We start from the raw sequence: 57,364 nt of genomic DNA, 5'->3' as shown, positions 1-57,364 counted from the left end.
CGTGACCCGCCTGGCTTCAGCCGGGGTAGGGGCGGTCGCGTGTTAATCTGTCCCACCCCCTGGGCAGGCCATCGCGGCCCGCCGCATGCACCTGGCCACACCCCATGATCCCGCAACGTACCCTCAAGAACACGATCCGTGCCACCGGCGTTGGCCTGCACAGTGGTGACAAGGTCTACATGACCCTGCGCCCGGCACCGGTCAACCATGGCATCGTGTTCCGTCGCGTGGACCTGGACCCGGTGGTCGACGTGCCGGCCAAGGCGGAGCTGGTCACCGAGGTCACCCTGTGCACCGGCCTGACCTGCAACGATGCCAAGATCCAGACCGTCGAACACCTGATGTCGGCGTTGGCCGGCCTCGGTGTGGACAACATCATCGTCGAACTGTCGTCGGCCGAACTGCCGATCATGGACGGTTCGTCCGGTCCGTTCGTGTTCCTGCTGCAGTCGGCGGGCATCATCGAACAGGACGCGGCCAAGCGCTTCATCCGCGTGCTGAAGACCGTCGAAGTCACCGAAGGCGACAAGGTCGCGCGCTTCGACCCGTATGAAGGCTACAAGCTGGGCTTCACCATCCAGTTCGACCACCCGATGATCCCGGCCAAGCAGTCGCGGCAGGAAATCGAGTTCTCGACCATGGCCTACACCAAGGAAATCTCCCGGGCGCGCACGTTCGGCTTCATGCGCGACCTGGAATACATGCGCGAGCGCAACCTCGGCCTTGGCGGGTCGATGGACAACGCCATCGTGCTGGACGAGTTCCGCGTGCTGAACGAAGACGGCCTGCGCTACGCCGATGAGTTCGTCCGTCACAAGATCCTTGACGCGATCGGCGATCTCTACCTGGCCGGTGGTCAGGTACTGGGCGCCTATGAAGGGTTCAAGTCGGGGCACGCACTGAACAACAAGCTGGTGCGGGCCCTGATGGCCGATGCCACCGCCTGGGAGTGGGTGAGCTACGAGTCGCCTGCCGCAGCCGAACCTGTCGCTTACGGCGCCCCGGCATACGCCTGATAAAAGGCTTGATATTCAACACGTTGACGCCGCCTTCGGGCGGCGTTTGCATTTGCGGCGCGGCAATGAGTGACGCGCCGCGTCCAAGCGCTCAGCGCGTCACAGTTTGTGAACCTGTTCCGTCGGAAGCCTGAACTTAACGTTTAAATAACAAAACCCTAACGACTGATCGGCCATCCGCCGTTAGGATGCCCCACGGTCCTCGCAAATGTTTCACGCCACGTCCACGGAATGTTGGCATCGCGGGGAAGCGGAGCCGGATGCTCCGCCGTCATCAGGACCTGGACGGTTTCGTGTCCTGGAGGCTAGCCAAGGCGTCGCGTAGCCCTTTGTGCGTGGCGGCTGAAACTGCGTGGGGTCCATTCCGGTTGTCGATCGCTGGGGAGCGTGGTGGAGCGGGGGACGCAGTCTTGATGGTCACTTTGGTGGCCTTCAGCCCGATGGACCGGGCCGCGTTGATCAACTGTGCTTCGGCAAGCCGCACCTTGGCATGCCACACGGGAGATTCAACGAGAAAAACGAGGTGCTCGTCGTTCACGTTGGCCAGCCGGCAATGGCTGCGCAGGCTGGGCGGCAGATGGGGGCGCAACTGCAGGTCCAACGCATCGAGCCACAAGGCACGACGCAGCGGGTTCCCGCTCTTGTCACCCATGACTGCATCCAGTGCCGGTTTCGGTGCTGAGGCAGGACGGGTACTGGATTTCGGCTCAGACATGAAAACTCACTGATGGCATTTAAAAAGATCGTAATCAAAACGCGTGATGGAAAGGCAAAAACGCCCCTTGCGCGTCTTCGCTTCTATTTCGAAGACCGCCCCCGCGCCCTGTTGGGCAGCGTGCTGGGCATGGGCTGCATTATCGGCTTCGCCGGTGGAATGGGCGCCAACCTGCTCGGCGACTCCCGCCTGCAGGCCAAGGTCGACCGCCAGGAACGCGAACTGGCGCAGGTACGCCTGCAGTCGCAGACCGAAGTCAACGCACTGGCGGCCCGCCTCGGCGAGCTGCAGGCGCAGGCCACCCGGCTCAACGCCCTGGGTGAGCGCCTGACCCAGATGGGCAAGCTGGAAGACGGCGAGTTCGACTTCCAGGAAACCCCCGGCCTGGGTGACGGCGATGCCGGCGGTCCCACCGTGGACATCCCGGTCAAGGACATCAACGCCGACTTACAGGTGCTGGAGCAGCGTTTCGCTGCTTCAGGCAGCCAGCTTTCGGTGATGGAATCGCTGATGTTCGACCACCAGCTGCAGCAGAACGCGGTGCCCTCGCGCATGCCGATCCGCAACAGCTACGTCACCTCCGGCTTCGGCACCCGCGCCGATCCGTTCGGGCGCGGTGCCGGCAACCACAAGGGCATCGATTTCCATGCCAAGGTCGGTGACCCGGTGATGTCGGTGGCCGACGGCGTGGTGAGCTTCTCCGGCGTGAAGGGTGGCTACGGCAACGTGGTCGATGTCGACCATGGCAACGGCTATGTCACCCGTTACGCGCACAACTCGCGCCTGGTGGTGAAGGTCGGTGACCTGGTCCGTGCCGGGCAGGAAGTGGCCAAGGCCGGTTCCACCGGTCGTTCCACCGGTGCCCACGTGCACTTCGAAGTCTGGGAAAGCGGCCGGGTGGTCAATCCCCGCAAGTTCCTCGGCGATGGCGGCAACACGCCGGTGGGGCGCGTTTCCCGCGGCTGATCGTCCTGCGGCAGCGCCGGGCCATGCCCGGCGAGCGCAGCGGCAGCCTCAGCGCCCCGCGGTGGTGGGTGGCGACCGTTGGTCGTCACATGCGCTACCGCGACCGCCGAACATGGCGATGCTGGCCCCCCGGCCCGCGAACCGCCAAGCGCTTGAAACCCCCGACCTCCATCCCAAGTTACAATGGGTGATGCCATCGACGGGGCGCTGGGCGCCCCGTTTCGTTTGCGGCGGGCGGATTCCTGAAGGGAGCCGTGCCGGCGTTCACCTGACAACCGGTTCCCTCAATGATCAACAGCCTGCTTACCCGCGTTTTCGGCAGTCGTAATGAACGACAGCTGCGCCAGCTCAACCGCATCGTCGCCAAGGTCAATGCGCTGGAGCCGGACATGGAGAAGCTCAGCGATGCGCAGCTCCAGGCCAAGACGCCGGAGTTCAAGCAGCGCATCGCCGAAGGCGAGGCCCTGGACAAGGTGCTGCCGGAAGCGTTCGCGGTGTGCCGCGAAGCCAGCCGCCGCGTCCTCGGCATGCGTCACTACGATGTGCAGCTGATCGGCGGCATGGTGCTGCACCTGGGCAAGATCGCCGAGATGCGCACCGGTGAAGGCAAGACCCTGGTGGCGACCCTGCCGGTGTACCTGAACGCGCTGGAAGGCAAGGGCGTCCACGTGGTCACGGTGAACGACTACCTGGCCCGCCGTGACTCGGCGCAGATGGGCAAGCTGTACAACTGGCTGGGCCTGAGCGTGGGCGTGGTCTACCCGGGCATGCCGCACGGCGACAAGCGCGAAGCCTACGGCAGCGACATCACCTACGGTACCAACAACGAATTCGGCTTCGACTACCTGCGCGACAACATGGCGCTGTCCAAGGCCGACCGCTACCAGCGCGGCCTGCACTACGCCATCGTCGATGAAGTCGACTCCATCCTGATCGACGAAGCGCGTACCCCGCTGATCATCTCCGGTCCGGCCGATGATTCCCCGGAGCTGTACATCCGCGTCAACCGCATCGTGCCGAACCTGGTCAAGCAGGAAAGCGAAGAGGGTGACGGCGATTTCTGGATCGACGAGAAGGGCAAGCAGGTCCACCTGTCCGAAGCGGGCATGGAACACGCCGAGCGCCTGCTGGTGGAAGCCGGCATCCTCGATGCGGAAACCGAAGGCCTGTACGCCGCGCAGAACCTGACCGTGGTGCACCACCTCAACGCCGCCCTGCGCGCGCACGCCATCTACCAGCGCGACGTGGATTACATCGTGCGCGATGGCGAAGTGGTCATCGTCGATGAATTCACCGGCCGCACCCTGGCCGGTCGCCGCTGGTCCGACGGCCTGCACCAGGCCGTGGAAGCGAAGGAAGGCGTGCCGGTCCAGCGTGAAAACCAGACCCTGGCCAGCATCACCTTCCAGAACCTGTTCCGCATGTACGGCAAGCTGTCCGGCATGACCGGAACCGCCGATACCGAAGCGTTCGAATTCCAGAGCATCTACAACCTGGAAGTGGTGGTCATCCCGACCAACCGCCCGACCATCCGCAAGGACTCGCCGGACCAGGTGTTCCTCAACCGCCAGGGCAAGTTCAACGCGGTGCTGGCCGACATCCAGGAATGCAACAAGCGCGGCCAGCCGGTGCTGGTCGGCACCACCTCGATCGAAACCTCGGAGATGCTGTCCGAGCACCTGCGCAAGGCCGGCGTGCACCACGAAGTGCTCAATGCCAAGCAGCATGACCGCGAAGCGACCATCGTCGCCAATGCCGGTCGTCCGGGCGCGGTGACCATCGCCACCAACATGGCCGGTCGCGGTACTGACATCGTGCTGGGTGGTTCGCTGGAAACCGAGCTGCACGAAATGGGCGAAGAAGCCAGCGACGCGCAGCGCGCCAGCGTCAAGGCCGAATGGCAGGTCCGCCATGACGCGGTCAAGGCCGCCGGTGGCCTGCACATCGTCGGCACCGAGCGCCACGAATCGCGTCGTATCGACAACCAGCTGCGTGGCCGTTCCGGCCGCCAGGGTGACCCGGGTTCGTCCCGTTTCTACCTGTCGCTGGAAGACAACCTGATGCGCATCTTCGCCTCGGACTGGGTGCAGAAGGCGATGCGCATGATGGGCATGAAGGAAGACGACGTCATCGAAGACCGCCTGGTCAGCCGCCAGATCGAAAAGGCGCAGCGCAAGGTGGAAGCGCACAACTTCGACATCCGCAAGAACCTGCTCGACTTCGACGACGTCAACAACGACCAGCGCAAGGTGATCTACGCCCAGCGCGATGAGCTGCTGGACGCCGAGTCGGTGAAGGACAACGTCGATGGCATCCGCGACGACGTGGTGTTCGACATCGTGGCGCGCTTCGTGCCGCCGAACTCGATCGACGAACAGTGGGACCTGCCGGGCCTGGAAGCCACGCTGCTGTCCGATTTCGGCCTGGAGATGTCGGTCACCGACCTGGTCAAGGCCCACGAAGAACTGGACGCCGAAGGCATCGCGCAGAAGGTGCAGGAGCGCGTCAACGCGCACTTCGAAGCGAAGGAAACCGGCGTCGGCCCGGAGACCATGCGCGCGCTGGAAAAGCACGTCATGCTGACCGTGCTCGACCAGAGCTGGAAGGAGCACCTGGCGCGCATGGATTACCTGCGCCAGGGCATCTACCTGCGTGGTTACGCGCAGAAGCAGCCCAAGCAGGAATACAAGAAGGAAGCGTTCGAGCTGTTCTCCGGCATGCTGGAAGACGTCAAGCGCGAAGTGGTGACCATGCTCTCGCGCGTGCGCATTCGCAGCGACGAGGAAGTGGCGGCACTGGAAGCGGCCGAACGCCAGCAGGTGCAGGCGCGCCTGAGCCAGTCGCAGTTCCAGCACCAGGATGCCGGCGGCTACGGCGCCGACGAAGAAGCCGCGCAGGTGCAGGCCGCGCAGCAGGACGGCCTGGCGCAGGGCGGCGAGCCGAAGATCGGTCGCAATGATCCGTGCCCGTGCGGCAGCGGCAAGAAGTACAAGCACTGCCACGGCCAGCTGAGCTGAGTCATCGTCGCTGACGCTGATTGAAAAGACCCCGCGCAAGCGGGGTTTTTTTTGCGTGGATTCCCGTTTTTCGGCGTCGTGATCGCACCGTTGCCACCGCGAGCGCGGCATGCGCGCCCTGAAACAAGCTGGAAATCAAAGAAATTCCGCGACCACAAACACATCACATGCGATGTGCCTCGTGTGATTGATGTCACCGATTGAAGCTAATCGGAATTCTCTGACCAACAAGTAGGGCATATCCCCACACGAAAGTAGGGCGCACCCCCTCGGATTAACCTGACACGCCCCTTAGGGTCACAGGCCCCGCGCGTTCTTCCACACGCAGGGTCTCTCGCGCATCCCCCGCGCGCGACGCGGTTCGCCGCGTCCTGATCGTCATCCAAGGAGTTTCATGAACAGGATTTACCGCTTGGTCTTCAACCGCGCCACTGGCGCCATGCAGGTCGCCTCCGAACTCGCCTCCGGCACGTCCTCGCCGGGTCGCGCGGTCGGTGCAGCGCGCCGCCGTTCGACGCTGGGCGTCGCCGTGGTCGCTGCACTGGGCCTGGGTGCCGCCTCGGCACCGGCCTTCGCCGTGCCCTACGACTTCACCTCCGATGAGGTGATCGGCGACACCCGTGCGTACGCCGACGGCTTCTTCATCGGCAATACCGGCACGGTGGCGATCGACCTCATCGGCAGCGGCCAGTTGACCTCCAATGGCCTGGTGTCGCTGGGCACGGTTGCCGGCGCCAATGGCACCCTGCGGGTGATCGGCCCGACCGCCTACCTGCAGATGACCGGCGCGGCGCTGCGCGTCGGCGAGGCAGGCACCGGCACCCTGCAGCTGATCGACGGTGGCACGGCCACGTCCAACAACACCGTATCGCTGGGGTATGGCGCAGGCGGCACCGGCAACGCGCTGGTAAGCGGCGCCGGCTCCAGCCTGACCGCACGCCAGTTGCTGGTCGGCCGTCAGGGCACCGGCTCGCTGGACATCGACGGCGGGCGCGTCGCCAGCACCATGGCGTATACGGTGGTGAACAACTTCGGCATCAGCCTGGGTTCGGATACGGCGGGCAGCGGCACGATCAACGTCCGCAACGGCGGCGAGCTGATCGTCACCGACAACAACCTGCTGGTCGGCCAGGTCGGCCAGGGTCGCCTCAACGTGGACGGCGGCCGGGTCGAAGCCGGTCGCGGCATCCATGTCGGCGCCGGCACCCAGTCCGGTGCCACCCAAGGCGGCCGCGGTGAGATCACCGTCAGCGGCGGCGGCCAGCTGGTATCGCAGGATCTGGTGCTCGGCACCTCCAACAACGCCACCGGCACGCTGACGGTAAGCGGGGCGGGATCGGTGGTCGACGCCACCACCGTGCGGGTAGGCCAGAACGGTGACGGCACGCTGCGTGTCGAAGGCGGCGGCGTGGTCACCGCCGACGAGGTCAATGCGGAAAAGTACGACGCACTGGGCAGTGGTGATTTCGGCCAGACCGGCAGCATCGTGGTGACCGGTGCAGGCTCGGCGATCCGCGCCGCGCGCGTGGACGCAAGCAACCACCTGCTGCTGGAAGCCGGTGGCGTGATCGAATCCGATCGCGCGGCGATCAAGGACAGCTACGGCCCGACCGCGAGCACGGCGCGCATCACCGGTGCGGACACGCGCTGGACCAACACCGGCGCCATGGCGATCAGCACCAATCTGGACGTGCTCGATGGTGCGGTCATCCGCAGTGATTCAGTGAACATCAGCGGCGGCCTCAACGACGTCACCATGGCGCCGGCTTTGCTGGACGAACAGACGCGTGTCAGTGGCGCCGGCTCGGCCATCGAAGCGGTGAACGGCCTGACCGTGGGCGCGGTGCTGATGCGCGGTCCCTACGGCATGCTGAGCGTGAACAACGGTGGGCGGGTGGCCGGTGGCAGCGGCATCCTGCTGGACCAGAGCGGCTACCTGGTGCTGGGCGGCGGCATGGCCACGTGGTCGGTCGCCGATGGCGGCCCGCAGTGGCTGGCCGCCGAACAGGCCGGCACGCTGGACGGCGCGGCAATCTCGATGGACGCAAACGCGGGCGGGCTGGTGTTCAACCACACCGGTGACATCACCCTGGGCAACACCATCCAGACGGTTTCCTCGGGAACGTCCAATGGCCACCTGCATGGCGGCGCACTGACCCAGGCTGCCGGCAACACCACGCTGGACGGTGACCTGCGCGCCTTCGGTGGCGATATCACCGTCAACGGCGGCAGCCTGGTGATCAACTCGGACATGTACACCGGTGCAGGCTACGCAGGCCCCAGCCAGGCCGCGCAGCAACTGATCGACGTGCGCGGCGGCACCCTGGTGCTGAACGGCGCGGCAGGCTTCCAGCAGAACATCGATTTCGGCCCGGGGCTGGGCAGCGAAGTGCGGCGCAGTTCGCTGGCCGAAGTCAGCGGCAGCGGCGTGCTGGCCGGCAACGCCACGGTGGGCACCACCTATGTGCGCAACGGTGGAGCGCTGTCGCCGGGCAATGCCGGCGTCGGCACGATGACCATCGACGGTGACCTGTTCTACAACGCCAACGGGTTGCTGCCTGAGCAGGTCGCCAACAAGGCCTTCTTCGACGTGGACGTGCTGGGCAACGGGCAGGCCGACCTGCTGACCGTGACCGGCAAGGCGTATATCGGCCGGGGTGCCAACGTCGGCCAGATGGGCGACACCGGCGTGCGCGTCACCGCGCTGGATCCGGCCACCAGCTACCAGGACGGGCAGACCTACACGATCCTGAGCGCAGCACAGGGCGTGACCGGTACCTTCGACGATGTGATCTCGCGTTCGGCGTTCCTGGATACTTCGCTGAGCTACACCGCCAACGATGTGCGGCTGAACATCGCCGTGAAGGGCACCGGCCCGGTTGATCCGCCGGTGGACCCGCCGGTGGATCCGGTCGACCCGCCGGTCGAACCGCCGGTGGATCCGATCACCCCGCCGGTCGATCCGGTCACCCCGCCGCCGCCGCTGGAGGTGTTCGTCACCGCCGCAGCGACCGGCAACCAGCTGGCCACGGCGGCCGCGCTGGATACGCTGCAGCAGTCCGGTGAGGCGCTTGCGCTGTACAACCGCCTGCTGATGCTGGACGCGGACAGTGCCCGCCTGGCGTTTGATGACCTGTCCGGTGAAATCCACGCCAGCAACCGCGCCCTGCTGCTGGAAGACCGCTTCCTGCGCGATGGCATCAGCCAGCGCCTGCGCAGCGGCATGCCGGCCGGCGACGGCCCGTCTGCCTGGATCGGCGGCAGCGGTGCCTCCAGCCAGCGCGATGGCAACGGCAGTGCAGCACGCACCCGCGACCACCGCCAGGGCCTGATGGCCGGTGCCGACTGGAGCATCGGCGAGCGCTGGATCGTCGGCGTGGCCGGTGGCCCAGAGTCCCTGCGCCAGCAGGTCAATGCACGCAACGCGACAACCGACGTGGATGCCGTGCACGGTGGCCTGTATGCCGGTTTCCGGGGCGACAATGCCTACCTCAACGGCGGCGCCAGCTATGCCGATTACCAGCTGGATACCCGGCGTACCGTCGGTGCCGGCACGGCATGGGGGCAGAGCCTGGCCAACCGCCGTGACGCGCATGCGGTCAGTGGTTTCGCCGAAGGCGGCTGGGATTTCCAGATCGACGATGCAATGACGCTGACCCCGTACGTGGCCGTGGCCTACACCCGCCTGTCCACCGATGCCGGCGTCGAAACCGGGGGCAATGCCGCCCTGGCGATCGCTGCCAGCAAGGACGAAGCGTGGACCACCACGGCCGGCGTGCGCGCCGCGTGGGACATCAGCGGCGGCCAACAGGACGGTGCGCGACTGGAAGCCGGCCTGGCCTGGCAGAACGCGGCCGGTGAGCTGCGCGCGGACTCGACGCACCGCTTCGTGGCCGGCAGCAACGGCTTCACCGTGCAGGGCCTGCCGCTGGCGCGCAACGTCGGCATCGCCGAGCTGGGCGTGTCGGTCAATACCTCCAGCCGCAGCCGACTGTCCTTCGCCGCGCAGGGCCGCGCCGGTGATGGCCAGCGCGAAGTCGGTGCACAGCTGAACTGGAACGTGGCGTTCTGATCCATCGCTGAGCAGTAGCAGGACGGCAACGGGCTCCTTCGGGAGCCCGTTTTCGTTTTCGCCGAGCGGCCGCGCAGGACGCTCTGCCCCCCCGTTGCTCCGGTAGTGACGGCCGCTGGCCGTCAAGCTCCTGCTCCGGTGAGTGACGACCGCTGGTCGTCACGGCCTATCCATGCAGCTTGCGTCATCTCCGCCGTTTTCGGCATGCTGCCTCCATGTCTTCTCCCAAACGATCCATCCATGTGGTGGCGGGCGTCATCACCGACGCACGTGGTCGCGTGCTGCTCAACCGTCGCACTGAACACAGCGATCTGGCCGGCCTGTGGGAATTCCCGGGCGGCAAACGCGAACCCGGCGAAAGCTCCGAACAGGCGCTGGCCCGCGAACTGCACGAAGAACTCGGCATCGAGGCCGACGTCGGCGATTGGCTGATGGACGTGCCGCAGTGTTACCCGGACAAGGACCTGGTGCTGGAAGTGCGGCATATCCGCAGCTGGAAGGGCAGCCCGCGTGGCCGAGAAGGCCAGGCGATCACCTGGGTGGCGCCGGAAAAGCTGGGACGCTATTCCATGCCGCCGGCCGACCTGCCGGTGGTGGCCGCGCTGCGCCAGCCCGACCGCTACCTGATCACCCCGCCGCCGGCCGACGACGACAGCGACCAGCTGCGCTGGAGCGAGCAGCTGCGGCGTGCCCTGGCGGAAGGGCACCAGCGCATCCAGCTGCGCCTGCCGCCCGACCATCCGCGGCGCGTGGCGCTGTGCGAAGCAGTGGTACGCGGCCATCGCCGTGCAGGGCAGTGGCTGCTCAACCGCGATATCGACCTGGCCCGCACGCTCGGTGTCGGCGTGCACCTGGGGGCCGAGCAACTGGCCACGCTGCAGGAGCGGCCGCTACCGGCCGACCAGCTGGTCGCGGCCTCATGCCATGACCTGGCGCAGCTGCACGCTGCACAGCAACTGGGCTGTGATTTCGTGGTGCTGGGGCCGGTGCAGGCCACAGCCAGCCATCCCGGTGCCGATCCGATGGGCTGGGAGCGCTTCGCCGCGCTGCGCGCGCAGGTGGCCCTGCCGATCTACGCGCTGGGCGGCCTGGGGCCCGATGACATCGTCACCGCCCGCCGCCACGGCGCCCAGGGCATCGCCTCCATCCGCGGCCTGTGGCCTGCCTGACCTGACTACCGTGCGACTGCGCAAACAGTAGCGCCGCGCCATGCTCGGCGAGCGCGGAGCACGGCCTGCGTCCGCCATCGCATTGCCGGACCGGAACCCCGCCGGCCATCGCAAGCGCCAAGCGCGGCAACAAAGCGCTTACAGCGTGATCCAGAAACATCCGTACTGCCGGCGCAGCCCCAGCACGCTGCGTGCCGGCGTGGCGGTGCCCGGCAGCACCTGTTCCAACCGCAGTGCGATCGGATTGGGTCGGTCGTCCACGGCTTCGACCATGCCATCGGCCGCGGGCAGCAGCGGTTCCTGCCGTTGCGGGTAGACCGGCACGATATCCACCAGCGGACGCCGTGCGATGGACTCCAGCTGGCCCAGGATGCGCTGCGCACCGGCGTCGGATACCGCTCCCCACAGGTACAGCGTGGATAGCCGATTGACGTCGTTGGCGGCCATCGCGCCACGCAGCGCGCCCACCAGTTCACTCAGCCGACGCGGGCAGCTGGCCCCGAGCGTATTGCGCTGCTGGGTGTTGCCGGCCGCTGCGGTGGCGGGTTCAGGCAGCCGCGAACGGGCGCCGAGGCTTTCGCAGGGGCGATCGGTGTAGACACTTTGTCCGCCAGCATCGGTGCAGCGGTTCAAGCGCGGCGCCTGCTGCGCGTGGGCCGGTGCAGGCAGGGCGGACAGCAGCAGGAGCAACGGCAGGCAGGCAAGGGTTCTCATTGCCAGCAGGGTAGCGCCCAGCGCCCGCCTGTGCGATGAAAACGCGTCAGCTGCGCAGCAGTTTCAGCACCGACGTCGTCGGCTTGGCCAGGTTCAATGTGTAGAAATGCAGCCCCGGCGCGCCGCCGTCCAGCAATCGCTGGCACAGCTGCGCCACCACCTCCGCGCCGAACGCGCGGATCGATTCGCTGTCATCGCCGTAAGCCTGCATCTTGCGCCCGATCCAGCGCGGGATTTCCGCGCCGCACTGTTCAGAAAAACGACGCAGCTGGCTGAAGTTGGAGATCGGCATGATGCCCGGCACGATCGGCACGCTGACGCCGAGCGCGCGTACCGCATCGACGAAATGGAAGTAGGCGTCTGCGTTGTAGAAATACTGGGTGATCGCTGCATCGGCGCCGGCATCCACCTTGGCCTTGAAGTGCTTCAGGTCGGCCAGTGCATCGCTGGCCTGCGGATGGGTTTCCGGATACGCGCCGACTTCGATGCGGAACGCGTTGCCGTGCTCGGCACGAATGAAATCGATCAGCTCGGCGGCGTAGCGCAGGTCACCGGGGTGTCCCATGCCCGAAGGCAGGTCGCCGCGCAGGGCGACGATGCGGGTGCAGCCGATGGCGCGGTACAGCTTGAGCAGCTCGCGGATTTCCTGCCGGCTGCCGCCGACGCAGGAAAGATGCGGGGCCGCCTCGAAGCGGTGGTGCTGCTTGAGGTGGCGCACCGTTTCGGAGGTATAGCTGAGCGTGGAGCCGCCGGCGCCGAAGGTGCACGACACGTACTCCGGTCCGAAGCTGCGCAGCTTGGCGGCGGTACGGTCCAGCTGGCTGCGCTGCTCGTCGGTCTTGGGCGGGTAGAACTCGAAACTGAGAGAGGTCATGGCAATGGCGGCGGCGGGCTCGGGGTCAGTATATCGCTTCATCGCGATGGATATGCAACCTGCGCGGCGATCCTGCCTGTCGTCCGCTGGGTGGGACGGGGTCAGATTCCTTTTCCGCGGGAAAAGGACGCTGACCCCTTTCGCGTGATTGCAGCTTTCCTGATGGACCCGAAGGGGGCTGGCTGCGCAGGATGTCCGGGCCGGTGACGCAGAAGCACCGGCCGGGATTGGAGTCCTGAAACTTTTCGAAATTGGCTCTGTTTTGCCCCCTGGGCACGGCGGAGAATGCATCACCACGCCAGCTCTCTGGCGGGCGATGCGTGGGGATTTCATCCGCCGGTTTTTTCGAAAGGTCCGGTACTCCAACCCGCATCGTCCGCCGCCTTGCGCCCTGGCGCAGGCGGCCTCAACGGCCTGCGAGGTTCCCCCATGCCATCCCACCCACGCCACGCCGCCCGCCTGCACTCGCTGATCGGCGAAGGCCTGCATGATCTGCCGCCGGAAGTCATCCACAAGCTGGAACGCATGCTGCAGTGTTACGGCGTGCCGCATCACGCGATGAACCGGCATGGGGCAGCGGCGGCGGCCTGCTGCGCACCCCGCGCGAGGTCGCCCGGCACCTGGACGGCTGCCTGGTCGAAAGCGGCGGGGATGCCGCGATCCTTGCCGAAGCCCTGCTCAGCCTGGTGGAGGGTTCTGACCTGCGCCGCGTCGCCCGGGTCTGCGGCCTGCCGTGCGAGGTGCTGCACCGCCAGCTGGCGGGCAGGCGCACGCTGACCTTCGCCACCGTGGCGGGCACGCTGCGTGCCCTGGGGGTGGGGCTGCGGGTGCGGGTGGCGGCGCGTTGAGCGGCGATGACCGGTATCTGCCAGTACGCCGGCGGCAGGCTTCGCTAACGTCGGGTCGTCGCCAACCGCAGGTTCCCCATGCCCCTCCATCCGTCTGCTGGCTGCAGCACGTCCGGTTCCATCAACATCATGGGCGTCGTTGGTTCCATCCTGCCCGCCACCCGCCCCATGCGGTTGCATCAGGTAGGCAACCGCACACCGCAGCAGGGGACCTGCCGGTTGCCTTCTTCCGCGGTCTGCCGCGAACTGGTCAGCTGGGGCGGTGACATCCTGGTACGCCGCGCCGCGCAGGCCGGCGCACGGACGTGGCCGGAGCTGACGCACGTGCATGCAGCAAGCCGCGTCGTCCTTGCGCTGGGTGCCGTGCGTCGCGGTGAATACGCCGCAGCGTCCGCACAGTTGCCGTGGGTGGCACTCGCGCCGCCCCAGGTGCTTGCCTGGGCACGGGCAACGCTGCACGCGCTGCTGCCGGAATGGGTGGTGCACGGGCTGGACAATGATCCCACGCTGGCGTTGCTGGCCGCCGTGGCGCTGCTGCATGAGCTGCATGCAACCCCGGATGGGAGCCAACTGCCGGCACCGCCCTCGTCTGCCGCCGCTATGGTGAGACGGCTGCGGGCGGCGTATGAGAGCCTGCGCGGCGTGCTGCACGCGGACGCGGCGATGGACCGCCTGCGCCTTGCCGGCTCAACCGATCGGCGATCAGGCATCGGCAACAGCACGCAGGCAGTCGGCCACGCTGCGCTGGGCACCGCACTCCAGCTACAGCGCCGTGGCGTCGGTCCGGTCGGCGATGCTGCGTCGCATGCCGCCAGCATCGGCGCGCCGCCGATGGGTGCAGGTGCCTGGTTGTTCGCGGGGGCATCGGCATCCCCCAGAGCAGGCGATGGCGCCAGCCACCCGCACCCGCGGCAGCATGCCGCGCATGCTGGTGCGCGGCCGGCCAGCGGCGGTGGGGAACGCCGCAGTGCGCCGCTGCGCAGGCCGATGACGAGCGGCAGCCTGCGTGGCAGTGGCAGTGGCAGTGGCACTGGCAGGCGGCACGGCGACAGCAGCCAGCGCGAACCCATGCACGGCTATGCGCAAGCCGCGATGGCCGGCTACGCAGACGGACCCAAGGAACTGCTTATGAGTCCGGTCTATCCGTCCACCGATGAGCAGACCGGCGGCGACCCTCCCGGAATACGGCTTGATCCGGCAGTGCAGCCGCGTGCGGCTGCTGCGCCCCGCGGCATGGCGGCCGTGGGGTCAACGCAGCAGCGGGCCGGGTCGGGCCCAGTCGGCGTCCTCCCGCAGCCACGGGCGGATCATCCCTCCTTCGCGCGCGAGGCGCTGGCTGCGCCCCAGGGCACAGTGGACTGCCTGCAGGTGGACGACGAGCGCGTCGCCCGGCTGCTGGTCAGGCAGCAACGCTATCGTCCGCCCCTGATGCGGTTCTGCATTCCTTCCAGTGACACGCCCTGGTTCAAGGGCCTGTTCGGTGGCTCGATGTCCACTTCCCGCGGCATGGGGCGCTGGATGGTGAGCGAACTGGTGCACGAACGCGTGCCGCACACCCTGCGCCCCCTGAGCATACGCCGCCATGGTGGCGCGGACGATATGCTGCTCGATACACCCTTGCCCTGGCGGTGGCTGGGCGATGAGCGCATCTTCTCCCTGCTGACGGTGTCGCTGCTCGATGACCAGCTGCGACCCGAGGCCAGTGGATGGAACCCGCAGTTCATGCCGCGCAACAGCTTCACGGTGATGCAGCACACCGGAGTGGATGGCGATGATCGGTTGTATCTTGCCTATTTCCTGCACCGCGAGCACCCAGGAAACAGTGGCGTCAACGCAGGTTTCCTGGAAGTGGAGGTGAGCGCGGCAGGCCAGTTGAGTATCACCGACACGGCGCACGGGGCAGCCATCGTCGGCGACACCCTCGCTCTGCTCATGGCCAGCATCGAGAAGCTGACCGGCCTGCGCTGCACCGACTCGGCCGATCACGTGCTGGCCGGCGACGTGGCCCCGCGGGCGCGTAATCTGTTCGTCGATATCGACGAAACGCGGTCACTGCATGCGAATCATCCCTTGCCGTTGAACCGGTCACTGGACCCGTTCTCACCGGTCCTGGTGCAGGCTGTCGGCCACCCTCGGCCCTTCACGCTGTATCTGGGAAGCTTCCTGGCCTTGGACGACACGATCCTGTTCGCCGATGCCAACGGGCGCAGCGGAGCGCTGCACTACATGGCCAACGCGTCCGCAGGCGGGGCCCGCGCACTGCGCTGCGATACGCCCGACGCGTGCACGTTCGCCGCCTTGCACGGCCTGCAGTCGGGCCGCCGCTACACCGTGGACGAAGTGGCCCAGACGTTGCAGGAAAATGGCCTGCTACCGATGCCGCAGGAGGCGCGGGCGGCCCCCGACGGTGATGATCACCTCCACGTGCAGGCGCCGAGTCCACGGCGGTGAGGGCACCAACGTGGACAGGTCGCTGACTATCCCTGTGCCGCCCGCGCGGCTAGTCTGGCGGAGTTGATCGCCCTGATGCCGCCATGTCCATTGTCCTGACCGAATTCGCCCGCCCCCGCTTGTTCCCGCGCACGCCGCGCGCCAACACCATCCAGGACTGTTCGGCCGAACAGTTCGTGCAGCACCTCAACACCCATGCACCCTTCAAGGTGCTGGACGGCTATGCGCCGTTCTGCAAGCTGCATGTGTATGAAAACTGGACCAGCACCCGCTGCCTGACCGTGCCGATCACCGCAGCCAACCGGCAGCAGCTGCGCAGTGGCTACGAAGCACGCAACCGCGATGAGCTACCGGTGCTGGTGCGGTGGTTCGAAGGCGTGGAATCACCGGTGGCGAACTACCTGGTGGTGATCCTGTACAGCGCAGAGCAGCTGGCGAAGGAAGGCACCGACATCGTGGCCGACTGGGGCATCGTCGGCTGCATCTACACCGCCGAACCCGAAGAAGTACCGATGGCCCCGATCACCATGATGCGCAACGCGCTGGGCGTGGAGGAGGGAGGTTCCGGCGTGCCGCTGGACCGCGAAGCCTACGCGCGCGCTGTGGCGTTCTGGGAAGCCAACGCCAACTGGCGGGGATAGGGGGCGCCGGTAGTGACGGCCGCTGGCCGTCTGCTTCTGCTGTGGGTTGGCGATGACCGGTGGGAAACGGGGTCAGATTCCTTTTGCTGCGCAAAAGGAATCTGACCCCTTTCGCGCCCCCTTTTGCGAGAAGCTACCGAGCACGTTCAACGCCGGATCGTCGCGAACACCGCACCCGTCAACCGCGCCAGGTCGGCCGGCTCCAGCTCCACTTCCAGCCCCCGGCGCCCGGCACTGACATGCAGCGTCGGCAGTCCCTGCGCGCTGGCATCGATGAACGTGCGCAGCCGCTTCTTCTGGCCCAGCGGGCTGATGCCACCGACCAGGTAGCCGGTCGCGCGCTGCGCCGCATCCACCGGTGCCATCGCGCATTTGCGGCAGCCGGCAACATCGGCCAGCGCCTTCAAATCCAACTGCCCGGCCACCGGGACAATGGCTACCAGCAGCTCATGCGTTTCCGTGCTGGCGAGCAGGGTCTTGAACACCTGTTCGGCCTTCAGCCCCAGCTTCTGCACGGCTTCGCCGCCATAGGAACCGGCCTGCGCGTCGTGCACGTAGCTGCGCACGGTATGGGCGATTTTTTCGCGTTGGAGCAGGTTGATGGCCGGAGTCATGGGGGGATCGTAGCGCCGTAGCCTCCGGCGTGACTTGACCCAAGCTACGGACTCGGCATTCCAGGCACACCGGCCAGCGGCCGGCACTACCGGGAATCGAACAAAAACGGGCGCCCGAAGGCGCCCGTCCAGACGATCTGCGAGGTTACCCGCGAATCAGTAGCGGTAATGCTCCGGCTTGAACGGGCCTTCCACCGGCACGCCGATGTAATCGGCCTGTTCCTGGCTCAGGGTGGTCAGCTTCACGCCGATCTTTTCCAGGTGCAGGCGGGCCACTTCCTCGTCCAGCTTCTTCGGCAGCAGGTACACCTTCTTCTCGTAGCTGTCCTTGTTCGCCCACAGGTCGATCTGTGCCAGGGTCTGGTTGGCGAACGAGTTGGACATCACGAAGCTCGGGTGGCCGGTGGCGCAGCCCAGGTTCACCAGGCGGCCGTCGGCCAGCAGGAAGATCGCATTGCCGTTGTCGAACACGTACTTGTCGACCTGCGGCTTGATGTTGATCTTCTGCACGCCGGCCAGCGCGTTCAGCGCATCGACCTGGATCTCGTTGTCGAAGTGGCCGATGTTGCAGACGATGGCCTGGTCCTTCATCGCGCTCAGGTGTTCGATGCGGATGATGTCCTTGTTGCCGGTGGTGGTGACATAGATGTCGCCACGGCCCAGGGTGGATTCGATGGTGTTGACCTCGAAGCCTTCCATCGCCGCCTGCAGGGCGCAGATCGGGTCGATTTCGGTGACTACCACGCGCGCGCCGTAGGCACGCAGAGAAGCGGCGCAGCCCTTGCCGACGTCACCATAGCCGCAGACCACGGCAACCTTGCCGGCCAGCATCACGTCCATCGCGCGCTTCAGGCCATCGGCCAGCGACTCGCGGCAGCCGTACAGGTTGTCGAACTTGCTCTTGGTGACCGAGTCGTTGACGTTGATCGCCGGGATCAGCAGGGTGCCGGCCTGGGCCAGCTGGTACAGGCGGTGCACGCCGGTGGTGGTCTCTTCGGAGACGCCCTTCCAGTCCTTGACCACGCGGCCCCAGTAGCCCGGACGCTCGCTGGCAACGCGCTTGAGCAGGTTCTTGATGACCTGCTCTTCGTGCGAAGCCGCCGGCTCGTCGACCCAGGTACTGCCGTTTTCCAGCTCGTAGCCCTTGTGGATCAGCAGGGTGACATCGCCGCCATCGTCGACCACCAGCTCCGGACCGGTCAGGGTGCCGTCGGCCAGGGTGAAGGTCAGCGCGTCCAGAGTGCAGTCCCAGTACTCTTCCAGCGACTCACCCTTCCAGGCGAACACCGGGGTGCCGGAGGCGGCGATCGCCGCGGCGGCATGGTCCTGGGTGGAGAAGATGTTGCACGAGGCCCAGCGCACGTCGGCGCCGATGTCCTTCAGCGTTTCGATCAGCACCGCGGTCTGGATGGTCATGTGCAGCGAGCCGGTCACGCGCACGCCCTTCAGCGGCAGGGTGGCGGCGTGCTTGCGACGGATCGACATCAGGCCCGGCATCTCGTGCTCGGCGATGTCCAGTTCCTTGCGGCCCCAGTCGGCCAGCGAGATATCGGCGATCTTGTAGTCACCTTCGGTGGAGAAGGTCTTGGCAACAGCGTTCATTCATTGCTCCGGTTGTGGACGAGCGGGTGCTCGTATCTAGCCGGGCGCCGTTTTACATTGCCACCCTCCGAGCCTGGCCGGTTGACCGGTCGCAGCGCCCCTCGGCAGGGGAAGGCCGCCATTATATCGCGGCCCGGGGGGGGCCCAACCATCGGCAGGGGGTGAACGGCGCGGCGGCTGTTAAGGTCGGGTATTCACCAGCATCGAAAGGATGGTCATGAGCAAGCGCGTGCGTCGCACTGGGGCGTTGGAACGGAGTGGTGCTGTCGATGGCCCTGCTGGCGATGACGCCGGCCGTGTGGGCCGCCCCGTCGGCCACTGCTGAATCCACCGCCGTGAGCGGCTATGAGCTGCCTTCGGCCGCGCTGCAGGCGGTGGTGGACCAGCCGCGCGCGCCGGGCCTGTTCCTGTCCCCGCAGCGCGATCTGGCCGCCATGCTGCAGATGCCGCCGCTGCCGTCGATCGAGGTGGTGGCGCAGCCGGAACTGAAGTTGGCCGGCCGCCGGATCAACCCGCGCACGTTCTCCGACAGCCGCTTCAGCTACGGCGCCAAGCTGTGGCTGATGGGCATCAACGATGGCAAGGAACGGCAGATCACCGGCCTGCCGCCGGCGCTGTCGGTGGCCAGCCTGGCATGGTCGCCGGACCAGAAGTGGCTGGCCTTCAACCAGGTCGATCCGGCCAGCGGTGCCAACGAACTGTGGCTGGTGGACGTCGCCAACGCCAGCGCGCGCCGGCTGCGCGGTGAGCTGAACACCGTGCTCGGCGATGGCTACCAGTGGCTTCCCGACAGCCGCGGTCTGCTGGCGATGAGCCGCCTTGGCAACGCCGGCAGCCCGCCATCGCGCGAGGTGGCGCCAACCGGCCCAGCCGTCCAGCAGACCAGCGAAGGCAGCGGCGTGGTGTCCATCCGCACCTACCAGGACCTGCTGAAGAACGAGGCTGACGCGCGCCTGTTCGATTACTACGCCACCAGCCAGCCCACCGAAATCGGCCTGGACGGCCAGGCCAAGGCCGTCGGCGCGGCCGGTGTGTATCTCGGCCTGAGCCTTTCGCCCGATGGCGGCTACCTGCTCAGCCAGCGCGTGCAACGGCCGTACTCCTACGTGGTGCCGGTGGGCAGCTTCCCGCGCCGCATCGACGTGCTCGACCGCGCCGGCAAGCTGGTGCATGCCGTGGCCACGCGGCCGCTGGTGGAAGGCCTGCCGACCGGCAACGATGCCGAAGTGACCGGCGTGCGTGACATCACCTGGCGTGCCGATACGCCGGCCACCCTGGTATGGGCCGAAGCGCAGGACGGCGGGGATCCGAACCGCGAGGCCAGCATCCGCGATGCGGTGCTGATGCAGGCCGCCCCGTTCGACAGGCCGCCGGTGACCCTGGCCCGGCTTGGCAGCCGTTATGCCGGCATCACCTGGGCGCGCGGCGACCTGGCCCTGCTCAACGAGTCGTGGTGGAAGACCCGCCGCACCAAGATCTGGTTGATCGCCCCGGATGAGGCGGCGACCGATCCGAAGCTGCTGTTCGACCGCGATGCGCAGGACCGTTACAGCGATCCCGGCAAGCCGGGCACGCTGCGCGATGACAACGGCCGCGCGCTGCTGCAGACCAGCGCCGATGGCAACAGCATCTACTTCTACGGAGCAGGTGCATCGGCCGAAGGCGACCGACCGTTCCTGGACCGCTACGAGCTGGCGACCGGCAAGACCACCCGCCTGTTCCATTCGCAGGCGCCGACCTATTCGGTGCCGATCGCGCTGCTGGGGGCCGATGCCGCCTCGCTGCTGTTCACCCGCGAAAGCCCGGAGCAGCCGGCGAACTACTTCGTGCAGCCGTTGGGTGATGCGGCCGCTGCACCGCGTGCGCTCACCACCTTCGCCCATCCGCTGCCGCAGCTGCGCGGGGTCAGCAAGGAACAGATCCGTTACAAGCGCAAGGACGGCGTGGACCTGACCGCGACCCTGCTGCTGCCGCCCGGTTATGACCCCAAGCGTGATGGCCCGCGCCCGCTGCTGATGTGGGCCTACCCCGGCGAGTACAAAAGCGCGGCGGCCGCCAGCCAGGTCACCGGTTCGCCGTACCTGTTCAATGCGGTCAGCTACTGGGGCCCGCAGGCGTTCCTGGCCAAGGGCTATGCGGTGCTGGCCAGCCCGACCATGCCGATCATCGGCGAGGGCGACAAGGAGCCCAACGACACCTATCTGGAACAGCTGGTGTCCAACGCGCAGGCCGCGGTGGATGAGGTGGTGCGCCGCGGTGTCACCGATCGCGATCACATCGCCATCGGCGGGCATTCCTACGGTGCATTCATGACCGCCAACCTGCTGGCGCACAGCCGCCTGTTCAAGGCCGGCATCGCGCGCAGCGGCGCTTACAACCGCACGCTGACGCCGTTTGGTTTCCAGGCCGAAGAGCGCAACTACTGGCAGGCGCAGGACACCTATCTGAAGATGTCGCCGTTCAACTACGCCGGCAACATCAAGGACCCGATCCTCTTCATCCACGGCGTGGACGACAACAACTCCGGTACCTTCCCGATGCAGAGCGAGCGCATGTTCGCAGCGGTGAAGGGGCTGGGAGGCACATCGCGGCTGGTGATGCTGCCCAACGAATCGCACGCCTACCGCGCGCGCGAATCGATCATGACGATGCTGGCCGAGAGCGAACGCTGGCTGGAGCAGACCATCGGCAAGGGCGAACGTATTGGCCGCCAGGCGGAAAGGTAGCGGCCAGCCGTGCCCGGCGGAAAAGGTAGCGCCGAGCCATGCTCGGCGAGCGCAGCGGTGAACGGCAGAAGACGGCCAGCGGCCGTCACTACCGGGCAGGAGCAGACGGCCAGCGGCCGTCACTACCAGGCGGGCTTGGCCGTCACTACTGAAACCAACCGTCGGCAGGCAATTGAACTGCGCTAGGCTTGGCGAGGGATCCTTGCTTGAGGTTCGTGCGTCGCCGATGAACGAGTTCCGCAGCAGCATCATGTTCGCCAACCCCGATATTCCCCTGCGTGACGACGTGCGCCGACTCGGCGCACTGGTCGGCGACCTGCTGGTCGAGCAGGTATCGGACGCTTTCTTCGACGATGTGGAAAGCGTGCGCACCCGCGCCATCGCACGGCGCGAGAACGCCTCGCCCCTGTCCGACCTGGCCGAGGGACTGGCCGGCCGTTCGCCGCAGCAGGCCGAAGCGATGGTGCGTGCCTTCAGCACCTACTTCCAGGTGGTCAACATCGCCGAGCGCGTGCACCGCATCCGCCGCCGCCGCGATTACCAGCGCGCCGGCACGCGCGCCCCGCAGCCGGACGGCCTGCAGGATGCCCTGCAGCAGCTCAAGGCGCAGGGCGTAACCCTGCAGGAACTGCAGGACTGGTTGCCGCGCATCGACATCGAACCGGTGTTCACCGCCCATCCCACCGAGGCGGTGCGCCGCGCGCTGCTGGAGAAAGAGCAGCTGATGGTGGCCAGCCTGGTGGACAACCTGGATGGCCAGCGCACCCCCGGTGAGGCCGCCGCCGACGATGCGCGCTTCCGCATGGCGCTGACCGCGTCCTGGCAGACCACCGATTCGTCGCCGGTGCGTCCCACCGTGGATGATGAGCGCGAGCACGTCGGTTTCTACCTGGTGCAGGTGCTGTACCGCGTGATCCCGGTGCTGTACGAATCGCTGCAGCAGGCGCTGGTCGATACCTTCGGCGAAGGCCTGGCCTTGCCACGGCTGCTGCGCTTCGGCACGTGGGTGGGCGGGGACATGGACGGCAACCCCAACGTGGACGCCGGCACCATCCGCAACACCCTGGATGCACAGCGCCGCGCGGTGCTGGCGCAGTACCAGAAGGAGCTGCTGCAGCTGGCCAGCCTGCTCAGCCAATCCACCGAACGGGTCGGCGTCAGCGATGCGCTGCAGGCGCGGCTGGCCGATTATCAGCAGCGGCTGCCGGACGTGCAGTCGCGCCCGCGCCACGGCGACATGCCGTACCGGCTGCTGAACGACCGCATGCGCGCGCGGCTGCAGGCGACGCTGGATGATGGGCAGGGTGCGTATGCCGGGCCGGAAGAACTGATCGATGACCTGCAGCTGATCTTCGACAGCCTGCGCGCCAACCGGGGCGAGCACGCCGGTGGTTTCGCGGTGCAGCGGCTGCTGTGGCGGGTGAAGACCTTCGGCTTCCACCTGGCGCGGCTGGACGTGCGCCAGGAATCCAGCGTGCACGCACGCGCGCTGGCCACCGCATTGGATGGCGAGGCCGCATGGGATGCCCGCGATGCAAGCGCACGCGCAGCCTTGCTGGGGCCCTACGCCAGTGGCGAACAGGCACTGCCGCAGGCCGACGAAGAAGGCAACCAGCGGCTGGATGCGGTATTCGCGGCGCTGGCCGATGCGCGCCGCCGGCATGGCGCCGATGCGCTGGGCAGTTACATCATTTCTATGGCGCATGACCGCGGCGACGTGCTGGCGGTGCTGGCGTTGGCGCGCCGTGGTGGGCTGGTGGACGAGGCCGGCGGCGTGCCGCTGGATATCGCGCCGTTGTTCGAAACGGTGGATGACCTCAAGCACGGCACCGCGACCCTGCGCGACCTGCTGGCCGATCCGGTGTACCGCGCGCACCTGCAGGCCCGCAACGACGTGCAGATGGTGATGCTGGGGTACTCGGACAGCAGCAAGGACGGCGGCATCGCGGCCTCGCGCTGGGGCCTGCAGCGTGCCCAGGTGGAACTGCTCGAGGTGGCCGCCGAAAGCGGTATCGCGCTGACCTTCTTCCATGGCCGCGGTGGTTCGATCAGCCGTGGCGGTGGCAAGACCACCCATGCGGTGGACGCGTCGCCGCGCGGCAGCATCGACGGTCGGCTGCGGGTCACCGAGCAGGGCGAAGTGATCCACCGCAAGTACGGCATCCGCGCGCTGGCGGTGCGCTCGCTGGAACAGGCCACCGGCGCGGTGCTGCGTTCCAGCCTGCGTCCGCGCGTGCCCGAGCCGCGCGAGGAGGCGTGGCGGCCGGTGATGGACGTGGTGGCCGATGCGAGCAGCACCGCCTACCGCGCGTTCGTCGGCCAGCCGCGTTTCATGGATTATTTCCGCACTGCGACGCCGATCGATGTGATCGAGCGGATGACGCTGGGGTCGCGCCCCTCGCGCCGGCTGGGCCAGGACGCGGCGCTGACCAACCTGCGCGCGATTCCGTGGGTGTTCGCCTGGAGCCAGGCGCGCGCGGTGATCCCGGGCTGGTATGGCGTGGGCAGCGGCCTGCAGGCGGCGGTGGATGCGGGCCATGAGGACACCCTGCGGCAGATGGCGCAGGACTGGCCGTTCTTCCGGACCTTCCTGGATGACATCGCCATGGTGCTGTCGAAGGGCGACATCACCATCGCCGAACAGTTCTCGCGGCTGTCCGGCGAGCTGCACGGCAGCTTCTTCCCGAAGGTGGAAGAGGAGTGGGCGCTGACCGAACGCTGGGTGCTGGCGCTGACCGGCCAGCAGTCGCTGCTGGAACACGACCAGCGGCTGGCGCTGTCGATCCGCCTGCGCAACCCCTACGTGGACCCGATCAGCGTGCTGCAGGTGGACCTGCTGCAGCGCTGGCGTGCCAGTGGCGGTGAGGACGAGGACCTGCTGCGCGCGCTGGTAGCCTGCGTCAACGGCGTGTCGCAGGGCGTGCAGAACACCGGCTGAGGGCGCTGTCGGCTGACCCCGTTTCGGTGGGTCACGCCCGTTGGTCGTCACGCTCCTGGCGGTGAAGCGTGACGACCAACGGTCGTCACCCACCCCAGCAACGTCGTCACCTGCCAAAGCAGGGTCGTCACCCACCAGCTCAAGGTCGTCCCGCGTCCTGGCAGGATCGTTATTCCGGCGCTGGTGGATTGGATGCGAGCAGTTCCAGATGGCGTTGTTCCATCTCCTGCCGCAGCTGGCGTCGCAGCAGGGCGGCGGCGTGCCGGCGCTTCTCGTCGGAAGAGGTGGGCTGCAGCGCCGGTACGGCGGTCGGCCGGCCATCCTCGTCCACCGCCACCATGGTGAAGAAGCAGCTGTTGGCGTGGCGCACGCTGCGTTCCAGGATGTCTTCAGCCACCACCTTGACGCCGATCTCCATCGACGAGGTGCCGGTGTAGTTGACCGAGGCCAGGAAGGTGACCAGTTCACCGACCGCGATCGGCTGGCGGAACATCACCTGGTCCACCGACAGGGTGACCACGTAGCGCCCGGCGTAGCGGCTGGCGCAGGCGTAGGCCACCTGGTCGAGCAGGCGCAGCACGGCACCGCCGTGGACTTTGCCTGAGAAATTGGCCATGTCCGGTGTCATCAACACGGTCATGGTGAGCTGGTGGGATTTCAGTTCGGTCGACATGCGGCCATCTTCGCATGGGGGGCCGCGGCCGGCCCCACCAAAAAAGAAGGGCCGCTTGCGCGGCCCCTCGGGTAGTACGTGTTGCGATCCGCTTACTTCAGCTTCGCATCCGCGCGCAGTGCGGCGGCGCGATCGGTCTTCTCCCAGGAGAAGGCCGTGGCGTTGACGGTCTCGCCTTCGCCGTTGAGGTAGCTGAACTCCTTCGGCTTGCGGCCGAAGTGGCCGTAGGCCGCGGTCTGCTGGTACATCGGGTGGATCAGGTCGAGCATCTTGATGATGCCGTACGGGCGCAGGTCGAAGTGCTTGCGGATCAGCTTCTCGATCTGCTCGTCCGGAATCCTGCCGGTGCCGAAGGTGGTGACCGAAATCGAGGTCGGCTCGGCCACGCCGATGGCGTAGGAGACCTGCACTTCGCAGCGGTCGGCCAGGCCGGCGGCGACCACGTTCTTGGCCACGTAGCGGGCCGCGTAGGCCGCCGAACGATCAACCTTGGACGGATCCTTGCCGGAGAACGCACCACCACCGTGACGGGCCCAGCCGCCGTAGGTGTCGACGATGATCTTGCGGCCGGTCAGACCGCAGTCGCCCACCGGGCCGCCGATCTCGAACTTGCCGGTCGGGTTGATGTGGAACTTGGTGCCCTTGTGCAGCCACTTGGCCGGCAGCACCGGCTTGATGATCTCTTCGCGGACGGCTTCGATCAGGTCCTTCTGCTTGATGCCCGGGGCATGCTGGGTGGACAGCACGATGGCATCGATGGCCGACACCTGGCCGTCTTCATAGCGCAGGGTGACCTGGCTCTTGGCATCCGGGCGCAGCCAGGACAGCGGCGAGTTCTTCTTCTTGCGGATCTTGGCCTGCTGCTCGACCAGGCGGTGCGACAGGTGGATCGCGGCCGGCATGTAGCTGTCGGTCTCGTTGGTGGCATAGCCGAACATCAGGCCCTGATCGCCGGCGCCCATTTCTTCGGGCTTCTTGCGGTCAACGCCCTGGGCGATGTGCGGGGACTGCTTGCCGATCAGGTTCAGCACGCCACAGGTGGCGCCGTCGAAGCCGACGTCGGAGCTGTTGTAGCCGATATCCAGGATCACCTGGCGGGTCAGGGCTTCCAGGTCGATCCACGCGCTGGTGGTGATCTCACCGGCCACGATGGCCACGCCGGTCTTGACCATGGTCTCGCAGGCCACGCGGGCGCGCTGGTCCTTGGCCAGGATCGCGTCCAGGACCGCATCGGAAATCTGGTCGGCGATCTTGTCCGGATGGCCTTCGGAGACCGATTCGGAAGTGAACAGGTAGCTGGACATCAGGCGTTATATCCTTTAATTCGGATGGAAAGATGGGCGCGAATGATACACGGCGCGCGTCGCAAGTGCATTGTGGACTGCGACAGGTTGCCGGTGGTTAAGGTCATGTGCCCAGGTGTGAGGGTAGCCGGGAAGCATGACCGGACCGTGGTGGGGCGGGGACATGCCCGGCGAGCGCAGCGGCAGCAGACCGCAGCCAACGCGCGGCTGCTAGCATCGTCCGATGGACTCCCTTACCCAGATCGTACTCGGTGGCGCCGTAGCCGCTGCCATCGCCCCGGCCGGCCATCGCCGTGCCGCCCTGCTTGCCGGTGCCGCGCTCGGCACGCTGCCCGACCTTGACGCGCTGTGGCTGGGCTTCATGGCCGCTGACCCGGTGGCGGTGATGACCGAGCACCGCAGCTTCAGCCATTCGCTGCTGGTGCTGCCGTGGGTGGCCGCGCTGCTGTGGTGGCTGTTCAAGCGCTTCGGCAACGGCCGGGTGGCGCAGTCGCCGCTGCGCTGGTTCTGGGCGATGCAACTGGCGCTGGTGACCCACCCGCTGCTGGACGCGATGACCGTGTACGGCACCCAGCTGTGGTGGCCGCTGCGGCCCTCGCCGGCGATGGGCTCGAACATCTTCATCATCGATCCGTTGTACACCGTGTGGCTGCTGCTGGGCTGCGTGCTGGCCTGGTTCGGGCGAAGCCGGCCCTGGGCCGGCAAGGCACTGGCGGTGGCACTGGTGGTCAGCAGTGGCTACCTGGGCTGGAGCCTGCTGGCCAAGGCGCAGGTGGACCGCGCCGCGCAACGCAGCCTGGCGGCGATGGGTCTGGGCGATGCGCCGCGGTTCTCGGTGCCCATGCCGTTCAATACGCTGTTGTGGCGGGTGGTGGCGATGACCCCCAGCGGCTACGTGGTGGCCGATCGTTCGCTGGTGGCAGACAAAGGCGAGATGCAGTTCGAAGGATTCCCCTCCAACGTGCAGGCGCTGCGCCAGGCGGCGAACATTCCGGCCGTGCAGCGGCTGGAGTGGTTCAATCGTGGCTTCATGCGCGCGCAGGTGGTGGATGGCCGGCTGGTGCTGAGCGACCTACGGATGGGCCTGGAGCCGGATTACACGTTCAATTTCGCGGTGGCTGAGCAGCGCGATGGCCAGTTCCGGGGCATCGTGCCGGAGCAGCTGCGCGGGGACTACAGCAGCCCGGAAGCGCGCGCCGACGTCGGTCGCCGCTTGAGCCTGATGTGGGACCGGATCTGGCACGAGCCGGCGCCCTAGCGCCGCCGTGGTGGGTGACGACGCTGCGGGGGTGACGACGCTACGGTGGGTGACGACCGTTGGTCGTCACGGCCGCGCTGCGCGCTCACCGGGCATGGCGTGGCGCTACCGTCAGGCCGCATCAATAGACTGTCGCGCGGGCCTGCACGAAGGAGAAGAAGAACACTGCGTTCGGATCGTTCTGCACCTGGCGGAACTCGCGGCGCATGCCGTCCACGGTCTCTTCGTCCACCGTACCGGCCTGCAGCAGTTGTTCGGCCGCCGACAGCAGCACCTGCTCCCAGAACGCGATCATCGTCTTGCGTCGTGCCGGCTCGCGGTTGTCCAGGTGGATGGTCTTGATGTCGGTCTGCACGTCGCGGAAGCCGCCGGCCAGCAGCAGGTTGCCCAGCTTGGCACCGACGAACGGATCGCCGCCGTTGTCGTGCTGGAAGTCGTTGAAGGCCATCCAGTAGCGCCAGATGTGCGGCGAATACGGGTCCAGCAGGAACGAGGCATTCATCACTTCGGTGATGTACACCGGCGAACCGGGCGACAGCACCCGGCGCACTTCGCTCAGCACCCGGGCCGGCGAGGGCACGTGTTCCAGCACCCAGCACAGGAAGGCGCCATCGAAGGCGCGCGCGCCGAACGGCAGTTCACCGGCATCGGCGTGCTGCAGCACGTAGCGGTCGCTGCACCACGGCGTCTTTTCCAAGTTGGCGCGTGCGGTGGCCAGCTGCGCTTCGCTCAGGTCCACGCCGGTGACGTGCAGTTCCGGGAAGCGGCGCAGCAGGATCTCGGTCTGGGCGCCCACGCCACTGCCGACTTCCAGCAGGCGGCGCACGCCGGTGTAGTCGATCTGTCCGAAGATGGTCGGCTCCAGCAGGCGGGCCTGGGTCATCAGGCGCTCCTGTTCGGTGCTGGAAAAGCCGTGCAGGTAGGTAGGCGAAGAAATCGGCGGCGTCATGGGGGTATCCGGGTAGCACCGGGCGTTGCCCGGCGTCGAAGTCATTCAGCGGCAGCTGTCTGGCGCGTATCGGCGATCAGGCGATCGAAGTAGTCGGTGGTCAGCGCGATCTGGCTGGCGGGGTCTTCGGCCCGGTTCACCACTGCGCGGAACGCCGCGTTTTCCGGGCGATCCTTGGCATACCACCCCAGGTGCTTGCGCGCGATGCGCACGCCCTGCGGCTCGCCGTAGAAAGCATGCAGCGCCTGCAGGTGGCCGAGCAGGATGTCGCGCACTTCGGACAGCGGCGGCGGGGGCAGTGCTTCGCCGGTGGCCAGGTAATGCGCCACTTCGCGGAAGATCCAGGGACGCCCCTGCGCGGCGCGGCCGATCATCACCGCGTCCACGCCGGTGACGGCGAGCACGTGGGCGGCTTTGCGCGGCGAATCGATATCGCCATTGGCGATCACCGGGATGCGCAATGCCGCCTTGATCGCGGCGATGGTCTCGTACTCGGCCTGGCCGGTGTAGTGCTGGTCGCGCGTGCGGCCGTGCACGGCCAGCGCCGCGATGCCGCTGTCTTCGGCGATGTGGGCGATGCGCGGGCCGTTGCGGTGGTCACAGTCCCAGCCGGTGCGGATCTTCAGCGTCACCGGCACGTCGACCGCGTTGACCACCGCGCTGAGGATGCGCGCCACCAGGTCTTCATCGCGCATCAGCGCCGAGCCGGCCCAGGCGTTGCACACCTTCTTGGCCGGGCAGCCCATGTTGATGTCGATGATCTGCGCGCCGTGGTCGACGTTGTAGCGTGCGGCCTCGGCCAGTTGCTGCGGTTCGGTCCCGGCGATCTGCACGCTGATCGGGTCGGGCTCGCCGTCGTGGTCCATCCGGTGCAGGGACTTGCGGGTGGTCCAGAAGCGCGGATCGGAGATGGTCATCTCCGAAGCGGCCAGCCCCGCGCCCAGGCGCTTGCACAGCAGCCGGAACGGCTTGTCGGTGACGCCGGCCATGGGCGCCAGCACAACGTTGGGGGCAATGGAATAAGGGCCGATCTGCATGCGGCCATTGTAGTGCGGGCGCGCAGGCCGGGCTGCTGCCGGGAGCGCCCGGTTCAGGCCAATCCGGATGGGGCTCATGCCACACCGGCATCAGCAGATGCTTGACGGTTGCTTCCGCCGCCCCCAGGCACGGGTCATGGTGGGCGGCTGGGTGTCCCGCCGGGCAGGTAGCGCCGACCCATGGTCGGCGAGCGCAGCAGGACAGCAACAGCGTGACGACCAACGCAGCCTGTGTAACAAGTCCGACCTTGTCGGCCGATGGCGAAATTGTCGCCATTTTTCGCCCTGCTACGCGAGATCTGCATAGTTGCATGTCTGCCGGAGGTCCAGATCTCGCGTAGCTCGACCGGGCCCGGACTTGTTACACAGCCTGCAACGGTCGTCACCCACCACGGGCGGGCAAGCGTCTGACGACCAACGGTCGTCACTACCAGAGCAGCAGGCCGGTAGCGCCGACCCATGGTCGGCGAGCGCAGCGGTGCGTGGGTGCAGGCAATCCGCCGAGCACGGCTCGGCGCTATCAGGGCGATCGGGGCTTACGCCGGCTGGTCGTCCGGGGTGAAGTGGGGCATCGCCGCGGCGGCGCCCTCCTTCTCGGTGGAACGGCCGGCGAACTGGTTGGCGAAGCGCACGTGGCGCGCGAACGGTGCGTCCGGCGAATGCGCGATGGAGGCCACCAGCGCACCGTTGAAGGCATCACCGGCACCGGTGGTGTCGATGGCGTGCACCTGCTCGGCGCCGACGCGGTAATACGGCTGGCTGTCACCGCGCAGGGTGTCTTCATCGTGCGACACGAACACGCCCACTGCACCCAGCGTCACCACCACGGTGCCGCTGCCGACCAGCTTGCGGCACAGCGCGTGCAGGCTGGCCCCGTCCAGCGCGGCGACATCGTTGGGGTCGACGCGCTCGCCGACATGGCGGCTGAGCAGCGCGGCGAACTCGGTTTCATTCGGGGTGATGACATCGGCCAGCTTGAGCAGGCCGATGCTGGATGGCGCATCGGCCGGGGCGGCGTTGAGCACGGTGGTGACACCGGCTTCGCGCGCTACCGCCAGGGCGGCCTCGATGGTTTCCACCGGCGATTCCAGCTGCACCAGCACCACCTTGGCGCCGGCCAGCAGCGCCTGCTGCTGCTGCACGAAACCAATGCTCAGCGCCGCATTGGCACCGGGCCCGATGACGATGGTGTTGCGGCCGCGCGCATCGACGTAGATGCCGCCGGTGCCGGTCGGTTCGGTGCTCGCTTCGGCGCTCAGGGTGAAGCCGTCCTGGGCCGCCAGGCCGCGGGCCATGGCACCGCCGGCATCCTCGCCCAGCGCGCAGACGAAGGTGGTCTGCGCACCGGCGCGGCGCGCGGCCACGGCCTGGTTGAAGCCCTTGCCGCCGGGACCGGTGCTGTAGCGCCCGGCGATGGTCGCCCCGGGTGCGGGCAGTGCTTCACACCGCCACACATGATCGACATTGAAGGAACCGACGACGACGACGTTGCTGCTCATAGGAAAACGGTTCTCAGTGAAGCGCGGTGGTACCCGAGGGTATCAACCAAAGTGGGTCAGGACGCCGGCGATCGTGGCGGTCATGAAAGTGGCAATGGTACCGCCCAGCACGGCGCGCAGGCCGAACCGGGCCAGATCCTGGCGTCGTTCCGGGGCCAGGCCACCGATGCCGCCGATCTGGATCGCGATGGAGCTGAAGTTGGCGAAGCCGCACAGGGCGTAGGTGGCGATCAGCCGGCCTTCTTCGGACAGGGTCACGCCCGGTACCTGGCCGTTGATGATGCGCGACAGCTCGCTGTAGGCGACGAACTCGTTGATCACCACCTTCTGGCCGATCAGCGAGCCGACCGTGCTGGCATCGGCCCACGGGGTGCCGATCACCCAGGCGATCGGGGCCAGCAGGTAGCCGAAGATGGTGGACAGGTTGGTCGGGCGGCCGATCGCCGCGGCCAGGCCGGTCACATCACCGATCCAGGTCAGCGGGGCGTTCAGCAGCGCGATCAGCGCGATGAAGGCCAGCAGCATCGCGCCGATGTTCAGGGCCAGCCGCAGACCGTCGGCGGCGCCACCGGCGGCGGCGTCGATGATGTTGCTGGAGGTCTTCTCCACTTCCATCTTCACCGTACCGCGGGTCAGCGGGGTGCCGGTTTCCGGGATCAGCAGCTTGGCCACCACCAGCGTCGCCGGTGCGGCCATGATGCTGGCCGCCAGCAGGTGCTTGGCATAGAACGCCTGGGATTCCGGATCGCCGCCGCCGAGCATGCCGACGTAGGCAGCCAGCACGCCACCGGCGATATGGGCCATGCCGCCGATCATCATCGTCAGCAGCTCCGATTCGGTCATCCGCGAAATGTACGGACGCACCGTCAGCGGGGCTTCGGTCTGGCCGATGAACACGCTGGCACAGACGCTGGTGGTTTCGGCACCGGACACGCGCATCACCTTGGTGATCGCCAGGGCCATCACCCGCACGATCGCCTGCATCACGTTGAGGTGGTACAGCACGCCCATCAGCGCGGAGAAGAAGATGATGGTCGGCAGCACCTGGAAGGCGAAGATGAAGCCGTAGCTTTCCACGTTCATCAAGGAGCCGAAGATGAAGCCGGAGCCTTCGTTGACGAAGCTCAGCACCTTCACGAAGCCATGGCCGAGCGCATCGAACACGTCGCGGCCACCCGGCACCAGCAGCACCACGGCGGCGAACGCGATCTGCAGCAGCAGGCCGGTCGCCACCAGCTTCCAGTCCACCGCGCGCTTGTTGTTGGAGAACAGCCAGGTAATGCCGATGAGCACCGCCAGACCAAACAGGCCGAAGCCGATCCTGCCCAAACCTTCGACCATGTTGAATCCCCTGAGGGCACCGCGAAAAACGGGAAGCCTAGAGCAGGGCAGGGGCCGGGGCAAGGAAAAGCGCGCAGCGGGGGGCGATCAGCGCCGATACGCGCTGTATTGACAAGGGATGCAGGCGACGCGGCGCGGTTAGAATGAACCCCCTTCCGGCCCGATCTGCGGGCCTGCAGCAGGAGTTGTGCATGCTTTACCGCCGCCTTGGAACCTCCGGGTTGAAGCTTTCCGCGCTGTCCTTCGGCGCCTGGGTCACCTTTGGCAGCCAGGTGGCCCGGGACCAGGCGCGCAACCTGGTCGCGGCGGCCTGGGACAACGGGATCAACTTCTTCGACAACGCCGAGGGCTATGCCAACGGCCGCGCCGAGCAGGTGATGGGCGATGTGATTGCCGACCTGCGGCTGCCTCGCGACGGCTTCTGCGTGTCCAGCAAGGTGTTCTTCGGCAGCGCGGCGGACCCGGCGCCCACCCAGCGCGGGCTGTCGCGCAAGCATGTGACCGATGCCTGCCATGCGGCGCTGAAACGGCTGCGGGTGGACTACCTGGACCTGTACTACTGCCACCGTCCCGACGCGGATACCCCGATCACCGAGACCGTGCACGCCATGGACACTCTGGTCCGGCAGGGCAAGGTGCTGTACTGGGGCACCTCGGAATGGTCGGCGATGCAAATCCAGGAAGCGCTGGACGTCGCCCGTCGGCACAACCTGCAGGGCCCGACGATGGAGCAGCCGCAGTACAACCTGCTGCACCGCGACCGGGTGGAACGCGAGTACGCCCCCCTGTATGCCGAGGCCGGACTGGGCACCACGACCTTCTCGCCGCTGGCGTCGGGCCTGCTGACCGGCAAGTACAACGACGGCTTCCCCGCCGGTTCGCGGCTGGGGCTGGACGACATGGCCTGGCTGCAGGACATCGTGCTGGGTGCGGACGGCGCAGCGCGGTTGCAGCAGGTGCGGCGCTACACCGCACTGGCGGCCGGGCTGGGCGTCGCCCCGGCCACCCTGGCCATCGCCTGGTGCCTGCGCAATCCGAACGTGTCCAGCGTGATCCTGGGCGCCAGCCGGGTCGAGCAGCTGCTGCAGAACCTGCAGGCGCTTGAGCTGGTGGATGCGCTGGACGAGGAGGTCTGGGGCCAGGTGGAAGCGGTGTTCGCCTGATACAGGGCACGCGGGGCCTTGCTCGGCGGTGTGCAGGTGCCCGCCGAGCGGGGCTCGGCGCTGCCTTCGATAGTTTTGATCTATTGAAAATTACAATCCAATCATCAATGCCATCAATCAATTTGAGAATGGGTGTTGATTGCGAACTGAGAATCGTTATCATTTGAGTCGTCCCTCGCACCGAGTCCAGACGATGAATGCTCAAGCAGTGCTGCTTCGTCCCGAAACCCTGACCCTCCGTGACCGCCCGGTCCGTGCCGTGCCCGCCGAGGAAGTGATCGACAGCGAGGTCCTGCTGAAAGGGCGTCGCGAGATCCTCATCCAGCATGGTGACCGCTTCTACCGGCTGCGCCATACCAGCAACGACAAGTTGATCCTGACCAAGTAAACGGGTCGGCCGCTCTCCTCCCGGATGCAGCGCCGCGTTACCGCGCGACGCGGTCCACACGGCGCCGCCCCTCCTGTCTCTCTCCCCCTCGGTCTTCCGGCCAGCGTCTTCGGACGGTGGTGGCGGCCCCGGGGGATCCCTTCGCACGACCACGTGCACGACACGGTGATCCCATGAGCAGAGCCTTGTCCGCAGTACGCGCCAGCATGCCGCGCGGCCTGCCGTTATCGCAGGCCATCGGCCGGCCCACGGCCAGCCAGCTGGCATCGTTGGGCACCGTGTTGTGCCTGTACCGCGCCGACAGCAATGAGCTGGTCGGCTGGCAGGATGCGGTCTCCGCCCACGCCTGCCAGGGCCTGGACAGTGAAGGCGTGCGCGAAAGCCTGTGCTTCACCGACGCGCGTGGTCGCTGCTGCTGGCGGCTGTACCTGTTGCCGGACAGCGATTTCCTCGCATGGGACCGGCTGGTCGCCGGGCTGGCGATACGCCCGGCCGGCAGCGATGACGCCAGTGTCGGCGAGCGCCTGTGGCGGCGCCTGGCCGGAAGCCTGGGCGGGCAGCGCTGGCGCATGTGCGCGGTGCAGCTGCACGCAGTGGAGCAGGGCAGTGGGCTGGCGGCAAGCCTGGCCCCGCTGTCATCGCTGGGCAGTGCAACCGCACGGCGCATCGCACGTCTTGAAAGCGCGGACGGCACCGCTGATTCGCCGCCATCTGCGATGCACGCCTGAGGCGTGCCCGCTCATTCCTTGAACATCAGCAGGGCAGCGACCACGATCAGCACGAAGGCGGCGTAGTGGTTCCACTTCAGCGGCTGGTCCAGGTAGAACGCGGAGAACACCGCGAACACCACCAGGGTGATCACTTCCTGCATGCCCTTGAGCTGCGGTGCGGAATACACCGCACTGCCCAGGCGGTTGCCGGGAACCTGCAGGCAGTACTCGAAGAACGCGATTCCCCAGCTGATCAGGATCACCGTCATCAACGGTGCGCTCTTGAACTTCAGGTGCCCATACCAGGCGAAGGTCATGAAGATGTTGCTGCCCAGGAGCAGCAGCACGGGGTAGAGGTACTGGGCCATGTCGATCACGCCGGTGGGGTCGGCGGATTATGCGCCTGCGGCGTGCGCGACAGGTCAACGGCTCCTATTCGCCGAGCGCGCTGCCGTGGGTCAAGGTCTCCCAGAGAAAATGAAAATCCCCTTGGCTGGGGCGATGCCCGGCCAGCCAGGCAGCGGTGTGCGGCAGTGCTTTTCCCAGCCGTCCGGCGAAATGGGAATAGCCGATCTCCAGGGTGCCGCGCACATCCGATACCAGCTTGCCCTTGCACAGCCACGCCGGCACCACCGGCCGCGCCAGCATGTCGGTGTGGAACTCCATCGCAGCGACCAGTCGTTCGCCTTGCGCCTGGTACAGGCTGCCCCCCTGCAGGCGGTTGGTTTCCGCCGCGTTGAGGTAGGCGGCCAGTCCATAGGCGGTATGCTCCAGGTCGCGGCAGGTTTCTTCTGCAAGGCCCGCGGCCATGACCGTCTGTCCGAACCACAGGGTTTCGATGGGGGTCGCGCAGGCGGGACGCGGCAACGGCGTAGCACCGTCCACCGGCAGATAGACATAGGTTGGCAGGCGGGTGTTCCAGTCGCCCACGGCGCGGTCATGGATATCGCGACGATCGGTGTAGATGCCCATGTTCATGCGTGCCTCGATGCCGCTGGCATGCCAGTTACCACCGGGGCACGGCCCCATGCGGTTGATGTCCGGCAGGTACTGCGCGATCAGCCAGTCGCCGAAGCGTCGGGCATCCGCTTCCGGCCACGCCGTGCTGGTGTGCCGGATCAGTTCGGCCGCACGTGTCCACAGCTGCGCCGTCCAGGACGCCTGCAGCGGCGCGTTGCTGTTGTGGTGGCCACCGGTCAGCGTGGTCGCCCACGCATCCATGATTTCCACCGCCTTGCGTGCATGCGCCGGCTCGCCCAGGTAAGCCCACAGCAGCGCATGCGTATACGCGGCCTTGGCGTCGTCGCGTTCGGGCTTGCAGCCGATGCTGGGTTTGTCGAAGGAACCACATTCCACCCGGACAAACGGTGTGGGGACATGCTCCAGCGATGCCAGCGGACTCTGCCGCATGGCAACCATCGCAGAGGTCTTGAGCGGATCTCCCGCCCGCAGCGCGTCCCGGGTTGCCTGCAGCGCGGACGCGTCGAGCAGGATGCCGGGATGGACGAAGGCCTGCCCATGGGCGCAGGCAGGCAACAACAGGGCGAGTGAGAGCAGCAGCACGGGCGCGCGCATCGGGGAAGTCTCCTTGAAGGAGTCTCCACGCTAACGGCGTGCGATCCCGCAACGCATAGGCGCAATGCGCGCCATCGTATCCGTGAACGCCCTCGAGGACACGGGGTCAGGACACGGGGTCAGAGTCCTTTCGCGAAGCGAAAGGACTCTGACCCCTGCCGTTGTTCTTTTTTCTACGCGGGTGGCGGCCACCGGAATCTGTCAGGGGTCCGGGTGGGTGGGCTATGCAGGACCGTCTGTTCGCATGGATGCGAACAGCGAGCCCCCATGGACGGGTTTACGGCGTGTCCTGCATAGCCCACCCACCCGGCCCCGGCCCGTAGCCAGCCACCAGCCACCCCCTGCAGCCTATGCCTCGCGCAACGCCAGCGCCGGCGGCGTATGCAGGATCCGCCGCGTGCCCCACCATCCGGCAAACACACTCAGCGCCACCCCGCACGCACCACCGGCCAGCAACCCCGGCCACGGCGGCAACAGCGCCAGCTCGAACACCTGCCGCGACACCACCACGCCGATGATCGCCGCCGCACCGACCGCAAGCGTCGCCGCCAGCAGCCCCAACGCGCCGAATTCCACCAGCACCGCACCGCGCAGCTGGCGCCGCGTGGCCCCCAGCGTGCGCAGCACCGCGCTGTCGTAACGCCGTTCACCGGCGGTCGACTGCAGCGCTGCCAGCAGCACCAGCACGCCGGCCAGCAGGCTGAAGCCCATCACCACCTGGATCGCCTGCGCGACCCGATCCATCACCTGCCGCACCTCGCTGATCAGTCCATCGATATCCAGCAGCGACAGGTTCGGCTGCTCGCGTACCAGCTGGCCCAGCCCGGCCGCCCTGGCGCGCGGCAGGTGGAAGGCCGAAATCAGGTTGTGCGGCGCATCGCCGACCGCATTGGCGTTGAGCAGCACGAAGAAGTTGACCCGGAAGCTGTTCCACTCGGCCTTGCGGATGCTGGTGATGGTGTAGTCACGCTGCTGCTCGCCGACCTGCAGCGTCACCCGGTCACCCAGTCTGGCGCCGTAACGGCGCGCCCAGCCTTCCTCCACCGAGGCTTCGGCGGCGGTGCTGTCGGCCGCCCAGAAGCGACCCTGCAGCAGCTGGTTGGCGGGCGGGAAGGTGGTGCGCCAGCTGAAGTTGAGCGGCCGGTTGCGGTCGTGGTCCGCATCGGCTGCCGGCTGCGCGCCAGTGTCCTGCGCCGCCTCCTGGTCATCACCACGGCGACGTGGCGCCTCACCGTTCAAGGCAAGCAGGCGACCGGTGGCGAACGGTTCCACGCTGGCATCTACCGCCCCCTGTGCGGTCAGCGCATCCAGCACGATCTGGCGCTGGTCCGGCTGGATGTTCATCAGGAAGTAGTTCGGCGTATCCGCCGGCAGGCGGTCGCGCCACTGCTGCAGCAGGCCCGGACCGACCACGGCCAGCATCAACAGCGAACACAGCGACAACGACAGCCCGACCAGCTGCATCACCGCCAGCGCGCGGCGGCGGGTCAGCGCCGCCAGCCCGAGCCGCCAATTGCCGTGCAGGCGATGCTGCAGCCCACGCACCAGCATCAGCAACGCGAAGCCACCGATGGCCGCCAGCAGCGCCAGCGCCGCCAGTCCGCCCAGAACCCACAGGGCCAGCTTGAGGTCACCGGTGACCTGCACCGTCAGCGCCAGGCTGGCCAGCAGTGCGCCGGCGTACACCAGCAGCGAGGTCGGCGGCAGGGTGGCGAAGCTGCGGTTGAGCACGCGCATCGGTGGCACGTTGCGCAGCCGCAGCAGCGGCGGCAAGCCGAAGCCGAGCAGCAGCAGCAGGCCGATGCCGGCCCCGGTCAGCGCCGGCATCGCCTGCGGCAGCGGCAGCCGCTGCGGCACCAGTCCGCCGAGGATCTGCACCAGCCCTTCCTGCGCTGCCATGCCGACCAGCACGCCGACCACACAGGCCGGGATTGCCATCAGCAGCAGTTGCAGCGCCAGACTGCCGAGGATGTCGCGCTGGCGCGCGCCGAGGCAGCGCAGCACGGCGACCTGGTCGATACGGCTCAATGCGAAACGATTGGCGGCCAGCGCGGTGGCGACGCCGGACAACAGCACCGCCAGCAAGGCGCTCAGCCCGAGGAAACGCCCCGCCAGCTGGAACGACTCACGCACCCCGCGCTGGGTGTCACCGACGCCGAGCAGGCGCAGTCCCTGCACGCGCGGCTGCAGCCACTGGCGGAACTGCGCGATGGCCTCGGGCTCGCCGACGAACATCGTGCGGTAGCTGATGCGGCTGCCCGGATCGAGCAGGCCGGTGCCTTCCACGTCAGCGCGGTTGACCAGCAGGGTGGGCGACAGAGTAAGCAGTTCGCTGGACGTATCCGGTTCGGATTCGATGCTGCCAGCCACCCGCAGCGTACCTGCGCCGAACTCCAGTTGATCGCCGATGCGCAGGTCCAGCGCCTGCAGCAGGCGTGGATCGGCGAAGGCTTCCCCGCGTGCCGGTGCGGCGGCGGCTTCGTTCAGTACGGCATCGGCACCGCTACGCACGCGCAGCTGGCCGCGCAGCGGGTAACCGGCTTCCACCGCCTTGATGGTGGCCATCTGGCTGGCTTCGCCATGGAACAGCACGCTGCCGAAGGCGGCGATGCGGGTGCTTTGCAGTCCGCGCCGGGTGCCTTCGGTGACCAGCTCGGCAGGCGCTTCGGCGCGCCCGCTGATGCCGAGGTCACCGCCGAGCATTTCGGCGGTGCTGTTGGCCAGCGCCAGGTTGACCCGGTCCACCAGCGTGCCGACCGCGGTCATCACCGCCACGCCCAGCACCAGCGCGGCGAACACCGTCAGCAGGTCGCCGGCCAGCGCTTCGCGGCGCAGCGAACGCAGCGCGTGGCGCAGCAGGTTCATGCGTCCGCTCCGTGCGTGACCTGCTGCAGGCGGCCGTTGTCGATGCGATGGATGAACTGGCAGCGCTGCGCCAGGCGCAGGTCGTGGGTGACCAGCACCAGGGTCGTTGCGCTGTCGGCATTCAACGCGAACAGCAGGTCGCTGATGTGCTGGCCGGTGGCCTGGTCCAGCGAGCCGGTGGGTTCATCGGCGAACAGGATGCGCGGGCGTGCCACGAAGGCCCGCGCCAGCGCCACGCGTTGTTGTTCGCCGCCGGACAGCTGGCGTGGATAGTGCCGCGCGCGGTGTGACAGGCCGACGGCCTCCAACACCTGCTCGACCCGGGCTGGGTCTTCGCGTCCGGCCAGCTCCAGCGGCAGGGCGATGTTCTCTGCCGCGGTCAGCGCCGGCAGCAGGTGGAAGCTCTGGAACACGAAGCCGACTTCGCGCGCGCGCAGCTGGGCGCGGGCTTCTTCGTCCAGGCTGCCGAGCACGCTGCCGGCCAGGGTGATGCTGCCACGACTGGGCAGGTCCAGCCCGGCCAGCAGGCCGAGCAGGGTGGTCTTGCCGGAACCGGAGGCGCCGACGATCGCAACCGAGGTGCCTTCATGTACCGTCATGCTGATGTTGTCCAGTATGTGGACTTCACCCTCCGGGCCATGCACGGATTTGCCGACCTGGTCGACGGCGATGGCGACGGGCGCGCTGCGGGGGGACAGGCTGTCGATGAGGAGACTCCAATGCGCGTTACAGGACGAGGCCGGACGATCGGCCGGATGGGAATGCTGCTGGCATGGTTGCTGCTGTTGCCGGTGCTGGCGTGTGCCAAAGGTCAAGCAACGACCGTTCTGGTGCTCGGCGACAGCCTCAGTGCCGCCCACAATATCCCGGCCGGCAGCGGCTGGGTGGACCTGCTGGGCAAGCGGCTCAGCACCCGTTCGGGCTCGCCGGCACGGGTGGTCAACGCCAGCATGAGTGGGGAAACCACCGCCGGTGCGGCCACGCGCCTGCCCGGCCTGCTGGCGCGTGAGAAGCCCGGCGTGGTGGTCATCGCACTGGGGGGCAACGATGCACTGCGCGGACTGACCCCGGCACAGATCCGCGCCAACCTGGAGAAGATGATCGTGGCCAGCCAGCAGGGCGGCGCCAAGGTGCTGATGCTCGGCATCGATGTGCCGCCGAACTATGGCCCGGCGTACCGCCAGCGCCTGGCCGCGGTGTATCGCGCGCTGGCAGACCAGTACAAGGTGCCGCTGCTGCCGTTCCTGCTGGAAGGCGTCGCGCTGCAGCCGGGGATGATGCAGTCCGACGGCCTGCACCCCACCGCCAGCGCGCAGCCGAAGGTGCTGTCCAACGTCTGGCCGCTTCTGCAGCCGCTGCTCTGAAGCATTCAGCGAGCGTGTGCGTCCACTTCACGCCGCGTGCACCGTCGATCCGGCATGTTTCACAAAGCTGAAGTTAGAGGGAAGACCATGCGTCAGACGAAGGAAACCTCCGGCCTTGTTCTGGTCGTCGAGGACAACCGCAATATCTCCGAAATGATCGGTGAGTATCTGGAAGGCCGTGGTTTCGAGGTCGACTATGCCCAAGACGGCTTGGACGGTTATCGTCTGGCGGCTGAGAACAGCTACGACGTGGTCGTGCTGGACCTGATGCTGCCGCGCCTGGACGGCATCGAAGTCTGCCGCCGCCTGCGCAACGATGCCCGCAAGTCCACGCCGGTGCTGATGCTGACCGCGCGTGACACGCTGGACGACAAGCTGACCGGCCTGGGCTTCGGCGCGGACGATTACCTGACCAAGCCGTTCGCCATCCAGGAACTGGAAGCACGCCTGCGCGCCCTGATCCGTCGTGAGCGCCGGCAGGTGGGTTCGGAAGTGCTGAAGGTCGCCGACCTGGTGCTGGATCCGGTCAGCATGCGCGCCACCCGCGCCGGCACCGAACTGCAGCTGTCGCCGATCGGCCTGCGCCTGCTGACCATCCTGATGCGCGAATCGCCGCGCGTGGTTACCCGCCAGGAAATCGAGCGCGAGATCTGGGGCAATGGGCTGCCGGATTCGGACACCCTGCGCAGCCATCTGTACAACCTGCGCAAGATCATCGACAAGCCGTTCGACCGTCCGCTGCTGCACACCGTGCAGAGCGCCGGCTACCGCATCGCCGATATCGCCCAGCCGATGGGCTGACATCGTCGTCATGGTCCCCGTGCAGGCCGCCGCCGGCCCCTGCACGGGGGACTGACGCACCCGCTGCCTATACTCGGCGCGGCCATCTTCCGTAGTGATCCCCCTGATGCCGCACGGCCTGCCGCGCAAGATACGTATCGCCTTCATCCTGCAGGCCGTGCTGGCCAGCCTTGGCATACTCCTTGGTGCATGGCTGGTATCGCTGGTGATCAAGCACAGCCTGGTCAGTGCCGCCCTGCGCGAAGAAGCGACCTACTATTGGACGCTGCACGAGGCCTCGCCCACCCAGCCGCCGCCCAATACGCACAACATCCGCGGCTACCTGGTGGAAACCGGGCGCTCCAGCCTGTCGCTGCCGGCCAACCTGCGTGATCTCCCCGCCGGCTTCCATGAGCTGCGCGGCGACGACCAGCTGGTCTGGGTGGACGTGCGTCCGCAAGGTCGGCTGTACCTGGTGTTCCTGCGCTCACGCGCGGAGATGCTGGCGTTCTGGTTCGGCATCGTCCCGGTGCTGCTGACCCTGCTGGCCGTATACGGCGCCAGCTGGGTGACCTACCGCGCTTCCAAACGACTGGTGTCGCCGGTCAACTGGCTGGCGCGCCGGGTATCGCGATGGGACCCGGGCAAGCCGCAGGCCAGCGACCTGGACCCGCAGAAGCTGCCCGCCGACATGCAGGGCGAGACCCGGCAGCTGGCCGCGGCGCTGCATTCGCTGGCCAACCGGGTCACCGAAAACGTCGCGCGCGAGCGCAATTTCACCCGCGATGCCAGCCATGAGCTGCGCACTCCGCTCACCGTGATCCGGGTCGCCAGTGACATGGCGCTGGCCGATGAAACCGCATCGCCGCGCCAGCAGCGCAGCCTGCAGCGGATCCAGCGCGCCGGCCGCGAGATGGAGGCGGTGATCGATGCCTTCCTGATCCTGGCGCGCGAGGCCGATGTCGAGCCGCAGATGGAGATGTTCGACGTGGTGGAGGTGGTGCGCCATGAAGTGGACACTGCCACCGAATTGATGGTCGATCGCCCGGTGCACGTGGAGCTGCATTCCAGCGGCGTGGTCGAGCTGCATGGTCCGCCGCGGGTGCTGCAGGTAGTGGTCAGCAACCTGGTGCGCAACGCCTGCAACTACACCGACGAAGGCCGCGTGGACGTGTTCGTCGAACACGACCGGGTGCGCGTGCACGATACCGGCATCGGCATGTCCCCCGAGGCGTTGGAGAAGGCCTTCGAGCCGTTCTACCGCGCCGAGCCGGACCGCCCGCAGGGCACCGGGCTGGGCCTGTCGATCGTGCGCCGGCTGTGCGACCGCTTCGGCTGGCAGGTGACCCTGACCAGCCAGCCGGGCAAGGGCACCGAAGCGACCGTCATCTTCCGCTGAACCGCGACGCGGGCAGGCGGGCGCGGCCGTCACGCCCCCGGGGACGGGGGGCGCCAAGTCATGCCATGCCCGGCGAGCGAAGCGGCCGCTGCAATCATGACGGCCAGCGGCCGTCACTACCGGGCCAGCGGCCGTCACGCCGCCCGGCGGGCGGTTCAGTCGCAGTGGACCTTCGGCGCCAGCGCGTTGGTCCAGATCGCATACCCGGCCGGGGTCATGTGCAGCATGTCCTCGCGGAACAGGGCCGGATCCGGCTGGCCGTCGCGGCCCAGCATCGGCGTGTAGATGTCGGTGTAGCCGGTCTTCGGCAGTGAGGCCAGCGCGCTGCGGATCATCGCATTGGCTTCAATGATGCCCGGCAGCAGGTGCGCACGCGATGGGCTCGGCTTGATGGAAATGTACTCCACCGTCGTCGACGGCAGATCGCGGTGCACGCGGCCGACGAAGGCGATGACATCGTCACGTACCTGGGCCGGCGTACGGCCACTGTTGAGGTCGTTGTCACCGGCGTACAGGAACACCTTGCACGGGGCGTACGGCACCACGATGCGGTCGGCGTAATACGTGCTGTCACGCACTTCCGAACCGCCGAAGCCGCGGTTGATCACCGGCTTGCCCGGGAAATCGGCGGCCAGGCTGTCCCACATCCGGATCGAGGAGCTGCCGACGAATTCGATGCCGCCGCGCGGCGGCGGGCTGGCTTGGTCGGCCTTGGCGAAGGCAGCCATGTCACCGGCCCAGGCTACGTTGGAGACTTCTTCAGGCACCTGCGCAGGCCGCGGCTGCGACAGCGCGTGGGCGAAGCCGGCGGTGGACAGGCCGAGGGCGAGGGCGAGCAGCAGCGGGCGGCGTGGCAGGTTCATCAGGATCTCCAGCGGGTTGCAGCCTTGGATGATAACGGCGCGGGAGGGCCCTTGCCGGCTGCGGCGGGGTGCCAGGCGTGGCCTTATGGCAAAATAGCGGCCTGCTGCCCACCCTGGCTTTACATGACCGTCCGCTCCCTGTCCCTGCGGTTGCCTTGTTGCGACCTGATCGCCAGCGCTCCCGCCGGAGCACGCTGCCATGGCTGACCAGTTCGGCCACATGCCGCGTGGACCGCGTCGCATCCTGCAGGCCGCGCGCTGGTCGTGGCAGGGTCTGCGTGCGGCCTGGCTGCACGAGTCCTCGTTCCGGCTGGAAGCCTGGTTGCTGCTGCTGTTCACCCCGGTGGCGCTGTGGCTGGGTGACAGTGCGATCGAGCGCATCCTGATGATCGGCTCGATGCTGCTGGTGCTGGCCACCGAGCTGCTGAATTCGGCCATCGAAGCGGTCATCGAGCGCTATGGTCCCGAAATCCACGAACTGGCCGGTCGTGCCAAGGACATGGGCTCGGCCGCGGTGTTCGTGCTGATGATGAATGTACTGCTGTGCTGGGGGCTGATCCTGGTCCCCCGCTTGTTCTGACCCCTCTCCCGACTTACTGCGAAGACCCCCCATGGCATTTGTTGAACTGCTCTCCGATCCGAACGTCTGGTTGACCCTGCTCACCCTGAGTGCGCTGGAAATCGTGCTCGGCATCGACAACCTGGTGTTCATTTCCATCGCGGTCAGCAAGCTGCCCGAAGCGCGCCGCCCGTTCGCGCGCAAGCTTGGCATCGCGGTGGCCTGCATCACCCGCATACTGCTGCTGGTGTCGCTGGCCTACCTGGCGCACATGGAAGCGAACCTGTTCACCGTGGCCGGCATGGGCATTTCCATCCGTGACCTGGTGCTGATCCTCGGCGGCCTGTTCCTGATCATCAAGGGCGGCATGGAGATCCGCGAGCTGATCACCGGCGGTGAGGATGAAGATCCGACCACCACCAAGGCGTCGGCGGTGTTCGGCATGGTGATCCTGCAGATCGCGATCATCGACATCGTGTTCTCGCTGGACTCGGTCATCACCGCCGTCGGCATTGCCGACCACGTGCCGGTGATGGTGGCGGCGATCCTGCTGTCGGTGGCGGTGATGCTGCTGGCGGCCAACCCGCTGGGTCGTTTCATCGATGCCAACCCGACGGTGAAGATGCTGGCGCTGGCCTTCATCCTGCTGATCGGCGCGGTGCTGATCCTGGATGGCCTGGACGTGCATGTGCCCAAGCCGTACATCTACGCGGCGATGGGGTTCTCGGTGCTGGTGGAATGGTTGAATCTGCTGATGCGCCGTCGCGCGGTGGCCCATCAGGTGCCGGGTGCCGGCAACTGGTGATGGGTCGGGGTTGCCGGGCCGCAGGCCCGGCTGCCCGCTTTTGGAGCAACGTCAACGTCAACGTCAACGTCAAGAGCTGCAGGGCTGCGTGGTGGCGGGGCGGGGTGGGTTGGCGGGGGACGGCAAGAGCCGCTCCTGCGGGCCTCGTTTCGCGCCATCCATGGCGCTCAACGCCCCCGCCAACCCACCCCGCCCCACCTTCGACAGGTCCATGGTGGCCATGGAACATGCGGGCCTGGTAGCGCCGACCCATGGTCGGCGGATGTCGAGGGAAAAGGGGTTTGATGGTTTCCGCCGACCATGGGTCGGCGCTACCGCTTTTTCTTTTTTCTTTTTCCGCGGCTGGCGGCCCCCGGGACCTGTCAGGGCGCCGGGCGGGTGGGCCATGCAGGACCGTCTGTTCGCATGGATGCGAACAGCGAGCCCCCATGGACGGGTTTACGGCGTGTCCTGCATGGCCCACCCGGCCGGCGCCAACCCGGCTGCCGTAAGCCAGCCACCCGCGAGGGGGTTCCACCCGTTCGACCACCCCCACGGCAACCCATTCACCTGGAACATGCGATGCTCCGGCTTCCAACACCCCGTGGAGCCCGGCCATGCGCCTGCTGACCCGCCTCATCCCCTTGCTCCTGCTGGCTTCCCTGTTGTCCGGCTGCGGCTACAACGCCATCCAGCAGAAGGACGAATCGGTCAAGGCCAGCTGGGCCGAAGTGCTCAACCAGTACAAGCGCCGCGCCGACCTGGTGCCCAACCTGGTCAATACCGTGCAGGGCTTCGCCACCCAGGAACGCCAGGTGCTGACCGAAGTCACCGAAGCCCGTTCGCGGGTCGGCCAGATCAATGTGAACGCCGATGACGAAGCGTCGCTGCGCCAGTTCCAGCAGGCCCAGGGTGAGCTCGGCAGTGCGCTGTCGCGGCTGCTGGTGGTCACCGAGAACTATCCGGTGCTGAAGTCCGATGCCAATTTCCGCGACCTGCAGGCGCAGCTGGAAGGCACCGAGAACCGCATCACCGTGGCCCGTGGCCGCTACATCCAGCAGGTGCAGGACTACAACACCTACATCCGCTCGTTCCCACAGGTAGTGACCGCCAAGATCTTCGGTTACCAGGTCAAGCCGAACTTCACGGTGGAAAACGAAGCGCAGATTTCCAACGCCCCGGAAGTGAAGTTCAACACCGGTGCGCCGGCCCCGCAGCAGCCGGCCCCGCAGCCGGCGCCGCAGCCGCAGCCGGGCAGCTGATCGATGCACCTGCGCCTGCTTGGCTGGTTGCTGCTGCTGTGCCTGCCGCTGGGTAGCCTGCACGCGCAGGAACTGGCGGCGATCCCGCAGCTGGATTCACCGGTGGTCGATACCACCGGCACCCTGGATGCCGCGCAGGTCCGCCAGCTGCAGCAGCAGGCGGTGGCGCTGCAGCAGCGCAAGGGCAGCCAGCTGCAGGTGCTGATCGTGCCCAGCACGCAGCCGGAAGACATCGCCCAGTACACCACCCGGGTTTTCGACCAGTGGCAGGTGGGCCGCAAGGGCGTGGATGACGGGGTGCTGCTGGGTGGTGGCCAAGGATGACCGGCGGGTGCGCATCGAACCGGGCTACGGCCTGGAAGGCGCGATCCCCGATGCGATCGCCAACCGCGTGATCCAGGAATACCTGGTGCCGTCGTTCCGCGCCGGTGACTATGCCGGTGGCATCACCGAGGCGTCCGGCGTGCTGGTCAAGCTGATCGACGGCGAGCCGCTGCCGGCACCGGTCAGCGCGCACCGCACCCAGCAGGGCGAGGGTGGGGGCGATGGGTGGATCTTAGCGGTGGTCATCGGCTTCTTCGTCGGTTCGATCCTGCGCGCCGTGCTCGGCCGCCTGCCGCGGCCGGTGCGTGGGCTGATCGCGGGGGGCGGCGCGGCCGTGGTGGCCTTCCTGTTCACTTCGTTGCTGCTGGCCAGCGGTATTGCCGGCTTCGTCGGGCTGCTGATGGCGGTCACCTCCGGGCACCCGGGCCGGTTCGCCGGCGGCGGCGGCTGGGGGGGCGGCAGCTGGGGCGGGGGCGGCGGATTCGGGGGCGGCGGTGGATTCGGCGGCGGCGGTGGCTGGGGCGGCGGCGGTGGCCGCTCCGGCGGCGGTGGCGCATCGGGAGGCTGGTGATGATCCAACGCGCGCTGCGCCATATCGTGTCCCCGTCGGTGCGGCGGACCTTTCCGCCCGCCACCCTGCAGGCGATTACCCAGGCCATCGCCGCCGGTGAGCAGCGCCACGGTGGACAGGTCATGTTCGCGGTGGAAGCCGACCTGCCGCTGGATGCGCTGTGGCGCGGGGTGACCGCGCGCCAGGCCGCTGAACGTGCCTTCGCGCACCTGCGCACCTGGGATACCGCGCACAACAACGGCGTGCTGATCTACCTGCTGCTGGCGGACCATGCCATCGAAATCGTCGCCGACCGCGGACTGCACGGCAGGGTCGCCGAAGCCGATTGGCAGCGGATCTGCGCCGCGCTGCGCGAAGGGCTGCGCGGAGGTGATCCCGCGGCGGCGCTGGTGATGGCGATCAATGACGTATCGACCCTGCTCGCCGGGCACTTTCCGCCGGGCGCGCGGTCAGACCAGGACGCCTTGCCGGATTGGCCGCAGATTCTGGGTTGAGCTGGGTGGAGTCCCGCTGGCGGCGCTAAAATAACCCGATCCCCGCAAGGCACCGTCCATGATCTATTTCCACGATATCGATCCCATCGCCATCTCGCTGGGGCCGATCCAGGTGCACTGGTACGGCATCATGTACCTGCTTGGCTTTGCCTCGGCCTGGTGGCTGGGCAAGCGCCGCATCGCCGCAGGGCGCCTGCCGGGCGTCAATGCCGACGGTTTTTCCGACCTGCTGTTCTACGCGATGCTCGGCGTGGTGGTGGGCGGGCGCGTGGGCTACATGCTGTTCTATGCGATGGGCGATTTCCTGTCCAACCCGCTGCTGCTGTTCAAGGTGTGGGACGGCGGCATGAGCTTCCACGGCGGCCTGCTGGGCGTGCTCGCGGCCAGCTGGTGGTGGTCGCGCCGGCACCGCCTGCACTTCTTCGACACCATGGATTTCGTCGCGCCGCTGGTGCCGCTGGGGCTGGGCTTCGGCCGCGTGGGCAACTTCATCGGCGATGAGCTGTGGGGCAAGTTCACCGACGGCAGCTGGGGCGTGGTGTTCCCGTCGGGGCTGCCCGCGCCGCTGGCGCAGCTCGACACCGCCACGCTGAAGGCGGAGTTCGCCGCCGGTGCGCTGAACCAGTACGCACGCCATCCTTCGCAGCTGTATGAGGCCTTCCTGGAAGGCCTGGTGATGTTCGCGGTGCTGTGGGCGGTGTCGGCCAAGCCGCGCAACCGTTACCTGGTGTCCGGCCTGTTCGCGCTGATGTACGGCCTGTTCCGCTTCGCGGTGGAGTTCGTGCGGATGCCGGACAACGGCGTCTACGTGGCCTTCGACTGGCTGACCCGTGGGCAGATCCTGAGCCTGCCGCTGGTGGCGCTGGGCCTGGTGCTGCTGTGGATGTCCCATCGCGCGCCGGTGCTGCAGCCGGTGCTGCCGGTTGCCCCGGCCGGAGCCAAGCCATGAAGCCCTACCTGGACCTGCTGCGGCACGTGCTGGAACACGGCGCGGAGAAGAGCGACCGTACCGGTACCGGCACGCGCAGCGTGTTTGGTTGGCAGATGCGCTACAACCTGGCCGACGGCTTCCCGTTGGTCACCACCAAGAAGCTGCACCTGCGTTCGATCATCCACGAACTGCTGTGGTTCCTGCAGGGCGACACCAACATCGCCTACCTGAAGGACAACCAGGTGCGGATCTGGGACGAGTGGGCCGATGAGAACGGTGATCTCGGCCCGGTCTACGGCAAGCAGTGGCGCAGCTGGGCGGCTGCCGATGGCCGGCAGATCGACCAGATGCAGTGGCTGGTGGAGGAGATCAAGCGCAATCCGGATTCGCGCCGGCTGGTGATCAGTGCCTGGAATGTCGGCGAGCTGCCGCAGATGGCGTTGATGCCCTGCCACAGCCTGTTCCAGTTCTACGTGGTGGACGGCAAGCTCAGCTGCCAGCTGTACCAGCGCAGTGGCGACATCTTCCTCGGGGTGCCGTTCAACATCGCCAGCTATGCGCTGCTGACCCACATGGTGGCGCAGGCCACCGGGCTGGGGGTGGGTGATTTCGTGCATACGCTGGGCGATGCCCACCTGTACTCGAACCATTTCGAGCAGGCCCGCGAGCAGCTGGCGCGCGAACCGCGCATGCTGCCAACGCTGTGGTTGAACCCGGAGGTCACCGATCTGTTCGGCTTCCGCTTCGATGACATCCGCATCGACGGCTACGATCCGCACCCGGCGATCAAGGCCCCGGTGGCGGTGTGAGTTCCCCGCGCCTTTCGATGATCGCCGCGCTGGACCGCAGCCGCGGTATCGGCCAGGGCAACCAGCTGCCCTGGCACCTGCCGGACGACCTGAAGCATTTCAAGGCGCTGACACTGGGCAAGCCGGTGCTGATGGGGCGCAGGACCGCCGAATCGCTGGGTCGCGCGCTGCCCGGACGGACCAACCTGGTGCTGACCCGCCGTGGCCAGGTGCCGTTCGACGGTATGCGCGCGGTGGCATCGCTGGACCAGGCGCTGGCGATCTGCCGCGCGGAAGCCGCAGAAGAACTGTGCGTGATCGGCGGCGGCGAGATCTACCGCCTGCTGATGGAGCATGCCAGCGACCTGTACCTGACCTGGGTGGACACCGAGGTACCGGCCGATACGCATTTCCCGGCCGTCGATGAAGCCCTGTGGCAGCAGGCGGACAGCCAGCCGCATGCGGCCGATGCGCGGCATCCGTTCGCGTTCCGCTTCGTGCACTACACCCGCCGCTGACGGCGGGTGCGGCGGTCATTCCGCCGTGGGCGGACTGCCTGCACCACCGCCGCCGTTGCCGCGACCACGACCGCGCCGACGGCGGGGTCCACGCGTACGCGTCTCGCCGCCTGCCGGCTGCCCGCCGGGCTGCGCCTGTGTCTGTGCCTGCGGCCTGGGCTGTGCGGCCTGCTGGCCTTCCGGGCGTGGCTTCGGCGCACGCGGCGCGGGCCGTGCACTGGCAACCGGCGCGGGCACGTCGCGACCGGGCACCTGCACCACACGCAGTTCGTCGGTATCCAGCTGCAGGGCGGTCAACTTGCCGCCCCACACCGCCCCGGTATCGATGGCATGCACGCCCTGGGTGATGGTCAGCCCGAGCGCTGACCAGTGGCCGCACACGACCTTGAGGTCACGCTCGACCCGGCCCGGTACTTCGAACCAGGGGTAGAGCCCCTGTTCCTGGGTGCCCGGCGTGCCTTTGTCTTCGATGCCGATGCGCCCGCGTGCGGTGCAATAGCGCATGCGGGTGAAGAAGTTGATGATCGCCCGCGAGCGGTCGTAGCCGGTCAGGTTCGGCGCCCAGATCGGCTTGTCGCCGTACATGTTGCGCAGCAGCTTGCGGTAGCCGTTGCCGTGCAGCTGCTGCTCGACTTCGCGCGCGTGCTTTTCGGCCATCTGGGTGGTCCACTTCGGCGCCATGCCGGCATGCACCATCATCCAGCCCAGTTCGCGGTCGGCATGCACCAGCTTCTGCATGCGCAGCCAGTCCAGCAGCACGTCGCGGTCTTCGGCGGTGACCACGCGCAGCAGGTCCGGGTTGACCTTGCGCTGTTCTTCTTCGCTGCGCGAACCCACCGCGAGCAGCGACAGGTCATGGTTGCCCAGCACCACCACACTGTGGTCGCGCAGCGAATGCACCAGCCGCAGCGTTTCCAGTGACTGGCCGCCGCGGTTCACCAGATCGCCGGCAAACCACAGCGTGTCCTGCGCCGGATCGAAACGGATCTTTTCCAGCAACCGCTGGGTAACGTCATAGCAACCCTGCAGGTCGCCGATAGCCCACACGCTCATGGCCTGGCCTCCGTGTCAGTGCAGGGTTCGGGGAATGGTCAGCACGAACGGCGCGATGTCGGCGGCGAACTCGGTGCCGTCGTCGGCCACCATGTCGTAGTGCCCCTGCATCGTGCCGTGCTCCGTACCGAGCATGACACCGGAGGTGTAACGGAAGTCTTCACCGGGACGCAGCCGCGGCTGCTCGCCGACCACCCCATCGCCGTCGACATGCTCCACCCGGCCTTCGGCATCGGTGATGCGCCAGTGGCGTGCCACCAGGCGGGCCGCGACCCGGCCGCTGTTGCGGATGCGGATGGTATAGGCGAAGGCGAAGCGTCCGTCTTCGGGAGCGGACTGGTCATCGAGGAAGCGCGGAGCCACTTCCACGTCCATGGCGTACTGGTCGTCGTGCATCTTGGCAGTGTAATCAGCTTGCATTGGCCAAGGCGACGAATTCCGCCACCTCCAGCTGTTCGGCACGGGCATCCGGACGCACGCCGGCAGCGGCGAACTGTTCGGCGCTGACCACGTTGTTCAGGGCATTGCGCAGGGTCTTGCGGCGCTGGCCGAAGGCGGCCTTGACCACTTCGGCGAAGCGCCTGGCATCGTGGATGCCGACTGTGGACGGATCGCGCGGCACCAGCCGCACCACGGCCGAATCGACCTTTGGCGGCGGCCGGAACGCACCCGGCGGCACCACGAACAGCGAGGTTACTTCGCAGTACGCCTGCAGCATCACGCTGAGGCGGCCGAAGACCTTGCTGCCGGGGCCGGCGGCCATGCGGTCGACGACTTCCTTCTGCAGCATGAAGTGCATGTCGCGGACCACGGCGGCATGGTCCAGCGCATGGAACAGGATCGGCGAGGAGATGTTGTAGGGCAGGTTGCCGACCAGCCGGATCTGTCCGCTTCCCCCATCGGCCTGCGCCAGCGCGGTGAAATCCACCCGCAGCACGTCGCTCTGGATGATGGTCAGCGCGCCCAGTGGCGCGGCGGCGGCGGTCAGCGGTGCGATCAGGTCACGGTCGAACTCGATGACGGTCAGCTCGGGATGCTGGCGCAGCAGCGGCAGGGTGATCGCACCCTGGCCAGGGCCGATCTCCACCAGGCGGTCGCCGGGCTTGGGATTGACCGCGCGCACGATGCTGTCGATGTAGTGGCGGTCGGCCAGGAAGTGCTGGCCCAACTGCTTCTTGGCCGGGGCGGTGAATGCCGTGCCGGAGGGGGAGTACTGGTTCATGCGCTAAGTCTACGTTGCCGGGCCAGTTGCGCACACAGGGTAGCGGCAGCCTGCAGGCTGGAAGGATCGGCGATGCCCCGTCCGGCCAGCTCCAGCGCGGTGCCGTGGTCGACCGCCACGCGCGGATAGGGCAGGCCCAGGGTGAGATTGACCGCCTGTTCGAAACCGGAATACTTCAGCACCGGCAGGCCCTGGTCGTGGTACATCGCCAGCACGCTGTCGAAGCCGGCCAGCTTGGCGGGCAGGAAGGCGGTGTCGGCCGGCAGCGGGCCGATCAGCTGCATCCCTTCGGAGCGCAGCCGCTGCAGCAGCGGGATGATGAGATCGAGCTCTTCGCGGCCCAGGTGGCCGTCTTCCCCGGCATGCGGGTTCAGGCCCAGCACCGCGATGCGCGGATCGGCGAGGCCGAACTCGCGCCGCAGCGCGGCATGCAGGGTGCGCACGGTGTGTTCCAGGCCATCGGCGGTGATCGCATCGGCGACTTCGCGCAGCGGCAGGTGGGTGCTCGCCAGCGCAACGCGCACGATGGGGTTGGCCAGCATCATCACCACCTTGACCCCGGCCTGGTCGGCCAGCAGTTCGGTGGTGCCGCTGTAGGCGATGCCGCCCTGGTTGATCACCGCTTTGTGCACCGGGCCGGTGACCACGCCATCCAGGTGGCCGTCCAGGCACGCTTGGCCGGCTGCCTGCAGCGCCCCGATCACGGCCGCGGCGTTGCGCGGGTCGGCATGGCCGAACCGGCTGGGCACCGCATTGGGAAGGGGGTGCAGGCGCAGATCGCCCGGCACGCGGGCATCGGCATCGGCCGGCAATAGCTGCAGTGGCAGCGACAGCGCGGCGGCGGCGGCCTGCAGGGTATCGGGGTCTGCGAAGGCCAGCAGCCGGCAATCAGTGCGCGGCTGCTGGATCAGGCGGATACACAGTTCCGGACCGATCCCGGCGGGCTCGCCCGGTACCAGGGCGAGCTCGGGGAGCACCGCTCCTGCGAGCTTCGCGCCTGGGAGCATGGCTCAGGACTGCGGCGGGGTGGCGGTGTTTTCCGCCCGGTCACCGCTGCGGAAGCTGACGTAGGCTTCGCCACGCAGTTCGGACAGGAAGCGGTTGTACTCTTCTTCCAGCTTGCGGCGGCCGATGGTTTCACGGACCTGCGCGCGCTGGTTGTCCACGCCGACATCGGTCTGGCGGGTCGCCACGCGCTGCACCACGTGCCAGCCGGCATCGGTGCGGAACGGCTGGCTGATGTTGCCGTCGGTCACGCCTTCGACCTGGCGGCCGAAGTCCGGACCGAACGCATCGACCGGGAACCAGCCCAGATCACCGCCCTGGCCACGGCTGTTGGTGTCTTCGGACGCATCACGGGCCACGGCCTGGAAATCAGCACCACCGGCAATGCGGGCACGCAGGGTGTCGATCTTGGCCTTGGCGGCGGCATCGTTCTGCTGCTCGGTCACGCGCACCAGGATGTGGCGGGCGTGGTATTCGGTGATCGTCTGGCCGGTGGACGCGGCAGCATTGGCATCACGCACTTCCACCAGCTTCAGCAGCTGGAAGCCGCTGGGGCCACGCAGCGGACCGACCACGTCGCCGGCCTTCATGTCCTGCATCACCTGCAGGAAGGCCTGCGGGATCTCGTCCATGGAGCGCCAGCCGAGGTCGCCGCCTTCCAGCGCGTTGGGGCTGTCCGAATAGCGCACGGCCGCCGCGTTGAAGTCCAGTTCGCCCTTGTCCAGCAGCGCCTTGACGCCGTCGGCCTTCTGCTTGCCGGTGGCGATCTGGTTGGCATCGGCGCCATCGGGGGTGGCGATCAGGATATGCGCGAGGTGGTACTGGGTACCGGTGACGGCCTGCTGCTTGATGGCCGCATCCACTTCGCCTTCGCTGACGCTGACGCGGCTCTGCGCATAGCTCTGGCGCAGGCGCTGGACGATGATCTCGTCACGCACCGAACGGCGGAACTCATCGAAATCGATGCCGTCCTGGGCCAGGCGGCCACGCAGCGTGTCCAGGTTGCTGCCGTTCTGCTGGGCGATCGAGTTGATCGCCTGGTTCAGTTCCTGGTCCGAAACCCGGATGCCGCTGCCTTCGGCGCGGGTGACCTGCAGCTTGACCAGCACCAGCCGCTCCAGCACCTGCCGGCTCAGCACATCGTCCGGCGGCAGCTGGTTCTCGCGACCGGCGTACTGGGTCTTGATGTTGGCCAGCGCGCGGTCCAGTTCGCTCTGCAGGATGACGTCTTCGTCGACGACGGCGGCGATGCGATCCAGCGGCTGGGTCTGCTGGGCCAGTACCTGCAAGGGTACGGACGCAGTGGACACCGCCAGCAGGGAGGCGAGTAGGACGGGGAAGGTCTTGGTCATGGGATCAGGTTCGGATCGTAGTCGTCGCGGGTCGCGCCGGTGGTGCTGGGGGGCACGAGATAGAGGTCGTCGCGGTTGTAACCGAGGATAGCACGGCGCAGGGTACGGTCCGTGTTCTGGCCGATGGAGCTCAGGCCCTTCAGCACGAACTCCAGCTGGAAGGAAGTATTCAGCTCGCCTTCGCGGTTGCGGACGTAGCGGCGGGCCAGCGCGCGCACCGCCAGGCAGCAGCTGTCCCACTGCACGCCACCGATGATTTCCAGCGGCTTGCTGTCTTCGATGGAGTAGTAGTAACGGCCGACCACGCTCCAGCGCGGGTTGATCGGGTACAGGAAGGACAGGTCGCCCTGCTTGAGCAGGTTGGTGCCATCGGGGTTGATCCGGTGGCGGTAGGTCAGGTTGACGATGCCGTCGTTGGACATCAGGTAGCGCGCACGCACGCTGGCCAGGTCTTCGCGCTTGTTCTTGGGATCCCACTGGTAGGTGGCGCCCAGGTTCCAGCGGTCGTTGATCATGTAGTTGGTATCGGCGATCCAGGCCGACTTGCCCTGTTCCACCGGGCTGGGATTGCTCGGCAGGGTGACGCGGGAATCGTCGAAGTACAGGATTTGGCCGATGCTGGCCGAGAACCGCTCGCGGCCGCTGGTCTGGTCGATGAAGCGGGTGCTCAGTGCCATCGTCAGCTGGTTGGCATCGTTCTGGCGGTCGGCGCCGGTGTAGCGCGAATCGCGGAACAGCTGGCCCCAGCTGAAAGTGAAGTCACGGGTGTCGAAGACCGGCAGCTCGCTCTGGTCGCGGTACGGGGTGCGCAGGTAGAACAGGCGCGGTTCCAGCGTATGCAGGTAGGGCTTGTCGCCGATGGTGGTCTCGCGGTCGAAGAACATGCCCGCGTCCAGGCTGGCGATCGGCACGCTGCGGTTGGGCGAGGTGTTGCCGCGCAGCTGGTCCGGGGTCGGGTTGGTGATGCCCGCCGCGGCCAGGTTGTTGGCGCGGATGCTGTCGGCCAGGCCCTGTTCCAGGTCGTAGCCGGTGTAGCGCCAGGCCAGCGTCGGGGTGACATACCAGGCCGCGCCACTGAAGGGCATGGTCACGTAGGGCTTGATGTCCAGGCGCGAGCCGCCGAGCACTTCGCGTTCCACGCCATTGCGCACGTACTCGCCGTCGTCATCGATGATCTTGTCGTGGATGTCGTCGTGCACGAAGCGCACCGCTTCGGCATACACGCCTACTTCCAGCCACGGCAGGATCGGCTGGTCCCAGGTGCCGAACAGGCGCGGCTGTCGGTTGTAGGGCAGTGCTTCTTCGGTCAGGGTGTAATCGGTCAGCTGCCAGTAGTCGGCCATCAGGCCGGCGGTCCAGGTTTCCCCGGTGCCGTAGATGCCGGCCTGGCTCTGCAGGTTGGACGCGGTCACGCCCAGCAGCCGGTTGGCGAAATCTTCCAGGTAACGCTCGTCGCTGACCCAGGCCAGCCCGGCACGGGCCTGCCAGTTCGCGTTGAAGTTGTGGTACCCGGTGTATTCGACGCGGCCACGGTCCTTGTCGCGCAGCTCGTCGTTGGGCAGGTAAGCAGTACGCAGCTCACCGCGGCCACCGTCGTACAGGTAGCGGAATTCGTTGTCCAGCATGAAGCCGCGCTTGCTCATGTAGCGCGGGGTCAGCGTGTCGTCGTAGTTCGGCGCCAGGTTGAAGTAGATCGGCTGGGCATAATCGAATCCGTTGCGCCCGGACACGCCCAGCTCCGGATACAGCAGGCCGGTCTGGCGCCGGTCGTCGATCGGGAACTTGAAGTACGGCGCCCACAGCACCGGCACCTTGCCGATGCGCAGCACGGCGTTGCGCGCGGTACCGAAGCCTTCGTCGTTGTCCACTTCGATCTGCGGGGCAGACAGCTTCCAGACCGGTTGGGACGGGTCGCAGGTGGTGTAGGTCGAGCGGTGCATCTGCCCGACCGCACCCTGCAGGTCCACCGATTCGGCGCCACCGTTGCCGCGACGCGACACCAGCTGGTACTGGATGTCGGAGATCTTGTGGGTATCCGCCTCCTGGTTGCCCTCGGCGCGCTTGGCCACCATCCGGATCGACGAATCGGAGTAACGGACATTGCCCTCGGCGGTGTAATTGCCGGTTTCCGTATCGAAGCTCAGGTGATCGGTACCGAGGAACTGGTCACCGCGCTTGAGCGCGACGTTGCCTTGGTACTGCGGCACCGTGGAGGTGCCATACAGCTGGTCGCCCTCGATGTCGGTGGGCTGCTGGGTGCGCGTTTCGGCGGCAGCCTTGTCCGCCGGCGGTGCCTCGCCAAAGGCGGGCAGGACGTCGGTGGCAGGGCACAGACCCCAGTTCGGCGCTTTGTCTTCGGCGAACGCCGGCAGGCAGAGGGCGATACCCAGGGGGAGAGGCAACAGGCGGAGGGCTTTGCGCACGCGTGATGGTTCAGGCGAAAACGATCCGTAGCTTGCCCCATCCATTGCATAGGGGCAATGAAGGCCGCTCACCGGTGGCAGTCGGGGTTCATCAGGCAGCCCCGGCCCGACCCTCCAGCAGGGCCCCTACATGCGCCACGCTGGACTCGGCCAGGGCCTGCAGGTCGTAGCCGCCTTCCAGCATCGAAACCACCCGGCCGCCGCCATGGCGGCGGGCCAGCGCGTGCAGTTCGGCGGTGATCCAGGCGAAGTCTTCTGCTTCCAGCATCAGGTCGGCCTGCGGATCGCGCAGGTGGGCGTCGAAGCCAGCCGACACCAGCAGCAGCTGCGGGCGGAAGTCGTCGATGGCCGGCAGCATCTCGTCGGCCCAGACATTGCGGAAGCGCAGGCTGCCGCTGCCCGGGGGCAGCAGGATGTTCAACAGGTTGCCTGCGCCACGGTCGCGGCGCAGCCCGGAATTCGGGAACAGGCCGGCCTGGTGGGTGCTGTAGTACGCCACCCGGGGATCCAGCTGGAAGATGTCCTGGGTGCCGTTGCCATGGTGGAC

General features: G+C 67.3%; 46 protein-coding genes, 2 pseudogenes and 1 riboswitch (1 of these 49 cut by a window edge). Of the genes and pseudogenes, 25 read left to right on the top strand and 23 right to left on the bottom strand.

Annotated elements, in window-relative coordinates:
* The first annotated feature begins 104 nt into the window (after positions 1 to 104).
* Entirely contained in the window at positions 105 to 1,016 is a 912-nt protein-coding gene (gene lpxC, locus QE373_RS15390; protein ID WP_309688111.1) for a UDP-3-O-acyl-N-acetylglucosamine deacetylase, read from the top strand.
* Positions 1,017 to 1,290: 274 nt separating this feature from the next.
* Here lpxC and QE373_RS15385 read toward each other — a convergent pair whose 3' ends face one another.
* Positions 1,291 to 1,731 (bottom strand): DUF721 domain-containing protein, encoded by a 441-nt coding sequence (locus QE373_RS15385; protein WP_042613655.1) that lies wholly within the window; start codon positions 1,729 to 1,731, stop codon positions 1,291 to 1,293.
* 12 nt (positions 1,732 to 1,743) lie between these two features.
* Between QE373_RS15385 and QE373_RS15380 the strand changes: the two genes are divergently transcribed.
* The 4 genes from QE373_RS15380 (at position 1,744) to QE373_RS15365 (ending at position 10,955) form a co-directional block, all read left to right on the top strand.
* A complete protein-coding gene (locus QE373_RS15380; protein ID WP_057507816.1) occupies positions 1,744 to 2,697 on the top strand; it encodes a M23 family metallopeptidase in 954 nt (317 codons plus the stop codon).
* A gap of 287 nt (positions 2,698 to 2,984) precedes the next feature.
* Positions 2,985 to 5,714, top strand: coding sequence for a preprotein translocase subunit SecA (secA, locus tag QE373_RS15375; RefSeq protein WP_309688103.1), 2,730 nt, complete (start codon positions 2,985 to 2,987; stop codon positions 5,712 to 5,714).
* Positions 5,715 to 6,108: 394 nt separating this feature from the next.
* The gene (locus tag QE373_RS15370; protein ID WP_309688097.1) at positions 6,109 to 9,786 is read left to right on the top strand and encodes an autotransporter domain-containing protein; all 3,678 of its coding nucleotides are present in this window, start codon (positions 6,109 to 6,111) and stop codon (positions 9,784 to 9,786) included.
* Between the two features lie 215 nt (positions 9,787 to 10,001).
* On the top strand, positions 10,002 to 10,955 hold the full coding sequence (locus QE373_RS15365) for a Nudix family hydrolase (RefSeq protein ID WP_309688095.1): 954 nt from the start codon (positions 10,002 to 10,004) through the stop codon (positions 10,953 to 10,955).
* A gap of 138 nt (positions 10,956 to 11,093) precedes the next feature.
* Here the strand turns inward: QE373_RS15365 and QE373_RS15360 are convergent, their stop codons facing one another.
* Entirely contained in the window at positions 11,094 to 11,669 is a 576-nt protein-coding gene (locus QE373_RS15360; RefSeq protein WP_309688093.1) for a DUF4124 domain-containing protein, read from the bottom strand.
* A 46-nt stretch (positions 11,670 to 11,715) separates the two neighbouring features.
* Complete coding sequence (gene metF, locus QE373_RS15355) at positions 11,716 to 12,543, bottom strand: methylenetetrahydrofolate reductase [NAD(P)H] (protein ID WP_309688091.1); 828 nt, start codon at positions 12,541 to 12,543, stop codon at positions 11,716 to 11,718.
* A 533-nt stretch (positions 12,544 to 13,076) separates the two neighbouring features.
* Here metF and QE373_RS15350 point away from each other — a divergent pair.
* From QE373_RS15350 to QE373_RS15340, 3 genes are all read left to right on the top strand, one after another.
* Positions 13,077 to 13,391, top strand: a complete 315-nt coding sequence (locus QE373_RS15350; protein WP_309688089.1) for a transcriptional regulator — start codon at positions 13,077 to 13,079, stop codon at positions 13,389 to 13,391.
* 219 nt (positions 13,392 to 13,610) lie between these two features.
* Positions 13,611 to 15,842 carry a hypothetical protein gene (locus QE373_RS15345; RefSeq protein WP_309688086.1) on the top strand — a complete coding sequence of 744 codons (2,232 nt, stop codon included), beginning with the start codon at positions 13,611 to 13,613 and terminating at the stop codon, positions 15,840 to 15,842.
* Positions 15,843 to 15,925: 83 nt separating this feature from the next.
* Positions 15,926 to 16,483: a DUF3228 family protein gene (locus tag QE373_RS15340; RefSeq protein ID WP_309688082.1), complete on the top strand. Its 558-nt coding sequence runs from the start codon at positions 15,926 to 15,928 to the stop codon at positions 16,481 to 16,483.
* Positions 16,484 to 16,629: 146 nt separating this feature from the next.
* On the opposite strand, the gene ybaK is transcribed toward QE373_RS15340, so the two are convergent.
* On the bottom strand, positions 16,630 to 17,097 hold the full coding sequence (ybaK, locus tag QE373_RS15335; RefSeq protein WP_309688080.1) for a Cys-tRNA(Pro) deacylase: 468 nt from the start codon (positions 17,095 to 17,097) through the stop codon (positions 16,630 to 16,632).
* A gap of 156 nt (positions 17,098 to 17,253) precedes the next feature.
* Complete coding sequence (gene ahcY / locus QE373_RS15330) at positions 17,254 to 18,699, bottom strand: adenosylhomocysteinase (protein WP_309688077.1); 1,446 nt, start codon at positions 18,697 to 18,699, stop codon at positions 17,254 to 17,256.
* 35 nt (positions 18,700 to 18,734) lie between these two features.
* Positions 18,735 to 18,808: riboswitch (S-adenosyl-L-homocysteine riboswitch) on the bottom strand.
* A 160-nt stretch (positions 18,809 to 18,968) separates the two neighbouring features.
* On the opposite strand from ahcY, the gene QE373_RS15325 reads away from it, so the two are divergent.
* Both QE373_RS15325 and ppc read left to right on the top strand, forming a co-directional pair.
* Positions 18,969 to 21,425, top strand: a complete 2,457-nt coding sequence (locus QE373_RS15325; RefSeq protein ID WP_309689856.1) for a prolyl oligopeptidase family serine peptidase — start codon at positions 18,969 to 18,971, stop codon at positions 21,423 to 21,425.
* Positions 21,426 to 21,651: 226 nt separating this feature from the next.
* Positions 21,652 to 24,363 (top strand): phosphoenolpyruvate carboxylase, encoded by a 2,712-nt coding sequence (gene ppc / locus QE373_RS15320; RefSeq protein WP_309688073.1) that lies wholly within the window; start codon positions 21,652 to 21,654, stop codon positions 24,361 to 24,363.
* 169 nt (positions 24,364 to 24,532) lie between these two features.
* Here the strand turns inward: ppc and QE373_RS15315 are convergent, their stop codons facing one another.
* Positions 24,533 to 25,036 carry an acyl-CoA thioesterase gene (locus tag QE373_RS15315; protein ID WP_057507832.1) on the bottom strand — a complete coding sequence of 168 codons (504 nt, stop codon included), beginning with the start codon at positions 25,034 to 25,036 and terminating at the stop codon, positions 24,533 to 24,535.
* A 92-nt stretch (positions 25,037 to 25,128) separates the two neighbouring features.
* Positions 25,129 to 26,340, bottom strand: coding sequence for a methionine adenosyltransferase (gene metK, locus QE373_RS15310; protein WP_309688069.1), 1,212 nt, complete (start codon positions 26,338 to 26,340; stop codon positions 25,129 to 25,131).
* 223 nt (positions 26,341 to 26,563) lie between these two features.
* On the opposite strand from metK, the gene QE373_RS15305 reads away from it, so the two are divergent.
* The gene (locus tag QE373_RS15305; protein WP_309688066.1) at positions 26,564 to 27,598 is read left to right on the top strand and encodes a metal-dependent hydrolase; all 1,035 of its coding nucleotides are present in this window, start codon (positions 26,564 to 26,566) and stop codon (positions 27,596 to 27,598) included.
* A gap of 121 nt (positions 27,599 to 27,719) precedes the next feature.
* Here the strand turns inward: QE373_RS15305 and QE373_RS15300 are convergent, their stop codons facing one another.
* The 4 genes from QE373_RS15300 to QE373_RS15285 form a co-directional block, all read right to left on the bottom strand.
* Positions 27,720 to 28,547 (bottom strand): methyltransferase domain-containing protein, encoded by an 828-nt coding sequence (locus QE373_RS15300; protein ID WP_309688063.1) that lies wholly within the window; start codon positions 28,545 to 28,547, stop codon positions 27,720 to 27,722.
* Between the two features lie 41 nt (positions 28,548 to 28,588).
* Entirely contained in the window at positions 28,589 to 29,584 is a 996-nt protein-coding gene (gene dusB, locus QE373_RS15295) for a tRNA dihydrouridine synthase DusB (protein WP_309688061.1), read from the bottom strand.
* Between the two features lie 536 nt (positions 29,585 to 30,120).
* Positions 30,121 to 31,083, bottom strand: coding sequence for a ribokinase (locus QE373_RS15290; RefSeq protein WP_057507836.1), 963 nt, complete (start codon positions 31,081 to 31,083; stop codon positions 30,121 to 30,123).
* Positions 31,084 to 31,125: 42 nt separating this feature from the next.
* On the bottom strand, positions 31,126 to 32,424 hold the full coding sequence (locus QE373_RS15285) for a nucleoside transporter C-terminal domain-containing protein (protein ID WP_057507837.1): 1,299 nt from the start codon (positions 32,422 to 32,424) through the stop codon (positions 31,126 to 31,128).
* Between the two features lie 191 nt (positions 32,425 to 32,615).
* Between QE373_RS15285 and QE373_RS15280 the strand changes: the two genes are divergently transcribed.
* The 3 genes from QE373_RS15280 (at position 32,616) to QE373_RS15270 (ending at position 34,703) form a co-directional block, all read left to right on the top strand.
* Positions 32,616 to 33,587 (top strand): aldo/keto reductase, encoded by a 972-nt coding sequence (locus QE373_RS15280; RefSeq protein WP_309688057.1) that lies wholly within the window; start codon positions 32,616 to 32,618, stop codon positions 33,585 to 33,587.
* Between the two features lie 193 nt (positions 33,588 to 33,780).
* Positions 33,781 to 33,975 (top strand): hemin uptake protein HemP, encoded by a 195-nt coding sequence (locus QE373_RS15275; protein ID WP_309688054.1) that lies wholly within the window; start codon positions 33,781 to 33,783, stop codon positions 33,973 to 33,975.
* 206 nt (positions 33,976 to 34,181) lie between these two features.
* Positions 34,182 to 34,703, top strand: coding sequence for a Hemin transport protein (locus QE373_RS15270; protein WP_309689853.1), 522 nt, complete (start codon positions 34,182 to 34,184; stop codon positions 34,701 to 34,703).
* 11 nt (positions 34,704 to 34,714) lie between these two features.
* Here the strand turns inward: QE373_RS15270 and QE373_RS15265 are convergent, their stop codons facing one another.
* From QE373_RS15265 to QE373_RS15250, 4 genes are all read right to left on the bottom strand, one after another.
* A complete protein-coding gene (locus tag QE373_RS15265; protein WP_309688051.1) occupies positions 34,715 to 35,053 on the bottom strand; it encodes a DMT family protein in 339 nt (112 codons plus the stop codon).
* Between the two features lie 64 nt (positions 35,054 to 35,117).
* Positions 35,118 to 36,260, bottom strand: a complete 1,143-nt coding sequence (locus tag QE373_RS15260) for an alginate lyase family protein (RefSeq protein WP_309688049.1) — start codon at positions 36,258 to 36,260, stop codon at positions 35,118 to 35,120.
* 348 nt (positions 36,261 to 36,608) lie between these two features.
* Entirely contained in the window at positions 36,609 to 39,125 is a 2,517-nt protein-coding gene (locus tag QE373_RS15255; protein WP_309688047.1) for an FtsX-like permease family protein, read from the bottom strand.
* Positions 39,122 to 39,769: an ATP-binding cassette domain-containing protein gene (locus tag QE373_RS15250; protein ID WP_083492062.1), complete on the bottom strand. Its 648-nt coding sequence runs from the start codon at positions 39,767 to 39,769 to the stop codon at positions 39,122 to 39,124. The genes QE373_RS15255 and QE373_RS15250 overlap by 4 nt, the downstream gene beginning before the upstream one ends.
* Positions 39,770 to 39,844: 75 nt before the next feature.
* Between QE373_RS15250 and QE373_RS15245 the strand changes: the two genes are divergently transcribed.
* The 3 genes from QE373_RS15245 to QE373_RS15235 all read left to right on the top strand — a co-directional run bounded on the left by QE373_RS15245 (position 39,845) and on the right by QE373_RS15235 (position 42,668).
* On the top strand, positions 39,845 to 40,489 hold the full coding sequence (locus QE373_RS15245) for an arylesterase (RefSeq protein ID WP_309688039.1): 645 nt from the start codon (positions 39,845 to 39,847) through the stop codon (positions 40,487 to 40,489).
* An 87-nt stretch (positions 40,490 to 40,576) separates the two neighbouring features.
* On the top strand, positions 40,577 to 41,290 hold the full coding sequence (locus QE373_RS15240) for a response regulator transcription factor (protein WP_042613699.1): 714 nt from the start codon (positions 40,577 to 40,579) through the stop codon (positions 41,288 to 41,290).
* A gap of 106 nt (positions 41,291 to 41,396) precedes the next feature.
* Complete coding sequence (locus tag QE373_RS15235; protein WP_309688035.1) at positions 41,397 to 42,668, top strand: HAMP domain-containing sensor histidine kinase; 1,272 nt, start codon at positions 41,397 to 41,399, stop codon at positions 42,666 to 42,668.
* A 155-nt stretch (positions 42,669 to 42,823) separates the two neighbouring features.
* On the opposite strand, the gene QE373_RS15230 is transcribed toward QE373_RS15235, so the two are convergent.
* Positions 42,824 to 43,531, bottom strand: coding sequence for an SGNH/GDSL hydrolase family protein (locus QE373_RS15230; protein WP_309688030.1), 708 nt, complete (start codon positions 43,529 to 43,531; stop codon positions 42,824 to 42,826).
* A 199-nt stretch (positions 43,532 to 43,730) separates the two neighbouring features.
* Between QE373_RS15230 and QE373_RS15225 the strand changes: the two genes are divergently transcribed.
* The 8 genes and pseudogenes from QE373_RS15225 to QE373_RS15190 all read left to right on the top strand — a co-directional run bounded on the left by QE373_RS15225 (position 43,731) and on the right by QE373_RS15190 (position 49,762).
* Entirely contained in the window at positions 43,731 to 44,111 is a 381-nt protein-coding gene (locus tag QE373_RS15225; protein ID WP_042613702.1) for a diacylglycerol kinase, read from the top strand.
* Positions 44,112 to 44,142: 31 nt separating this feature from the next.
* Positions 44,143 to 44,895: a TerC family protein gene (locus tag QE373_RS15220; protein WP_057687422.1), complete on the top strand. Its 753-nt coding sequence runs from the start codon at positions 44,143 to 44,145 to the stop codon at positions 44,893 to 44,895.
* 596 nt (positions 44,896 to 45,491) lie between these two features.
* Positions 45,492 to 46,136, top strand: a complete 645-nt coding sequence (locus tag QE373_RS15215) for a LemA family protein (RefSeq protein ID WP_309688024.1) — start codon at positions 45,492 to 45,494, stop codon at positions 46,134 to 46,136.
* Between the two features lie 3 nt (positions 46,137 to 46,139).
* Positions 46,140 to 47,031 (top strand): annotated as a pseudogene (locus QE373_RS15210) (TPM domain-containing protein).
* On the top strand, positions 47,031 to 47,525 hold the full coding sequence (locus tag QE373_RS15205) for a TPM domain-containing protein (RefSeq protein WP_309688021.1): 495 nt from the start codon (positions 47,031 to 47,033) through the stop codon (positions 47,523 to 47,525). The pseudogene QE373_RS15210 and the gene QE373_RS15205 overlap by 1 nt, the downstream one beginning before the upstream one ends.
* A 58-nt stretch (positions 47,526 to 47,583) precedes the next feature.
* The gene (gene lgt / locus QE373_RS15200; RefSeq protein ID WP_123698676.1) at positions 47,584 to 48,474 is read left to right on the top strand and encodes a prolipoprotein diacylglyceryl transferase; all 891 of its coding nucleotides are present in this window, start codon (positions 47,584 to 47,586) and stop codon (positions 48,472 to 48,474) included.
* The gene (locus tag QE373_RS15195; RefSeq protein WP_309688018.1) at positions 48,471 to 49,265 is read left to right on the top strand and encodes a thymidylate synthase; all 795 of its coding nucleotides are present in this window, start codon (positions 48,471 to 48,473) and stop codon (positions 49,263 to 49,265) included. Before lgt ends, QE373_RS15195 begins: the two co-directional genes overlap by 4 nt.
* Positions 49,266 to 49,282: 17 nt before the next feature.
* Positions 49,283 to 49,762, top strand: coding sequence for a dihydrofolate reductase (locus tag QE373_RS15190; RefSeq protein WP_309689851.1), 480 nt, complete (start codon positions 49,283 to 49,285; stop codon positions 49,760 to 49,762).
* A 15-nt stretch (positions 49,763 to 49,777) separates the two neighbouring features.
* Here QE373_RS15190 and QE373_RS15185 read toward each other — a convergent pair whose 3' ends face one another.
* From QE373_RS15185 to QE373_RS15155, 7 genes and pseudogenes are all read right to left on the bottom strand, one after another.
* A complete protein-coding gene (locus QE373_RS15185) occupies positions 49,778 to 50,815 on the bottom strand; it encodes a symmetrical bis(5'-nucleosyl)-tetraphosphatase (protein ID WP_309688015.1) in 1,038 nt (345 codons plus the stop codon).
* Positions 50,816 to 50,830: 15 nt separating this feature from the next.
* Positions 50,831 to 51,211: a Co2+/Mg2+ efflux protein ApaG gene (gene apaG / locus QE373_RS15180; RefSeq protein ID WP_042614797.1), complete on the bottom strand. Its 381-nt coding sequence runs from the start codon at positions 51,209 to 51,211 to the stop codon at positions 50,831 to 50,833.
* A gap of 13 nt (positions 51,212 to 51,224) precedes the next feature.
* The gene (rsmA, locus tag QE373_RS15175; RefSeq protein ID WP_309688013.1) at positions 51,225 to 52,037 is read right to left on the bottom strand and encodes a 16S rRNA (adenine(1518)-N(6)/adenine(1519)-N(6))-dimethyltransferase RsmA; all 813 of its coding nucleotides are present in this window, start codon (positions 52,035 to 52,037) and stop codon (positions 51,225 to 51,227) included.
* A complete protein-coding gene (pdxA, locus tag QE373_RS15170) occupies positions 52,034 to 53,044 on the bottom strand; it encodes a 4-hydroxythreonine-4-phosphate dehydrogenase PdxA (RefSeq protein ID WP_309688011.1) in 1,011 nt (336 codons plus the stop codon). The genes rsmA and pdxA overlap by 4 nt, the downstream gene beginning before the upstream one ends.
* A gap of 18 nt (positions 53,045 to 53,062) precedes the next feature.
* Positions 53,063 to 54,394, bottom strand: a pseudogene (locus QE373_RS15165) (peptidylprolyl isomerase); the annotation flags it as partial.
* Entirely contained in the window at positions 54,391 to 56,817 is a 2,427-nt protein-coding gene (gene lptD / locus QE373_RS15160; protein WP_309688009.1) for an LPS-assembly protein LptD, read from the bottom strand. The gene lptD and the pseudogene QE373_RS15165, both read right to left, overlap by 4 nt.
* 91 nt (positions 56,818 to 56,908) lie before the next feature.
* A protein-coding gene (locus QE373_RS15155) for a histone deacetylase family protein (RefSeq protein WP_309688007.1) crosses the window boundary here: on the bottom strand, positions 56,909 to 57,364 show its final stretch. Its footprint extends 477 nt past the window's final position; only the last 456 of its 933 coding nucleotides appear in the window; its start codon lies off the right edge, out of view; it ends in the stop codon at positions 56,909 to 56,911.

The organism is Stenotrophomonas sp. SORGH_AS_0321, assembly GCF_031453215.1.
Taxonomy (GTDB): Bacteria; Pseudomonadota; Gammaproteobacteria; order Xanthomonadales; family Xanthomonadaceae; genus Stenotrophomonas; species Stenotrophomonas chelatiphaga.
The sequence above is the reverse complement of the archived record's forward strand: the minus strand, read 5'-3'. Positions and strand labels throughout refer to the sequence as shown.

Excerpts from the sequence above, each read along its gene's own strand:
- lpxC (WP_309688111.1), top strand. The coding sequence starts at position 105 with ATGATCCCGCAACGTACCCTCAAGAACACGATCCGTGCCACCGGCGTT.
- QE373_RS15385 (WP_042613655.1), bottom strand. The coding sequence starts at position 1,731 with ATGTCTGAGCCGAAATCCAGTACCCGTCCTGCCTCAGCACCGAAACCG.
- QE373_RS15380 (WP_057507816.1), top strand. The coding sequence starts at position 1,744 with ATGGCATTTAAAAAGATCGTAATCAAAACGCGTGATGGAAAGGCAAAA.
- secA (WP_309688103.1), top strand. The coding sequence starts at position 2,985 with ATGATCAACAGCCTGCTTACCCGCGTTTTCGGCAGTCGTAATGAACGA.
- QE373_RS15370 (WP_309688097.1), top strand. The coding sequence starts at position 6,109 with ATGAACAGGATTTACCGCTTGGTCTTCAACCGCGCCACTGGCGCCATG.
- QE373_RS15365 (WP_309688095.1), top strand. The coding sequence starts at position 10,002 with ATGTCTTCTCCCAAACGATCCATCCATGTGGTGGCGGGCGTCATCACC.
- QE373_RS15360 (WP_309688093.1), bottom strand. The coding sequence starts at position 11,669 with ATGAGAACCCTTGCCTGCCTGCCGTTGCTCCTGCTGCTGTCCGCCCTG.
- metF (WP_309688091.1), bottom strand. The coding sequence starts at position 12,543 with ATGACCTCTCTCAGTTTCGAGTTCTACCCGCCCAAGACCGACGAGCAG.
- QE373_RS15340 (WP_309688082.1), top strand. The coding sequence starts at position 15,926 with ATGTCCATTGTCCTGACCGAATTCGCCCGCCCCCGCTTGTTCCCGCGC.
- ybaK (WP_309688080.1), bottom strand. The coding sequence starts at position 17,097 with ATGACTCCGGCCATCAACCTGCTCCAACGCGAAAAAATCGCCCATACC.
- ahcY (WP_309688077.1), bottom strand. The coding sequence starts at position 18,699 with ATGAACGCTGTTGCCAAGACCTTCTCCACCGAAGGTGACTACAAGATC.
- QE373_RS15325 (WP_309689856.1), top strand. The coding sequence starts at position 18,969 with ATGGCCCTGCTGGCGATGACGCCGGCCGTGTGGGCCGCCCCGTCGGCC.
- ppc (WP_309688073.1), top strand. The coding sequence starts at position 21,652 with ATGAACGAGTTCCGCAGCAGCATCATGTTCGCCAACCCCGATATTCCC.
- QE373_RS15315 (WP_057507832.1), bottom strand. The coding sequence starts at position 25,036 with ATGTCGACCGAACTGAAATCCCACCAGCTCACCATGACCGTGTTGATG.
- metK (WP_309688069.1), bottom strand. The coding sequence starts at position 26,340 with ATGTCCAGCTACCTGTTCACTTCCGAATCGGTCTCCGAAGGCCATCCG.
- QE373_RS15305 (WP_309688066.1), top strand. The coding sequence starts at position 26,564 with ATGGACTCCCTTACCCAGATCGTACTCGGTGGCGCCGTAGCCGCTGCC.
- QE373_RS15300 (WP_309688063.1), bottom strand. The coding sequence starts at position 28,547 with ATGACGCCGCCGATTTCTTCGCCTACCTACCTGCACGGCTTTTCCAGC.
- dusB (WP_309688061.1), bottom strand. The coding sequence starts at position 29,584 with ATGCAGATCGGCCCTTATTCCATTGCCCCCAACGTTGTGCTGGCGCCC.
- QE373_RS15290 (WP_057507836.1), bottom strand. The coding sequence starts at position 31,083 with ATGAGCAGCAACGTCGTCGTCGTCGGTTCCTTCAATGTCGATCATGTG.
- QE373_RS15285 (WP_057507837.1), bottom strand. The coding sequence starts at position 32,424 with ATGGTCGAAGGTTTGGGCAGGATCGGCTTCGGCCTGTTTGGTCTGGCG.
- QE373_RS15280 (WP_309688057.1), top strand. The coding sequence starts at position 32,616 with ATGCTTTACCGCCGCCTTGGAACCTCCGGGTTGAAGCTTTCCGCGCTG.
- QE373_RS15275 (WP_309688054.1), top strand. The coding sequence starts at position 33,781 with ATGAATGCTCAAGCAGTGCTGCTTCGTCCCGAAACCCTGACCCTCCGT.
- QE373_RS15270 (WP_309689853.1), top strand. The coding sequence starts at position 34,182 with ATGCCGCGCGGCCTGCCGTTATCGCAGGCCATCGGCCGGCCCACGGCC.
- QE373_RS15265 (WP_309688051.1), bottom strand. The coding sequence starts at position 35,053 with ATGGCCCAGTACCTCTACCCCGTGCTGCTGCTCCTGGGCAGCAACATC.
- QE373_RS15260 (WP_309688049.1), bottom strand. The coding sequence starts at position 36,260 with ATGCGCGCGCCCGTGCTGCTGCTCTCACTCGCCCTGTTGTTGCCTGCC.
- QE373_RS15255 (WP_309688047.1), bottom strand. The coding sequence starts at position 39,125 with ATGAACCTGCTGCGCCACGCGCTGCGTTCGCTGCGCCGCGAAGCGCTG.
- QE373_RS15245 (WP_309688039.1), top strand. The coding sequence starts at position 39,845 with ATGCGCGTTACAGGACGAGGCCGGACGATCGGCCGGATGGGAATGCTG.
- QE373_RS15240 (WP_042613699.1), top strand. The coding sequence starts at position 40,577 with ATGCGTCAGACGAAGGAAACCTCCGGCCTTGTTCTGGTCGTCGAGGAC.
- QE373_RS15235 (WP_309688035.1), top strand. The coding sequence starts at position 41,397 with ATGCCGCACGGCCTGCCGCGCAAGATACGTATCGCCTTCATCCTGCAG.
- QE373_RS15230 (WP_309688030.1), bottom strand. The coding sequence starts at position 43,531 with ATGAACCTGCCACGCCGCCCGCTGCTGCTCGCCCTCGCCCTCGGCCTG.
- QE373_RS15225 (WP_042613702.1), top strand. The coding sequence starts at position 43,731 with ATGGCTGACCAGTTCGGCCACATGCCGCGTGGACCGCGTCGCATCCTG.
- QE373_RS15220 (WP_057687422.1), top strand. The coding sequence starts at position 44,143 with ATGGCATTTGTTGAACTGCTCTCCGATCCGAACGTCTGGTTGACCCTG.
- QE373_RS15215 (WP_309688024.1), top strand. The coding sequence starts at position 45,492 with ATGCGCCTGCTGACCCGCCTCATCCCCTTGCTCCTGCTGGCTTCCCTG.
- QE373_RS15205 (WP_309688021.1), top strand. The coding sequence starts at position 47,031 with ATGATCCAACGCGCGCTGCGCCATATCGTGTCCCCGTCGGTGCGGCGG.
- lgt (WP_123698676.1), top strand. The coding sequence starts at position 47,584 with ATGATCTATTTCCACGATATCGATCCCATCGCCATCTCGCTGGGGCCG.
- QE373_RS15195 (WP_309688018.1), top strand. The coding sequence starts at position 48,471 with ATGAAGCCCTACCTGGACCTGCTGCGGCACGTGCTGGAACACGGCGCG.
- QE373_RS15190 (WP_309689851.1), top strand. The coding sequence starts at position 49,283 with ATGATCGCCGCGCTGGACCGCAGCCGCGGTATCGGCCAGGGCAACCAG.
- QE373_RS15185 (WP_309688015.1), bottom strand. The coding sequence starts at position 50,815 with ATGAGCGTGTGGGCTATCGGCGACCTGCAGGGTTGCTATGACGTTACC.
- apaG (WP_042614797.1), bottom strand. The coding sequence starts at position 51,211 with ATGCACGACGACCAGTACGCCATGGACGTGGAAGTGGCTCCGCGCTTC.
- rsmA (WP_309688013.1), bottom strand. The coding sequence starts at position 52,037 with ATGAACCAGTACTCCCCCTCCGGCACGGCATTCACCGCCCCGGCCAAG.
- pdxA (WP_309688011.1), bottom strand. The coding sequence starts at position 53,044 with ATGCTCCCAGGCGCGAAGCTCGCAGGAGCGGTGCTCCCCGAGCTCGCC.